Consider the following 55,675-nt stretch of genomic DNA (forward strand, 5'->3'; position numbering starts at 1 on the left):
CGCGGAGTCGTTCCACGACGAGACCCTCCCGGCCGAGGGCGCCAAGACCGCCCACTTCTGCTCGATGTGCGGCCCGAAGTTCTGCTCGATGCGGATCAGCCAGGACGTGCGGGATCGCTTCGCGGAGAAGTCGGCGGAGTTCCTGGAGCTCGGCGGGACGGTGTACGTCGAGGGGTGAGTTCCTCGAGCGGTTGGGGCCTACCGTGGGACCCCCGTCGACCGGAGGTGACGACTGTGGCCCGTCCGATGCCCCTGCCCGAGCCGCGACCGCTGCTCCACCCGCTCCGCACCCCGGACTCCGCCCGCAGCGCGATCCGCCGGCTCCCACACCACCGCATGCGGGTGACGATCGACCACCGGCCACTGGCCGGCATCACACCGCCGATGCTGCTGTGGTGGTTCCGCCACATCGGCGACGAGGTCCACTACGCGGGAGAACGGATGTCGGGCTACCTGGCATGGCACCCGCTCGACCACATCGCCTGGGAGCTGGCCCGGCCGGCGCCGGGTGGCGGGGCCGACGAGGGGGCGAGCTATCGCATCGTCGAGGCGTTCGACCGGGACGAGCGCTTCCGCGTCGACTCCGTCGAGCGCGTCGAGCGCCTCGACGAGACCGGCATCCGCCTCGTGCGCCGGATCGCGGGGATGACGGTCTTCCAGCTCGAGCACACGTGGTCGTGGGGACCCGACGGTGCGCACTACGTCAGCGTGATGGACCTCGGCGCACGCCTACCGGTGCTCGGCCAGGTCAACCGCCACCTCACCACCCGCGTGTTCCCGCTCGCGATGGCCGAGGCATGGGTCCGGCACAACATCGAGGAGGTCGGTGTCCTCGAGCACCTCCTGCCTGACGTCCTGCGCCAGCGCCCCGACGAGGCGGCCAGGCTCGGTCTGTAGCGCCGCCGCCCTCAGCCCACCAGCACGACGTGGAGCGTCCGCGGGCCGTGGACGCCCTCGACCCGGTCGAGCTCGATGTCGCTGGTGGCGGACGGGCCGCTGATCCAGGTGAGTGGGCGCGCGGGGTCGAGGACGGCGATCGCGTCGGGCACGTCGGCGACGACCTGGCTCGCGTCGACGATGCAGACGTGCAGGTCGGGGACGAGGCTGATCGCTCGCCTGCCCTGGTCGGCGCCGTGGTCGAGGACGATGGTGCCGGTCTCCGCGATGCCGACGGCGGCGCGGGTGACGACCGCGTCGACGTCGTCGAGCTCCGCGGCGGTGAGGCCTTGGTCGACCACGGCACCCGGCACGTCCAGACCGAGGCCGGGAGGCACGACCGCGCGCATCGGCCCGAGGACGTCGCGGACCACCTGCTCCACCTCGCCCGGCGTGCACCGGGTCACGACGGCGCGGTAGTCGGCGACCCGCTCCTCGAAGAGGGCAACCAGGTCGCCCCGGTCGCGAGCGCGAGGGGCCGGAGGGAGGTCGACGACCGGCGACACGCCGTCCAGTGCCGAGCGGACACGCCGCAGGATGTCGTCGCGGGCGCTCACTTGCGGCCCCCGTCCGTACGGTCCCACCACGCGCGGAACGACTCCTCCGGAGGCGCGGGCAGGTCCCGTGCCCCGGTCCACCCCGCCGCGGGTCCGGGGAGGCGGCCCGCTGCGGCACGCCCACCCGGGAGGGACGTACGGGAGAAGCGGCCGATCACGCGACCGGCCAGGCCTGATGCCTTCTCGGCCCACGCGAGGCGGCGGGAGTCGGAGAACGCCCAGGCAGCGGCCTTCATCGCGACCGCTTCTGGCTTGGGGACGCGGTCGCCGCGGTGCGAGTCGACGACCGCGGCGCGCTGGTCGACCAGCACCGACGGGATGTCGATGCGCACCGGGCACACCTCGAAGCACGCGCCGCACAGCGACGAGGCGTACGGCAGGGAGGCGGTCTGCTCGTCGGCGACGCCGTGGAGCAGCGGGTTGAGGATCGCGCCGATCGGCCCGGGGTAGACCGAGCCGTACGCGTGCCCGCCGACGCGCTCGTAGACCGGGCAGACGTTGAGGCACGCCGAGCAGCGGATGCAGCGCAGCGCCTGGCGGCCGACGTCGTCGGCGAGCGCGCGCGTGCGGCCGTTGTCGAGCAGCACGACGTGCACCTCCTGCGGCCCGTCGCCGGGCGTGACCCCGGACCAGGTGGAGGTGTACGGGTTCATCCGCTCGCCGGTCGAGGAGCGCGGCAGCAACCGCAGCAGCGGGTCGAGGTCGGACCAGGTGGCGACGACCTTCTCGATCCCGACGACGCTGATCAGCACCTCGGGCAGGGTCAGGCACATCCGCCCGTTGCCCTCGGACTCCACCACGACGAGGGTGCCGGTGTCGGCGACGGCAAAGTTGGCGCCGGACACGGCGACCTTGGCGCGGAGGAACTTCTCGCGCAGGTGCTTGCGCGCCGCGGCCGCGAGGACCGCCGGCTCGTCGGTCAGGTCCGCCGGGGCGGGCCGGCCCACGTCGCCCATCCGGCGCAGGAAGATCTCGCGGATCTCCGCTCGGTTGCGGTGGATCGCCGGCACGAGGATGTGGGAGGGCAGGTCGTCGCCGAGCTGCACGATGAGCTCGGCGAGGTCGGTCTCCCAGGCCGCGATGCCCTCGGCCTCGAGCGCCTCGTTGAGGCCGATCTCGGCGGTGGCCATCGACTTGACCTTGACCACCTCGTCGACGCCGTGGGCCTTCGTGACGGAGGCGACGATCGCGCACGCCTCCTCGGCGTCACGCGCCCAGTGGACGGTCGCGCCGGCGCGGGTCAGCGATGCCTCGAGGGTCTCGAGGTGGGTGGCGAGGTCGCGCAGCGCGGCCTCCTTCACGCCCGCCCCCGCGAGCCGCAGCTCCTCCCAGTCCTCGACCTCCGCCACCACCTTGGCGCGCTTGTCGCGGATCACGCGGGTCGCGTGGGCCAGGTTGCGGCGCAGCTGGGTGTCGCCGAGCGCGGCGCGCGCGGCGGTCGGGAAGGCCGGCATGCCGACGAACGTGCCGCTCATGCATCCATCCCCTCGTCGTCCTCGGTGGACGCCAGGACCTCGGCGAGGTGCATGACCCGTACGCCCGCGCGCTGGCGCGACAGCATCCCGCCGACGTGCATCAGGCAGGAGTTGTCGCCGGCGACCAGCACCTCGGCGCCGGTGTCGCGGACGTGGCGGGCCTTGTCGGCGCCCATCGCGATGGACGTGTCCGCGTTCTTCAGCGCGAAGGTGCCGCCGAAGCCGCAGCACTCGCTCGCGTGCGGCAGGTCGACGAGCTCGATCCCGCGTACGGCCTCCAGCAGCCGCTGCGGCCGGTCGCCCACGCCGAGCATCCGCAGGCTGTGGCAGGTCGGGTGGTAGGTCACCCGGTGCGGGAAGTAGGCCCCGACGTCCGTCACGCCCAGCACGTCGACGAGGAGCTCGGTGAGCTCGTACGTCCGCGGGCCGGTCTCCGCAACCGCCGCGACCAGCGCCGGGTCGCCCGAGCGCTCCGCCACGATCGAGTGCTGGTGCCGCGCCGAGCCCGCGCACGAGCCCGACGGCGTGACGATCGCGTCGTAGCCGGCGAACGCGTCGACGAACGTCCGCACCACGGGCACCGCCTCGTCGAGGTAGCCGGTGTTGACCATCGGCTGGCCGCAGCACGTCTGGGCTCGCGGGAAGTCGACCTCGACGCCGAGACGGCGCAGCAGCCTGACGACGGCCTTCCCCGTGTCGGGGAACATGGCGTCGTTGACGCAGGTGACCTGGAGGGCGACCCTCACGCCACGGCATCCTGCCACGGGACGTCCGCGGTCACCCCCGTCACCGGTGCGCGGTGCGCCACTCCCGCCACCGGCGGTCGAGGTCCTGCGCGTCCTGCTGGACGAACCGCAGGTAGTCACGCGTCTCCTCGACCCGCTCGCGCCCCGGGGACCCTTCGGGGAGCAGGTCGACCGCTTCCTGGACGGACTCGATGATGACGTCGAGGACCGGCAGCCGGGCCGCCTGGATGGTGCTCCAGATGTCACCGTCACGGACCCGGAACAGGTCACCGCGGCCGGCAGGATTGCGTTCGCGCACGACGAGGTGGGTGTCGGAGAGGTACCTCACGGCACCGGAGATCGCGGCCGGCGACACCTCCAGCCCCTGGGCCAGCTCGGCGGCCGTGTAGACCGACTGGTCGTCGGCCAGGATGTAGGCGAAGACGCGCGCGGGCATGCGTTGCAGACCCATGGTCTCCAAGGACTGGCCGAGCCGTTCGACGGCACGTGCGAGGTCGCTCACGCTGCTCACTATATAGCCTTCACAAGTTTGTGAATGTTGTGCGACACTCGGGGACATGGCTGTCCTCGAGCTCCACGACGTCGTCAAGACCTTCGGGACCACGCACGCGCTCGACCACCTCGACCTCACCGTCGAGCAGGGCGAGGTGCACGGGTTCCTCGGTCCCAATGGCGCCGGCAAGTCAACGACCATCCGTGTCCTGCTCGGCCTGCTCAAGGCCGACTCCGGCACGGCGACCATGCTCGGCGGCGACCCGTGGCACGACGCCGCGACCCTGCACCGTCGGCTCGCCTACGTGCCCGGAGACGTGTCCTTGTGGCCGAACCTGAGCGGTGGCGAGGTCATCGACGTGCTCGCTCGGATGCGTGGAGGCCTGGACGAGGCACGCCGCCACGACATGCTCGAGCGGTTCGACCTGGACCCGACGAAGAAGGCGCGCACCTACTCCAAGGGCAACCGCCAGAAGGTCGCACTCGTCGCCGCGCTCGCCAGCCGGGCCGACCTCTACCTGCTCGACGAGCCCACGTCCGGGCTGGACCCGCTGATGGAGGCCGAGTTCCAGAAGGCGATCCTCGAGCTCAAGGACGAGGGCGCCACCATCCTGCTCAGCTCCCACATCCTGGCCGAGGCCGAGGCGCTCGCCGACCGCATCAGCATCATCCGCGCCGGACGGGTCGTGCAGTCCGGGACCCTGGCCGAGCTGCGCCACCTCACCCGCACCACGGTCATCGCCGAGACCGACCGGCCGGCGACCGACATCGCCGCCGTGCCGGGCGTCCACGAGCCCGAGGTGCACGGCAACCGGGTCACCTTCGACGTCGACTCCGACCACCTCGACGCAGCGGTGACCGCGCTCGCCGGCCTCGGCGTACGCTCCCTCGCCGCGCACCCGCCCACGCTGGAGGAGCTCTTCCTGCGCCAGTACGGCGACGAGGTGACCGTATGAGCACCACCTCTGTGACGGGCGTCGGCCACCTGGTGCGCCTGGTCCTGCGGCGCGACAGGGTGCGACTGCCGGTCTGGATGGTCGGCCTCGGCGGGACGATCGTCGCCAGTGCGCTGGCCGTGCCCCCGCTCTACGACACCCCCGAGAAGATCGCGGGGTACGCCCGGACCGTCGGCGCCAGCCCGGTGAGCTACCTGATGTCGGGCCGCCAGGTCGGGCTGGACACCCTCGGCGGCATCGTCGCCAACGAGATCTCCCAGGTCGCCCAGCTCGGCGTCTGCCTGATGGTCGTCTTCCTCGTGGTGCGGCACACCCGCGCCGAGGAGGAGTCCGGCCGTGCCGAGCTCCTCCGCTCCACCGTCCTGGGTCGCCACGCCGCCACCCTCGCCGGGCTGGTCTACGGCGTCGCCGCCGCGCTGCTCATCGGCGCCATCACGGCGATCTCGATGCTGGCGGCCGGGCTGGACGTCGCCGGCAGCCTCACCTACGGCGTCGGACTGGCGCTGCTGGGCGTGGCGTACACCGCTGTCACGCTGGTCGCCGTCCAGCTGTCCACCTCGGCCCGCGGGGCGCTCGGTCTGGCGGGTGCCGCCGTCGCCGTCGGCTACCTGGTCCGCGGCGTCGGGGCGATGCAGGACAACGCCCTGGTCTGGCTCTCCCCGTTCGGTTGGGCGCAGGGCATGGACGCGTTCGGTGACGAGCGGTGGTGGCCCGCCGCGCTGCTGCTCGGTTTCACCGCGCTCCTGCTGGCCCTCGCTGCCCGGCTGATGGCACACCGCGACTTCGGTGGCGGTCTGCTCAACACGCGTCCCGGCCCCGAGCGCGCCGGCTGGATGCTGGGCACGCCGTTCGGCGTCGCGGCCCGGCTCCAGCGCGGCCTGCTGATCGGCTGGGCCGTCGGGCTGTTCCTGCTGGGCATGCTCTACGGCGCGGTCATCCCCACCGTCCCCGACCTCATCGCCTCCAACCCCGAGATGGCCGACGTCGTCGGTGCGTCGGGCCAGGCCGCCGAGGACGCGCTCGTCGACGCATTCCTCGCCTACATGTTCCTGTTCATGGCCGTCATCGCGTGCGGCTTCGTCGTCTCGTCCGTGCTGCGCCTGCGCTCCGAGGAGGAGGCCGGCCGCACCGAGGTCGTCCTCGCGACACCGGTCAGCAGGACCAGCTGGATGGCCGCGACCACGGCCGTGGCGCTCATCGCCGCCGCCAAGCTGACCGTGCTCATGGGGCTCGGCCTCGCTGTCGGCTACGGCCTCGGCAGCGGCGAGTGGGACCAGGTCCTCCCCCAGGTCGCCGGCCAGCTGGCCTACCTGCCCGGCACGCTCGTGGTCGGCGCGCTCGCCGTCGCCCTGTACGGCCTGCTCCCCCGCGGGACCGGGCTGGCGTGGGCCGCCGTCGCGCTCATCGCGCTGCAGGTCATCCTCGGCCAGCTCCTCGGGCTTCCCGACGCCGTCCAGGCGATCTCGCCGTTCTGGCACCTCGCCGCGGTGCCGGTCGACGACTTCGAGGTGGTCCCGTACGTCTCCCTGGTCCTGCTCGCGGCCGCGCTCGTCGCAGCGGGGCTGTGGGGCTACCGTCGGCGGGACGCGGTCGCGGGCTGAGTGGGCGGTCGCCGGTAGCGTCGCCGCATGGGTCGAGACCAACGCGCGCGGTGGAAGGCGGTCCTCCTCCAGCTGCTCGTCTTCGCCAGTGTGGGCGGGGCCTTCAACCTGTTCTACGGGCTGCTGTACATCCTCCTGCGCGAGGAGCTCAGGCCGCAGCCGGCCAACGCCCTCGCGCTGATCCTGTCGACCATCGCCGGCACCCTGGGACATCGCAGGGTCACCTTCGGCGTACGCGGCTGGGAACGGACCGTTCACCACCAGGCACTCGGGCTGTTGCTCCTGGCATTCAGCCTCGCCGTGACGGCCGGCTCGCTGTGGCTGCTCGAGGCCAGCGTCGACACTCCCACGCGAACGCAGGAGCTGGCGGTGCTGATCGCGAGCAACCTCGGCACCGGGCTGGTGCGGTTCGTTGCCTTCCGCATCGCGATGGTGACTCGATCGGACGCAGAAGACTCCCCCGGGGTCTCGGGTCCCCGGGGGAGTCGGAGCCGCCTGTCGGAATCGAACCGACGACCTAGTCATTACGAGTGAACTGGTGCACTTGGGGCCTACCAGGGCCGTCTGACCTGCGAGGACGCCGCGGGAAGGACGTCACGTTCGTTCACGTTCGATCACGGTCAGCACCGCGCGAGCCGCACGGATCCCGGGCTTTGTGTTGAGTTTGTGTGGACCCACCGAGACCACTTGGCGCGGCCACACCGGAGCCCAGTGGTCACCGATCATCTCCGACGCAGCACACCGTCCGACAGATCGGGCACGCTCCTCCGAGTTCTGCGGACAGGAAGGGAACCTCCCACAGCGTGGTCCATGACCCTGTCGGCAGACCACAAGCTGTGGTGCTCCGACCCATCTCCTTGGCGTGGATGGACCCGATCCTGTCGACCGCAGACCATTCTGCGGTCCTGACGTAAGGGCCGGTGACGAAGAACCTGGCACGAGTGGTTGCAGTGACGGGGTGCCTCTCGGAGCCCAGTTTTGGGAACTGGCGGCCCGCGCTCGTCGGGCCGACCTCCCTGCTGATCCGCACGGCTACTCCTTGCGGGAGGTGATCTGCTCGGTGGCGGCGGGCAGGACCGTGTGGAGGTCGCCCACGACACCGAAGTCGACGAGCTCGAAGATCGGGGCCTCGGGGTCCTTGTTGACCGCGACGATGGTCTTCGAGGTCTGCATGCCGGCGCGGTGCTGGATCGCACCCGAGATGCCGTTGGCGACGTAGAGCTGCGGCGAGACCGTCTTGCCGGTCTGGCCGACCTGGAAGGCGTGCGGCATCCAGCCGGAGTCGACCGCGGCGCGCGAGGCACCCACGGCCGCACCGAGGCTGTCGGCGAAGCCTTCGACGGGCTCGAAGTTGCCCCCGGTGCCGCGACCGCCGGAGACCACGATCGCGGCCTCGGTGAGCTCGGGACGGCCGGTGGACTGGCGCGGCTGGGTCGCCACGACCTGGGCGGTCTTCGCCGCGTCGGACACGGTCACGGCGAACGCCTCGACCGCTCCGGCGCCCTCGGCCTCCTCGGGGGCCGCCGAGTTGGGCTTGATCGTGATGATCGGCGTGCCGGTGGTGACCTTGGCCTGCACGGTGTAGTTGCCGGCGAACACGCTCTGGGTGGTCACGCCGCCCCCGTCGGACCCAGCAGCGACGTCGACGGCGTCGGTGATCAGCCCGGAGCCCAGCTTGATCGCCAGGCGACCGGCGACCTCCTTGTTCTCGAACGTCGACGGCAGCAGGATCGCGGCCGGGCCATCTCCACCAGCCTTCTCGGCCAGCTGCTTGGTCAGTTGTTCGAGCGCCTCGGCCTTCGGTGCGACGAGGAAGCCCTTGATCTGGGCGTCGTCGACGACGTAGAGCTTCGCCGCGCCGTACTTCTTGACCTTCTCGGCCACGGCGTCGCCCTGGTCGGGCGAGCCGAAGAACACCGCGGACGGCTCGCCGAGACGGCGCGCGATGGTCAGCAGCTCGTAGGTCGGCTTCTTGACCTCGCCGTCGGCGTGGTCGATGACAACAAGAACCTCAGACATGTCTACGCAGCTCCTCAGATGAACTTCTTCGAGGCGAGGAACTCGACCAGCGCACCAGCGCCCGAGCCGTCCTCGTCGGTGACGACCTCGCCGGCCGTACGGGGCGGACGCGCGGTGGTGTCCTCGACCTGGGTGTAGGCCACCGAGAGGCCGACCTGGTCGGCGTCGAGGCCGAGGTCGGTCAGCGACCACGTCTCCAGCGGCTTCTTCTTCGCCGCCATGATGCCCTTGAAGGACGGGTAGCGGGCCTCGCCGGACTGGTCGGTCACGCTCAGCACGATCGGCAGCGTCGCGCCGATGACCTCGGTCGAGCCCTCGTTGTCGCGCTTGATGCGGACCTGGTCGCCCTGCGACTCGATCACCGAGGCCAGCGTCACCTGCGGCATGCCCAGGCGCTCGGCCAGCATCGCCGGCACCACCGAGCCCGAGGCGTCGGTCGAGGCCATGCCGCAGACCACGAGGTCGGCGCCGGTGTCGGCCTTGATCTTCTCGATCGCCTTGGCGAGCACCAGCGAGGTGCCGAGGTAGTCGGAGCCGGCGATCGCGTCGTCGACGACGTGGACGGCAGAGTCGGCACCCATCTGCAGCGCCTTGCGCACCGCGTCGACGGCCTTCTCGGGGCCCACGGTCAGCGCGGTGACGGTGATCTCCTCGCCCTCGCGCTTCTCACGGAACTGCAGGGCCTGCTCCACGGCGTACTCGTCGAGCTCGGACAGCAGGCCGTCGACGCCGACGCGGTCGACGGTGTAGTCGTCCTCGAACTTGCGGTCGGCCGTGGCGTCCGGCACGTACTTCACACAGACAACAATGTTCATGGTGTGTGGCCTCGCGGCCCCTCCTGCAAGTAGGTCGGACCGGAGTCAGGTCCCGCTGACGAGATCGCGCAGGCGGAACTTCTGCACCTTGCCGCTCTGCGTCATCGGCATCTCGTCGAGCAGCACGAGGCTCTCGGGCAAGAAGTGCTTGGACAGGCCGCGGGCGAGCAGGTAGTCACACACGGCAGCGTGGTCCAGGCTCGAGCCGGTCGCCAGGACAAGCACGGCGCAGGCACGCTCGCCGAGTCGCTCGTCGGGCACGCCGACCACGGCCGCGTGGATGACGTCGGAGTGGTCGAACAGCAGCGTCTCGATCTCGGCGACCGGCACGTTCTCGCCGCCGCGGATGATGATGTCCTTGCTCCGCCCGTGCAGCGTCACCCACCCGCGCTCGTCGAGCGTGGCGAGGTCTCCGGTCCGGAACCAGCCGTCCGGCAGGAACGAGTCGGCCGTGGCGTCGGGCCTCTGGTAGTAGCCGACGAAGAGCGAGGGTCCCCGCACCACGAGCTCGCCCGGCACGTCGGGCTCGGTGGTGACCTCGCCGTCCGACGTGCGGACTGCCACGTCGGATCCCACGAAGACGGACCCGTCGGTGGCCAGGATCTCGTCGGGCTCGCGCGGCGTGGCCGAGATGATGATGCTGCACTCCGTCATCCCCCAGGCCGGCGCCATGTAGGCACCGAACGCGGCGGACGCCTGCGCCGGCAGCCCTCGCGGCACCGAGGAACCAGCGACCACGAGGCAGGTCAACGGGCAGTCGGGGTCGCCGACCAGGCCCGTGCGCATCATGTCCTGCACGAAGGTGGGAGCTCCGAAGAACGTCGTCACCCCCTCCCTGCGGATGACGTCCACCCCCCAGCTGGGGTCCCAGCGATCCACGTGCACTCCGGTGCCCCCGAGGCAGGCGGTGAACACGACGCCCCACACGAATCCGGTGTGGTGGCCCGTCGGCGAGGCGACGAGGTGCACCATCGGGTCGCCGAACTCGTCCGGCCCGATGTGCTCGGCGAGCTGGAAGGCGCTGTGCAGCAACGTGTCGTGCGTGTGCATGGCCCCCTTCGGCTCGCCCGTGGTGCCCGACGTGAACCCGAGGTAGCAAACCTCCTGCGAACTGCGCGGCTCGAAGCTGCGGGCAGGGAGCCCGGTGAAGTCGCTCCACGAGTGCTCGCCGTCGACAAGATCCGAGCCATCGTCCCCGAGGACCAGGATCCGCTCGAGCGTGGGCAGCCGCTCCCGCATCCTCCGGGCGAGGTCGAGGTGAACGACCGAGCGCCAGGCGCGCGGCACGACGAGCACCTTGGCACCGCTCCGCTGCAGGATGGCTTCCACCTGGCGCTCGCCGTACGAGACGGGGATACCGGTGTAGATGCCGCCCAGCTCGTTGATGCCGAAGATCAGCGCGCCGTACTCAATCCAGTTCGGCAGCATCACCGCGACGCCATCGCCAGGGTCGACACCCAGCTCGGCCAGCACTCCCGCCGCATGCGAGGACTTCTCGTCCAGGTCGCGGTAGGTCCACCGCGGGACCTCGCCGTCGCTGCGATAGCCGATGAGTGCCTCGCGTTCGGGATGCAGCCTCGCGACGTCGCGAAGGACCTCGCGGATCGTGCGGCCTTGCCAGTAGCCGTGGTCCGTGAACCGCCGGATGTCGTCCGCCGACACCGGCGCTCCCTCGGCCATCAACTGCTCGAGCGTGATGGACATCGAAGTTCCTCCCTGTCGCCGGCGGCCGGACGGTCGCGGCGTCGTTCTTGAAGTGGTGCTACTGGACGGACTGGCCGCCGTCGATGACCAGCGTCTCGCCGGTCATGAAGTCCGAGGCCGAGCTGGCGAGCAGCACGACCCAGGGCGCCAGCTCCTCCGGGCGCCCCATCCGCCTGGCCGGGATGCGGCGTACGACCGACTCGGTGGCATGGTCGTCCGCGCGCAACTCGGCGTTGATCTCCGTGGTGAAGTAGCCCGGGGCGATGGCGTTGACCTGGACGTTGTGACGAGCCCACTCGACTGCCATCGACCGGGTCAATGCGATCACCGCCGCCTTGGACGCCGAGTAGGCGGCGTGGTGCGACACACCCATGAGCGCGAAGTTGGAGGCGATGTTGATGACCTTGCCCGACTTCTGCGCCACGAAGTGCGGCCCCACGGCACGGGTGGCAAGGTAGACGCCGCGCAGGTTGGTGTCGAGGACGCGGTCCCAGGCCTCAGGGGTCTGGTCGATCAAGGTCGTGGTGTCCACCACCCCCGAGTTGTTGACCAGGACGTCCACCCGGCCACAGGTCTCCACGGCGGCGTCGACCAGGTGGTGCACCGCAGCCTCGTCGGTCACGTCGCACGCGACAACGTGCGCCTGCCCCCCGTGCGACCGGATCACGGCAGCCACCTCCTCGAGTGCCGGGACCGTGCGCCCTGCGAGCACGACGGTCGCACCGGCCTCGGCGAGCGCTTCCGCCATCGCGCGACCGAGCCCGCGGCCGGCTCCGGTGACGACGGCGACCTTGCCTTCAAGTGAGACGTGCATGGTGGGCTTCGTACCTTCCGGGGTGGGCGTGGACGTTGCGGTCAGGGCGGTTCAGGCCCTGTGGGGGAACGACGGGGGGCGACGCTCCTTGAACGCCGCGATGCCCTCTGCCGCCTCGGCGCTGGCGGTGACCTCCCCGGCCAAGGATGTCTCGAGATCGAGGTCGTCCGCCGTCGCGGCGGTCGTTTGGAGCGCGCGGAGGATCGAGGTCACGGCGCCAGGTCCTCGGCCGGCAATCGACTGTGCGATCTCGTACGCCGTGGGCAGCAGCTCCTCGGGCGCGGTGGGCGGGACTGGAGTCAGACCCACCTCGTACGCCCGCTCGGCGGACAGCCGCGCGTGTGTGATCATCAGGTGGGCGGCGGCCGGTCGGCCGATGACCCGGGGCAGCCGTTGCGTGCCCCCGTACCCCGGGATGAGACCCAGGCCCGACTCGGGGAGGCCGAAGGACGCCCGTTGCGAGATCACCGGGAAGGTGCAGGACAGCACCAGTTCGAAGCCGCCGCCCAGCGCGAGGCCGTTGACGGCCGCGATGACGGGTAGGCGGCTGCTTGCGACCTCGGCCATCACCCGTTGGCCCGCGCGGAGCACCCGCGTGGCCGCGTCCGCGTCGAGCCCGGCGAGCTCGTCCAGGTCCGCGCCGGCACAGAAGGACTTCTCCCCGGCAGCCGCGAGCACGACCGCGTTCACGGTCGTCCGCGCGTGCAGGTCCGTCAGCGCGCTCGAGAGGCTCTCCAGGACCACGGCGTTGAGCGCGTTGTGCACCTCGGGGCGATCGAGCCAAACCGTGGCGACGGGACCGTCCAGCTCAACGCGCACACGCCCCTCACCCATGTCCGACCTCCAGGGGGACATCGTGGACCTCGACGGCTCGACAGTCCACGAGCTTGGCGATCTCGTCCTCGTCGAGCCCCAGGTCGGACAGCACCTCGCGGGTGTGGGCGCCCAGCTCGGGACTGGGTGCATTGAGGGGCGTCGGTTGCGACGCCAGCCGGAAGGGACCGCGCACCGAGTAGAGCCCTTCCCGCCCGGGCATCGGCAGTACGCTGCCGCGGTGCCGCACCTGCGGGTCGGCGACGACCTCGGACAGGCTCTGGACCAGTGAGCAGGGCACGTCGACGGTGGCAAGCCTGGTGATCCACTCGCGCGCAGTGCGGTCCTTGAGGCGCTCGGCGATCGCGGCAGTGATGCGTGCACGGTGGGCGCGACGGCCGGCGTTGTCGACCAGCTCCGGATCGGCCGCGAGGTCGCCGAGGCCGACTGCGGTCGCGAAGCGAAGCCACATCGCGTCGTTGCCGATGGCCACCACAAGCTGCCGGTCGGCTGTCTCGAACGGCTGGTACACCGCGAGGACCGAGTCAGTGCCCCCGCTGGGCGCAGGCTCCTCCTCGCCGGCCAGGTAGGACGCGATCCGGGGCGCCATCAGGGCGAGGTCGGAGTCGAGCAACGACACGTCGATCACGTCACCAAGACCTGTCGTCCGCTGCCGCACCGCAGCGGCGCTGATGGCCAGCGCTGCGCACATGCCGGTGACGATGTCGGAGAGTGCCGTGGAGACCCGCTGGGGCGATCCACCGGCGGCGCCGGTGACGGACATCAGTCCCGAGCGCGCCTGGGCGGCGAGGTCGTAGCCCGGCAAGGAGCTGTCGGGGCCGTCCAGCCCGAAGCCTGACATCGCGCAGTAGATCAGGCGGGAGTTCGTCTCGCACATGGACTCGGGGTCGATGCCGAGCCGCACGAGCTTGGCCGGATTGAGGTTCTGCATGAAGACATCAGCCGACGCGACCAAGGAGCGCAGGACCTCGAGCCCCTCCGGCGAGCGGAGGTCGATGGCCACGGATCGCTTGTTGCGGTTGGCCGAAGCGAACCAGGCCGACGTGCCGTCGACGAACGGCGGGCCCCAGGCCCTGGCGTCGTCCCCCGCACGAGGCCGCTCCACCTTGATCACGTCAGCGCCGAGGTCGGCCAAGTACATCGAGGCGCTGGGTCCGGCGTACGAGGTCGTCAGGTCGACGACCCGCAGGCCAGCCAGAGGGCCGGCCGACAGGGGCCCGGCCGCGGCGGCAGCTGTATCGACATCCATCGTCATCGTCCTTCGGTTGATGAGCCCCGACCGGGCTCGGATCGGGCCGTGCCCGGCCGGGACTACGTCGTGGCGTGGACCCGCAACAGGGTCAACGCACGCTTACTCGGCTGCGGCCGCCTCGGCGATCTCGGTGTTGACCGCCTTCTCCAGCACCTCGTCACCCAGGTCCGTGCCACCGATCGTGTTCTGGAACTCAAGCGCGTTGCGGGCCGCTTCCTCGTCGATCACGGGCGTGTCGAACCACGACGGCAGGTTCGAGTTGAAGGCCGCGTCGTAGGTCTCCTGGTCGACCTCCACGCCCATGGACTCCTGGACGAGCGCTGCTGCCGCCTCGGGGTCCTTCTGGATGTCGGCCTGGGCCTTGGCGAGCGCGGTCGTGAAGCACTGGACGACGTTGGCCTTGGACTGCAGCGTCCGGTCAGAGGCCAGGGCGACGATGTAGAGGTTGTTGGCGAGCGGCTCGTACTCGTGGGCCGCCATGTTGAACAGGTACTGGCCGTCACCACGCTGGATGCCCACGTCGGACTGGGGGGACGAGATGGCGATGGCGTCGAACCGGTCGCTCGCGAATCCGGCCACGCTGTTGGTGCTGCTGCCGCTCGCCGTAATCCTCATGTCCTCGTCGGGGTCGAGTCCGGCCGTCTTCGCGAGGTAGCGCACGAGGAGGTCGCTGCCGCTTCCTGCACCCGTGACGCCGATGCGAAGCCCCTCGAGTGCCGCCAGCTTCTCCTCGTCGCTCGAGTCGGGGGTGATGCCCTTCTCCTCGGCGATCGACTTCTTGATCACCACGTTGGTGGCCATCCCGGTCACCTGGGCGAACGCCGAGACAGGCGCACCCTCACCCTTGGCCGTGGCGACCTCGGCGAAGGTGGACAGCGCCAGGTCCACGGTGTTGCTCACGGCTCCGGCGATGATGCCCGCTCCCGTGCTCAGGTCGATGGTCTCAACGTCGAGCCCTTCGTCCTCGAGGTAGCCCGCCTCCTGTGCGACGTAGTAAGGCAGGTAGACGAAGCTCGCCGAGGCCGACGCGATCTTGACCTTCTCGTTGTCGCAGCCGGCCGCGGCGTCGCTCGATCCGCCTGCCGAGTCGGCGCCGCAAGCGCTGAGACCCAGTGCCGCGACAAGTCCGACAGCGGCCATTCCGGCTGTGAGTGAACGACTCGAGTTCATGGGAGTTCCCTTCGATTTTGGGCGCGCTCAGCGGCCCGGGGGTTGGGGGGAGGGGTGAGAGGAGCGGCGCGGGGGACGAACCCGCAGGACATGTCAGGTGCGGCGGCCGGTGAACTTCTCGGACCAGTCGACGAAGATGTTGAGGACCGTGCCGATGATCATCAGGATGAAGAGCGCGGCGAACGTGGCGGCGGTGTTGAAGGTGCCGGCAGCGTGCGATAGGAGGTACCCCAAGCCCTGGTTGGAAGCCACGATCTCGCCGACGACCGCGCCGATCAGCGCGTACGGGACAGCGAGCCTCAAGCCTGTGTAGATCCAGGTTGCCGAGCTCGGCAGGACCACCTTGAGCAGCAGATCGGAACGCTTGCCACCCATCACCTTCACGACGTCGACGAGGTCAGGGTCGACCGAGCGAACGCCCGCGTAGGTGTTGTAGAAGACGAGGAAGAAGCAGATGACCGCCGTCAGGACGACCTTTGAGGTGAGGTCGACCCCGAACCAGAGGATGAAGAGCGGGGCGAGCGCGACCTTCGGCAGCGAGTAGATCGCCGTCACCAGCGGGTCGATCAGCCTGGACAGCCACACCACGCGTCCGAGGATGAAGCCGAAGACGATGCCGGTCAGCGCACCGAAGAAGAGGCCCAGAGCCATCTCGATCAGAGTGACCCTGGCGTGGGTCCAGATGTATCCCGTGGAGATCCACTCGCCCCACAGCACGTCCCAGATGGCGGTCGGCTTGGAGATCCAGAACTCGTCGACCATTCGGCCGGACACGAACTGCCAGACACCGAGGATCGCCGCAACGATCGCGATCCTGCCCAGCTGGACCGCGGCGAACTGCGCCCACTTGTGCCATCCGGCGGGGGGTTCGTCGCGCCAGGTCGTTTCGGCGTGGCGCGCCGTCTCGGCGGCCGCGTGACGAGGCGCGGCGGACGCGTCGATCTCGTCGACGACGACGTGAGCGGTGTTCTTCATACCTCATCACCTTCGTTCAGGTCCTCGGAAAGCACGTTCCACAGGTGCTCGTTCAGCTCGTTGTAGCGAGGCTCGAAGCGGAGCTTGGACAGGTTGCGGGGGCGGGGTAGGTCGATGGGGACATCGAGCTTGACGCGCGACGGCCGCGCGGATAGCACGACCACGCGGTCACCGAGCGCTACTGCCTCGGAGATGTCGTGCGTGATGAAGACGACAGTGCGCTTCTCTGCACTCCAGATGCGCAGGAGCTCCTGCTGCATGATCCCGCGGAGCTGGGCGTCCAGGGCACCGAACGGCTCGTCGGCGAAGATGACCTCGGGCGCGTAGGACAGCGTCCTCGCGAGGGTGACGCGCTTGCGCATGCCGCCCGACAGCTCGCTGGGGTACGACTTCTCGAACCCGGTCAGGCCGACGAGCTCGATCATCTCGGTCACACGACGCTCCCGTTGCGACTTGGCCATTCCCCTGACCTGCAGGGGCAGGTCGATGTTTCCCCGCACGGTTCGCCACGGCATCAGGTTGTCCTTCTGCGTGATGTAGCCGACCTTCGTGTTGGGCTCGGGGACCGGGACACCGTCGTAGAGCACCTCGCCCGCAGACGGCCGCATCAGGCCGGCGGACATGTTCAGGAGCGTGGACTTGCCGCAGCCGCTCGGACCGACCACGCAGACGAACTCGCCCTCGCGGATCGACAGGTCGAGGCCCTGCATGACCGTCACCGACTGCTTGTTGGTGTGGAAGCGCTTGCCGAGGCCCCTGAACTCGATCTTCGGCTGCGCCGTGGTCGGCTGTGCGCCTGGCATGGCTACCACTGCGTTTGCGTTCGCCATCGTGCGATCCCTGCCTTGTAGGTGTCCCGACGACCGTGATGGCTCGTCGGGGGCGGACGTTCCTGCGGGTCGGTGGCCGACGATGACGCCGGTCACATCTCCACTGAGACGAGACTGACATCACGATGAATGTAAGTCAATAGCCAGTTCTGTCAGTTTCAGCAGTTGGGCACGTACAAGTACAAGAGGGGCCGCCCCACGGGCGGCCCCTCCTCAAGCTCACAAACCGGGCACGCGGTCGCACCCGGCCGACCTACTCGGCGACGTGGTTGCGCAGGTGCCCGCGCAGATAGGTGAGGTGCTCGGTGATGGCTTCCTCCGCAGCGACAGCGTCCTGCTCGGCGATCGCCTTCACGATGCGCTGGTGCTGACCGAAGGTTTCGCGACCGACCTGCGGCGACAGGTCGAGGTACCCCACGGGCTCGGACTCCCGGTGCAGTGCGTACACGAGTGCCGCAAGCACCCGGTTGCCCGACATCCTGGCGATGCTGATGTGGAACTGGGCATCCAGCTCGGCGATCATCGGGTCCTCGACCGTGCGGCTCTTCTGCTCCTTGAGGATCTGCTCCAGATCCGCGACGTCGTCATCCGTGCGGTACTTGGCGGCAAGGATCGCGGCCGGGACCTCCAGGTGCTGGCGGACGATGGCCACCTCGTCGAAGCTCACGCTGCCGAGCCGGAGGAGGTTGTGCATCGACTCCTGGACCACCTGGCCGAGAGCGGTGTGGTCCACCGCCTGGACGAAGCTGCCGCCACCCGCGCCGGGGACCTTGCGGATCAGGCCTTGCGACTCGAGAGCGGACAGCGCCTCGCGGATCGTGGGGCGTGAGACGCTGAACTGTCGGGCCAGCTCGGTCTCGGGAGGAAGGCGATCCCCCGTGCGGAGCTGACCGTCCAGCACCGCCTTGCGGAGCGCCTCCTCTACCTGCTGACGCGGGCGGAGAACCTTCTGGCCCAAGATCTGAGGCTCGCTGCGACCCAGCGATGCTCGACCGGGTTCGCTCATGTTTCCTCCACGTGCTCGGCTGACGGAATGCTCTTGGTCAGACAGTTTACAGTCCGGTTGGTGTCGACCGCACCTTTTCGCCCGCCCGTGCATGTCAAGACCACGCCAATGCGGCCCCCAGTCCGCTGGTCACGCCTCGGTCGGCGTGCGCGACACCATGTAGGCGCACACGAGCAGGAGTGCAGCCGGCCACCAGAAGGCGACGCCCAGGCCGAGCGAGGAGGCCAGCGCACCAGCGGCGATGGGCACGAGCACCAGTCCGAGGCGGTTGCCGCTCAACCGGATCCCGACGGCCGTGGCGCGAAGGGACGGCGGGGTCTGACCGGCTACCCACGCCATGCTCGCGGGTTGACCCATCCCGAGGCCGAGACCTGCCAGCACCATCGACAGGAACAACCCGGGAAGCGGGTGGGGCGCCAGCACCCACAGCGGGATCAGCGAGACGCTGGTCGCCGCCAGCGCCATGGTCGCGATCAGCAGGCGTCGACGCGTGAACCGCACGATCAGCCGCAGCATCCACAGCCGTACCACCATGGCCGCAGCCCCCTCGGTCGCGAGCAGGAGCCCGATCATGCGTGGCGAGATGCCGTGCTCCTCGCCGAGCACCGGCATGTAGGCGCCCAGCAGGTCGACGCACGTGAGGACGGTGACGCTCGCGAGCATCGCCGTCGGGACGGCCGGCAGCCGCATCACGGCGCCAAAGGCACCGTGGGCCGGTGGCGGGTCGGACGCAACTCGGCGGCCGAGCGCCCCGGGCCACAGCTTGAGGCTCGCGGCCGTCAGGGTGGCCCCGATCCCCATCGAGATTGCGATGGCGAGGACGAGACCCTCCCCGGGGACGTGCACGGAGCCCTCGGAGCTGGCGAGCGCGTCGCCCACGAGGAAGCCCGTGGCCGCGGGGCCCATGATCTGGGCCACCGCGTTGAGGCTGGTCAGCGTCGCGAAGCGCGTCTCACGCAGCTCGGAGGTGGCCCCCTTCGCGATCAGGGTCTGCGTGGAGGCCACCATGGCCAGGTGTCCCAGTCCCAGGCCGGCACTGCACACCCCTAGCACCACCAGGTTGGATGGCGCCAGCAGGGCCAGGAGCGTCGCGGCGACGAGCGCACTCCCCGCGACGAGGAAGCCCACCTCGCCGTGCCGGTCGATGGCCTTGCCCAGTGGGATCGCGGCGAAGAGCGCGAGGACGGAGAAGGCGGAGGCGACGAGCCCGACCTGGAGCGGACCCGCTCCTGCCGAGAGGGTCTGGTAGGTGATCAGCGGGCGCACGGAGGAGCTGATGAACTGGGCGCAGACGGCGACCACCATGAGCCGCACGGTCCATGGGCCGACCCATCGCGCGAACCACTCCGCCGCACCGCCGTCAGCGGGGACGTCAGATGCGGCCACGGTGTCAGCGCCCGACGACGTCGATGAAGGCGTTGATCAACCAGGTGGTCGGCAGCGGTTGGTCGAGGACCATGTGGTGGGTGGCGCCAGAACCCCACAGCATGCGGCCCTGCGGACCGAGGGAGCTGGTGATGACCTCGGCCATCTCGTCGTCGATGAACCCGTGCTCGGCGCGCAGCCACCAGGTGGGGACTTGGGCCGGGTGCAGGTAGTCCGCAGGAGCCTGCGGGCGGTCGTAGATGCGAGGGTCGTACTTGAGGCGCCAGCGCTCACCGTCCGGGCGGACGGAGTGCGCCGCTACGTGGCGTACGACGTCGGCGGGCGCGTCGACGACGGGTGGCGAGGTGCGGAACTCCTTGAGCGCCGCCTCGAACGAGTCGTACGAGCGGACCGGGCGCGACGCGATCTTGCGACGCCGTTCGGCGTTGCCCGGGTTGTCTCGCGCGAGCGGGCTGTCCAGCGCCAGGATGCCTGAGAAAAGCCCCGGGTGCCGCTGAGCGGCGCCGGTCGCGATGAGGCCACCCATGCTGTGGCCCACCGCGAGGGGCGCGGGACCGCACAGGGCGGACGTCGTCTCGGCCAGCTCGTCCGCCCATTCGTCCAGCCCGTACACCGCGCGGTGGTCGCTGTCGCCGTGCCCCGTCAGGTCGGGGGCGACCACCCTCCCGGCTCCGCGAAGCGCGGGCACCACGTGGTCCCACCAGTGCTTGCCGGATGCGCCCCCGTGCACCAGCACGAGCTCCGGTCCGGCGCGGCCCGTCTCCCAGACCTTCACCGACACCTGCGCGCCGGTCGACCGCACGCGCAGGGTGCCGTGCTCGGGGCGCACACCCATGTCGAGGTCGATCACTCCGGACGGCACTTGACCAGGAGCGGCATGACGCCCTCCTGGACCACCTCGCCACGCTGGTTCATCAGCTGGTACCGGCGGCGGAGCACGCCCCGCTTGCCGTCGCTAGTCAGCTTCTTGTCCTCGATGAGCACCTTGACGTGGATGGTGTCGCCGTCGAACACGGGTCCCTTGAAGCGCCACTCCTCGATGCCCAGCAGGGCGATCGTGCAGGACTCGAAGACGCCGAGGCGGGTGATCAGCCCGGTCAGGATGCTCATGCCGAGCACTCCGTGGGCGATGCGCTGGCCGAACTGGCTGGCCTCGGAGAACACGGCATCGGTGTGGATCGGGTTGTAGTCACCCGACAACCCGGCGAACGTCGAGATCTCGGCCAGGCCGACGGTGCGGCTTGGCGTGGTGAAGACGTCGCCGACCTCGAAGTCCTCGAACCAGAACGACGGCTTGACTGCGTTGCCCATCACTCACCTTCCCGTGCGGCCGTCGTGACGAACGAGCGGCTCTTGATCATCCGTGTCGAGGTGTAGGTGACGACGACGTCACCCTTCTGGTTGCGCACTAGGTTCTCGGTTGTGACGACGCCCCGGTCCCCCTTGGAGGTGAGGCGCTTGGAGACGACGTTGATCTCGGTGACGATCGTGTCGCCGGAGTAGACCGGCGCCTTCCAAGTCGGGGTCAGCTCCATCAGCGCCAGGCCGGTGCCGCGGGTGACCCCGGCCGAGAGCACGAGGCCCTCGGCCAGGGACAGCGTGAGCATGCCGGGAGCGATGCGGCCCCCGTAGTGCTCGGGACGACTGACGTACTCGAGGTCGGTGAAGGTCGGCGTGGTGAAGCCGCACAGCTGCACGAAGGCCGAGATGTCGTAGTCCGTCACCGTCCGGCGCGGCGTCAGCAACTGCTGACCTTCCTGGTAGTCCTCGAAGAAGAGGGGTTCCATGCCGGCCTCAGTAGGACTTCGGCATGCCCAGCACCTTGTGGCTGAGGTAGCTGAGGACCATGTTGGGCGAGATGGGCGCCACCTTGAACACTCGGTTCTCCCGGAACTTGCGCTCGATGTCGTACTCGCGCGCCAGGCCGAACCCACCGTGGGTCTGCATGCAGGTGTCCGCCAGGTCCCAGGCCGCCTCGGAGGCGAGGTACTTCGCCATGTTGGCCAGGCCGGGCGCGTTGTCCGCGCCCTCGTCGTACGCCTTGCACGCCTGCCACCGCAGCGCGTCGGCTGCCTGGAGGTGCGCATAGCCCTTTGCGATGGGGTGCTGGATGCCCTGGTTGGCGCCGATCGGCTTGCCGAAGAGGACGCGCTCGTTGGCGTACTTGACGGCCCGGTCCACGAACCAGCGGCCGTCGCCGATGTTCTCGGCGGCGATGACGAGCCGCTCGGCGTTGAGGCCGTCGAAGAGGTACCTGAAGCCCTTGCCCTCCTCGCCGATCAGCGAATCACCCGGGACGCGCAGGTTGTCGATGAACAGCTCGTACGTGTGGTGGTTGAACATGAGCGGGATCTTCTTCATCGCGAGCCTCGCCGGGTCGACGTCGCGGATGTCGATGAGGAAGCACGAGATGCCCAGGCCCGGCTTCGCCGGATCGGGCGACTCGCTCGTGCGGGCCATGATCACCATGAGGTCGGTGTAGGCCGCGCGCGAGATCCAGACCTTCTGGCCGTTGAAGACCCAGTCGTCACCGTCGCGCACCGCGTTGGTGGTGATCTTGGCGGTCTCGGAACCGGCGTTCGGCTCGGTCAGTGCAAAGGTAGTCAGGCGTACCTCGCCGCTGGTGATCTGCGGCAGCCATTTCTTCTTGAGCGCATCGGAACCGTGGTTGACGACGATGCCCATGGCGAACATCGCGGCGTGGATCGCGGCGCCGGCGCCGCCTGAGTAGTTGATCTGCTCCGTGATGACCGACGCCTCGGTGACGCCGAGGCCCCAGCCGCCGTACTCCTCAGGGATCATCACCGAGTGCAGGCCGGCCTCCTCGGCGGCCTTGGCAAACTCCTCGGGGAACGCCTCCCTCTCGTCCACGTCACGGTAGTACTCGTCACCGAAGCGATCGGTGACGGCCTTGGTTGCCTGGAGGACGTCGTCAAGCGTGGCGCGTCCGCTGTCCGTGTCGGTGGAGGCCGGCGGTGTGGTGCTCATCGGGATGCTCATGCGATTTCACCTCTCGGGTGTGGGTCGCGACCGCACTTCGGTGCGGCCGATGGTCATGCGTGGGTGGAGACGCCCTCGCGGGCGGGGGCGGGGCCGAAGGCCCCCGAGCTGGAGAGCTCGTCGATGGCGTCGGCCGTCAGCCCGAGGTCGGCGAGGACCGAGTCGCGGTGCTCGCCCAGCCGCGGCACGCGAGCCGGGGTGGTCAGGCCGAAGCCCGTCGGGTCGTCGGGCTGGCGAAGGGTGCCGCCGATCGCGTCGTCGACCTCAATGAAGGTCCCGCGTGCCGCGAAGTGCTCGGACTCGAGCACCTCGGCCATGGTCAGCACGGGTGCGACCGGCACGTCCACGGCCATCAGCGCGTCGATGACCTCGTCGCGAGTCAGCCCCGTGCTCCAGTCCTCCAGGAGCGCCTCGACCTCGTGCTGACGGCTGGCTCGCTCGAGGTACGTCGCGTAGCGGGGGTCCTCCCCCAGGTCCGGGCGCCCCATCGCGACGCAGACGCGCGCCCAGAAGTCGTCGCGGTTGACACCGATGTTGTAGTGGCCGTCCGAAGCCGCGAACGTGCCGTACGGGACGCCGTGGAAATCGTTGGAGCCGGCCACCTTGGCGAGGCTGGCGTCGGATGCCTGGACCCGGGCCAGGGCCACGGTGGCCAGGGGCAGCGTCGACTCGGTCAACGACAGGTCGATCAGGCGCCCGTGACCGGTCTGCTCCCGCTCGCGCAGGCCCAGCAGCACCGACGCGTGGGCCGTCATGCCGGTGAGGATGTCGCCCAGTGCGAAGCCGCACCAGGTGGGACGACCCTCCCGGTCGCGGGTCAGGCCGGTGGTGCCGGAAATCGCCTCCGCGACCATGGCCAGCCCGGCCCGGTTGACGTCGGGTCCGGAGTTGGCGAGGCCGAAGCCGCTCATGCTGACCACGACCATCTCGGGGTAGCGCTCGCGCAGCTGCTCGGGATGGATGCCGAGGCGTCCGAGCGCAGCCCCTCGCATGTTGGTCAGGAAGACGTCGGCATCGGCAAGGAGCTGATGCAGCAGCTCGATGCCCGCCTCGTTCTTCAGGTCGACGGCAATGCTGCGCTTGCGTCGGTTGAGGGACGCGAAGTAGCCCGACATCTGACCCTGCTCGGTTCGGCGGATGGGCTCGCGGCCGCGGGTGAGCTCGCCCCCGGGCGGCTCCACCTTCACCACGTCGGCGCCTTCGTCGGCCAGCAGCATGCCGACGTACGGCCCCGCGATCAGGTGGCACAGCTCGACCACCTTGACCCCGGCAAGGACGCCGGTGCTGAACTGCTGCTCGGTCATCGCGAGCTCACTCTCCTTCGGCGGTGCGGCTGAGCACCTTCATCAGACGGGACACAGGGGCGTCGTCGGCGAGTGCGGCGACGGTGTCCCACAGCTCGTCGGCGGTCAGGACGGAGCCGCCGTTGTCCAGGCAATCGGTGGCCTTGGCCTTGAGCTGCTCGAGGCTCATCCGGGCCTCCGGACTGCCCGACACGGTGTCGGTGCGGAACGACTGCTCGGAGCCGTCCGCGAAGGTGACCGTCGCCATCACGGGCGCCATCGCGAGGAAGTCGACCTCGTCGATCGGCTCGACCACGACGCGGTCGGCGGCGAATGAGCCGATCCGCGCGTCGCGGCGCGCGGCCTCGTCGAAGTCGCGGATCAGCACCGCTCCGCGGTGCAGCGCCACGCTGGTGGTGTACGCGACGCAGAACTGCGCGTCGACCAGGTTGGCAGTGGCCGGGTCGTAGGGACGCCCGACCATGTTGAAGGCCTGCTGCGAGGTGCGGAAGAGGACCTTCGCGACGTCCTCGGGACGCACGCCCGCCTCCCGCATCTCCAGCGCCAGGTCAATCGGTGCGTGCGTGAAGCGGCACGCCGGGTAGGGCTTGAGGCTGAGGTCGGTGAGGTAGCCGGCGGTGACCGCGTCGGCGAGCAGCACGTCGCGGTCCAGCACGCCGTCCTGGTAGAGCGCGACGAAACCACCCCGCTGGCCGTCGAAGACTTTGCGGGTCCCGTCGATCCCGGCTGCGACCAGGGCGGCCCCGAACAGCACGTCCTTGGCGACGACCGCAGGCTGGAACCGCTTGAACAGCGTCCCGTCGACGATCGACTGCAGGCTCCCGGAGGTCTGTCCCAGCTGGTGCCCAAGCAGGCTCAGGGTGGTGGACGCGTCCCAGCGACGCAGGTGGGCGACTGCTAGGGCGGCTCCGAAGCCGCCGCTGATCACGCTGTAGTTCCACCCACGGCTGCCCTTGGGGCCGCCGGCGCGGCCCACACGCATCGCGCCGTCGAGACCCACGGCAAGGGCGGTGAGGAAGTCCCGGCCGGAGCAGTCGGGCCGGTTCTCCTCGAGATCGGCCAACAGGGCCGGGAGCACCACGCTCGCGGCGTGCAGCGGGACCTGGTCGTCGGTGTCGTCGTAGTCAAGCGCGTGCAGGGCTCCGCCGTTCGCCACCGCGGCGAACGGACCGGGTGCGGTCGCCGAGGTGCCCCAGACGGTCACCTCGCCCGGCCCCCAGGCCGTGAAGGCCTTGCGGGCCTCGGGGACGCCGGCCGCGTTTACCCCGCCCAGCGCGCACGCGAGGGTGTCGAAGAGGACCTCGATGGCCGCGTCGACCGTCTCGGCGGCTAGGTCGTCGTAGCGGACGGCCACCGCCTTCTCGGCCAGCAGGGCAGCCGCGTCGGGTTGGAGCGCCGCCATCTCAGGACTCCTGCTCGTCGATCACGAAGTCGAAGAGCGGGACGGGCTGGGTCTCGCGGACCACCATCCTGACCCGGAGGTCGGGGCGCAGGTCGTCCCACGTGGCCAGCACGCGGCTCAGGCAGCGGACTCCTTCGTCGAGGTCGACCAGGCAGAGCACGTATGGCGCCTCGTCCGCGAAGGTCGCCGGTGCCGCCGAGACCTCGGTGTAGCTGTAGAGGGTGCCGGTGCCGGCCAGGTCCACCCACTCGACCTCGCGGTTCCAGCACCCCGGGCAGATCGGCTTCGGCGGGAAGGTCGCGTGCGAGCACGCGGTGCACCGCGTGGTGCTGAGGACGCCCTCGGCCAGTCGGTCCCAGAACGGCTTGGTGAACTCGGTGACCCGCGGCGGATACGCGAGGACGTGCTCCTCGCTGGTCGACGTGTCAGACATCTCCACTCACTCCTGCCGCGGCGAGGATGTGCATCATCGTCGCGTTGTAGTCGCCGAGCTCGCCGGTAACGGCACCGACCCGAGCGTTCTGGACCTGCCGCTCCCCTGCCTCGCCGCGCAGCTGCTGGACCGCCTCGAAGACGTTGTAGAGCGGGGTGACGTGCGGCGGGTGCCCGCGGCTGCCGCAGCCACCGGACGGCGAAATCGGGAGCTGGCCGCCGATGGTGGTCTCGCCGGCCGCCGCGGCCTTGCCGCCAGTGCCGCGCGGGAACGCACCGATCGACTCACTCAGGATCAGCTCAACGATCGAGCAGGGGGCGTAGATCTCCGCGAAGTCGAGGTTGTCGACCGTGATTCCGGCTCCCTCATACGCCTTGCCTGAGGCGATCTCGGCCGACTCGAACCAGGTGAGGTCGCGCGGGCGGCTGGAGACCTGGTGGATGCCCTCGTGGTGGAAGCCGCGGGAGACGACGTCCACGTAACGGCCGCCGAGCTCCCGGGCGACCTCGGGCGCGGCGATCACGATCGCGACGGCGCCATCGGAGCGGGGCGGGACGTCGAGCAGGCCGAGCGGCTTGACGATGTCGCGGGCGTTCATGACGTCCTCGACGGTGATCGGCTTGCGCATCTGCGCCACCGGGTTCATCGAGGCGTGGAACCGGTTCTTGACCGGGATGCTGGCCAGCTCCTCACGCGTCAGGCCGTACTTGTGCATGTAGCGGACCGCGTTGAAGGCGTACCAGGCGATGGGGGTGACGCCGTAGGGGACGTGGAAGTCCACGTCGCCGACCGCGCGCATCGACCAGGTCATGTGCTCCCCGGTGGGCACGTGGAGCTCCTTGTTGACGCCGAGCGCCACGGCGACCTTGGCCTTGCCCGAGGTGACGCGCTCGAGGGCGACGTCGAAAGCGATCGAGCCTGTCAGGCCGTTGCCGAGGACCTCCATCAGGATGTCTCCCACCTCCATCTCGAGGTAACCGGCCATGAAGGTGCCGAAGTATCGTTGCTCGGCATAGGGGCGCGGGGTGGAGAAGATGAGCGCGTCGATGTCCTGCTTGCTCAGGCCGGCGTCGGCGACCGCGGCCACCAATGCCTCCAGCATCATCTCGTGCTCGAGCTTGTCGAGGTGCTTGCCCACCGGCAGTGCACCGATTCCGACGACGGACGCCATTGGTTCCATGATGTGCGGCCCACCTGCCCTTCGCGATCACCGGGTTCTAAAGACTGACATTTCGTATGTCAGACATATGACTGCATTTCCATCGAGATGTCAAGGGCCTTATCGAGTCCTGAACGCGCGGAACAGCGCCGCCGCGCGGTCCAGGGACTCGAGCCCGTCCATCGCCCAGAGCAGGTCCGCCAGCTCGTCCGCCTGGGGGCGGTCGAGCGCTCGTGCCGCGAGTTCGGTGAATTTCGCCGACACCTCTCCGTCGGTCATCGGGTTGTCGTGGTGCCCCCGCGGGAGGTCCGCAGCCAGCACGATCTCGCGGCCGCCCACGAGCCGCACGACCATCTCGGTCGGACAACTGTCCCGCGTCGCCCGAGCTGTCAGGTCTCCGCGCTCGGCCACGGTCGTACGATCCATCAACCCCAGCAACGCGGGGTCCCGCAGACGCGCGGGGGTGAACGCCTCGTCGGCGAGCTCGCCGTCGAGTAGCGCTGCCGCCATGAGGTACGGCATCGAGTGGTCGGCCGTCTCACGGGTCGGCGGCCGCCACTTCTCCGCCGCGTCGCCACGACCTCCGCCGATGACTCGATACGCGTTGGCGCAGGTGTGAACGGCGATCGATTCGATCACCTCGACCGGGGCCTGCTCGCGCAGGGCGAGGACGAGATCGACCGGCACCTGGCCCCAGTAGCACGCAGGATGACGCTTGAGGCTCGCCCGCTCGATCGCGCTCGGATCCGCCGGACTGACGTCGAGCGCGAACGAGGGCCAGACCCGCTCCAGGAACCCGTCCTTGCCCTCGAAGGGTTCCGGCGGGCCGGTCATGCCGGCGGCAGCCAGGCGTACGGCCAAGGTGGCCGACGCGGCCGCGTGGCCGGTCGCCGCGGCCTTCCACTGCGAGAGCGACCCGAACCGGGTCGCCTTGACGGGAACCGAGGGGACCATCGCCAGGGACAAGGAGTGCGCTGTGCGCTCCCGGTCGAGGCCGAGGATGGTCGCCTGCCCGGCGGCGATGCCCGCCGAGCAGTAGATCCCCTGGTCCCACCCGAGGTCGGCCGGTACCGCCTCGGCGAGGCGGGTGGCCACCTCGTAGGCGACGTGGATGCCCCGGACGGCCGCGGCCCCCGTGGCATCGGTCGCCTCGGTCATGGCGAGGAGCGCCGGGATCATGTCGCTGGGGTGCCCGGAGACCCCGAAGTCGTTGAAGTCGAGGTAGCGGTTGGCGGTGGCGTTGGCCAGACCCGCGTGGTCGACCAGCACCCGGTCTGGCTCCCCGTAGACGGACGCCGTCAGCACTCCCCCACTTCCGCGGACGACGGCCCGCGTCGTCCGGGCCGGCTCGGAGGCGAAGCCGCCCGCGCCGCAGCCGACCGTGTCAAGCACGTGGCGTGCGACGCGAGCCGTGACGCTGGCAGCGGGCGGGTCCGCGGATCGCTCGACCAGGTCGACGAGCGAGGAGAGCACCGAGTCCATGCGCGGCGCCTAGCCGAGGAGTCGGACGAGGTCGGCGACCGCGTCCGCCTGGTCGAGACCGTCGACCCTCTCGACGACCGCCGCGACGACCGCGTCGTCGTATGGCCGGACGGCATGTGCCGCGCAGTCGGCGAACTTGGCGACCAGCTGGTCCCAGTCGAGCGGGTTCTTCGACGCCCCGGGGGTCTCGTCGTGGCTGGCCTCGGCGTGCCGGGTCTCGCCGGACCTGAGCGTGATCCGGACGGCACCCGCGGGCAGCTCGGTGCCCCAGTTGAACCGGGGGTCGTCGACGAACTCCACCTTGCGTGCCACCGCGTGCACGGCGGGGTCGGTGCGCCGCTCCTCGGAGAAGTCACCGACTCCGATCGTTCCGTTCACGAGGGCGACGGCCACGGTGTAGGGGAGGCTGAACTTGCCGTCGTTGGACGTCGGCGGCTGCTGGCGGAACGCGGCCGGCTCGCTCAGCTGGCGGGCGAAGTCGCCACCGAAGACCTCGATCCTCTCGATCTCGTCCGTGCGCCGGTCGCCATCCATGAGGCGCAGCGCGGTGTCGACGTACGGGTGGGTGACCCCGCAGGAGGGCCACATCTTGTAGAGGATGGTCTCGCCCTGGAAGTGCTCACCGAGGCCGTCGAGCATCGCATCACGGTCCCACTCGCCGAAGTAGACGGGCAGGAAGCCAGCCCGGCCCTCGAGCGGTTCGGCGGTGGCCCTGATTCCCTTCTGCGCCAGCTGCGCGGAGACCACGCCGGCCTTGGCGGCGACGCCGCCGTACATCGCACGCAGGTCACCCCCGGTGCCGTAGGCCGTCTGCATCGTCGAGGCCGACTGGGTGCAGGCGATCCCGATCGCGTGCGCAATCTGCTCGGCGTCCAGCCCGATGAGCCTGGCGCTGGCCGCGGCGGAGGCGAGCGTGCCGACCACGGGCGTCATGAACCAGTCCTGCTTCCAGGCCACGTACTTGCGCAGCCGGGCGAACAGGTCCTGGCCGACGGCGAGAGCAGTGAGGAAGTCGCGGCCGGTCACCTCCGGGTGGCGCTCGGCAAGGGCGAGCAGGGCCGGCAGGACGGTCACGGTCGGGTGGTGGCCCTCTGGCAGGTGGTCGTCGAAGTCAAGGCCGTGGCCCATCGAGCCGTTGACGAAGGCGGCGCTCGGCGCGGGGAGGCGTCCGCCGAAGCCGAGCACGGTGCTGTCCTCGCGGCCACCCCACTCGCGGGCGAGCTCGACGATGGCCGGCATCGCGTCCATCAGGCCGCTCGCGCCGAGCGTCACCCCGAGGCTGTCGAGCGTGCTGAACTTCGCCGCCCTGACCGCCTCGTGCGGCAGGGAGTCGTACGTCGTGCTCGCGGCGTGGCGACCGAAGACGGTGGCAAGGTCCGGCTGGTTCATCGCGCCGTCACCGAACCGTCTCGAAGACCGCGGCGATGCCCTGGCCGCCCCCGATGCAGATGGTCTCGAGGAAGTAGTCGACGTCGCGCCGCACGGCCTCCCGGGCGCCCGTCGCCAGCAGCCGGGCTCCCGTGGCACCGATGGGGTGGCCCAGGGAGATGCCGGAGCCGTTCGGGTTGAGCCTCTCGTCGGTGGCATCGATCCCCCACTCCGCGAGGACGGCCAGGACCTGGACGGCGAACGCCTCGTTGAGCTCGATGAGCCCGATGTCGGCGAGGGTCAGTCCCGCGCGGTCGAGGGCGGCGGCCGTGGCACCCACCGGCCCGATGCCCATCGTCTCGGGCGCCACCCCGGTCACGGCCCAGGAGCGGACCGCGACCAGGGGGCGCAGACCCTGTCGCTCAGCACCGGCGCGGGTCGTCACGACGCACATCGCCGCACCGTCGTTCTGGCCGGAGGCGTTGCCCGGGGTGACCGTCGCGTGCTCGTCGACGCCGATGCGCATCGGCCGCAGCGCGGCCAGCGCCTCCAGCGTGACGTCGGGCCGAGGGTGCTCGTCGCGGTCGACCACCGCTGATTCGCGACCCCGACGGCCCGGGATCGTCACCGGCACGATCTCGTCCTTGAACCGGCCCTCCTCGTGGGCGGCCACTGCGCGCTCGTTGGACCGGAGCGCGAGCGCATCTTGGGCCTCGCGCGGGATCGAGTAGTCACGGCGCAGGTTCTCGGCGGTCTCGATCATCCCGCCGGGAAGGGGGTGGTGCCTGCCGCCCGCCGTCGCCCGGGCCCGGTCGAGCCGGTCAAGCAGCTCGACGCCGCCCTGCTTGATGCCGCCTCGCAGCCCGAGGGAGTAGTGCTCGACGTTGGACATCGATTCGGCGCCACCCGCCACGACGAGCCCCGCAGCGCCGGCAGCGACCTGCCCCGCGGCGTACAACACTGCCTGGAGCCCGGAGCCGCAGCGACGGTCGATCTGCAGCCCGGGAACCTCGACGCCGAGGCCTGCATCCAAGGCGGCGATCCTCCCGATCGCCGGGTTCTCGCCGCTGGCGTAGCCGTTGCCGAGGATCACGTCGTCGACGTCACCGGCCTCCAGCCCCGTCCGGGCGACGAGCTCGGACAGGACGACGGTGGCAAGGTCCGTGGCGCTCAGCGACGCGAGCGACCCGAGGAACCTGCCGACCGGGGTGCGCAGGGGCTCGCAGATGACGACGTCGTGGGCGGAGGTCATGGCGGCTCCTCGGGGTCGATGCCGATCCGGGGCCGGCATGGTGACAGCGCTTCTGTTGTTTGACATTATCACTAATGTTCGGTCGAAGCATTCGACCGGCGCATCCCCCAGCAACCAGACCCGCGACCGAGGTGCCAGCCATGAAGATCGACGCTCGCCTGGACGCCACCGACATCGACGGCATGCGGCGCACGGCCGAGCACGCCGAGGCGGCTGGCTACGGCGGCCTGTGGTCGTCCGAGACCACCCACGACCCCTTCCTGCCGTTGATGGTCGCCGCCCAGCACACCCAGCGGATCGACATCGGCTGCGCCGTCGCCGTGGCGTTCGCGCGCAACCCAATGGTGGTGGCCAACCTGGCCCACGACCTCCAGCGCTACACCGGCGGGCGGTTCGTGCTCGGGCTCGGCACCCAGATCAAGCCGCACATCGAGCGCCGCTTCTCGATGCCGTGGTCACGACCCGCCGCCCGCCTCGCCGAGTTCATCGAGGCGGTACAGGCCATCATCGGTGCCTGGGAGACTGGGGAGCCGTTGAACTTCGAGGGCGAGTTCTACTCCCACACCCTCATGACTCCGATGTTCCGACCCGCACCGCACGGACTGGGTCTCCCACGCGTCGTAATGGCTGGCGTCGGGCCCGCGATGATCGTGACTGCCGGCCGGGTCGCGGACGGGCTGCTCGTGCACGCGTTCTCGACCCCGTCCTACCTGCGCCATCAGGTGGTGTCGAGCGTCGAGGAGGGCCTCGCACGCCGTTCCCTCAGGCGCTCGGACTTCGAGATCAGCTGTCGGGGGTTCCTCGCCACCGGCCGCGACGAGGCCGAGCTCGCCACGGCGCGCGAGGCCGTCCGTCAGCGGCTGGGGTTCTACGGGAGCACGCCGGCCTACCGTCCCGTCCTCGAGCACCACGGCTGGAGCGACCTGGCCCAGCAGCTCAACGACCTGTCCCGCACGACCGACCCCGACCGGTGGAAGGCCATGACCGCGCTCGTCGACGACGAGGTGCTGGAGACGTTCGCCGTCGTCGCCGAGCCGGCGCGGGCCGCGGACGAGATCCGTCGCCGCTATGACGGCGTCGCCGACCGCTTCTGGTTCTACACCCCCTACGCCGTGGCGCCCGGGCTGCTCGACGAGGTCACCCAGGCCCTCCGGTCCCCGGCCTGAGGGCGGTCAGCGCCCAACCGCGCCGGGGTCATGCGGAGAGCGGCCCCGGCCATCACGACCGAGATCACCGCGAACGCGGCGGGGACGGACAGGTGGTCGGCCAGCAGCCCCACGAGCAGCGCGGCGAGTGGCCGGGTCCCGATGAAGCCGACCAGCCACAACGCCATCACCCGACCACGCATGGCGGGCGCCACCCGCACCTGGATCAGGGTCGTGGCGCTGGTGACGGCCATGACGAACCCCATCCCGTTGGCACCGAAGGCGACCACCATCGCCCACGCGGGGAGGGCGAACGCGGCGGCGGCCAGGCTGAGAGCGACCAACCCTGCGCCCGCGGCCACGACCAGCTCGTGCCGGGCGCGCTGGGCGATCAGGTTGGAGACCAGCAGGGCAACCGCGGCACCCACGCCGACCCCGGTGGCCAAGACGCCGGTCAAGCTCGCCCCGCCCCCGAGGCGGTCGGCGACCGCGGGCACGAGTGTGTTGGTCGGCTCGGCGCCCACGCCGAGGGCGGCGACTGTGCCGAGCAGGACGGCGAGCGGCCGGTCGCGCCACACCTCCCGCAGGGCCTCGCGGACGCTGTGGTCGGCGTCGTCGTCGACCTGTCGGGTGCGACCCCACCCGAGCAGCGGGACGAGCAGCGCGACGCAGGTCAGCTGGAGCAGGGCCGCGCCGGCGAAGGCCGCGCCTGCTCCGGCGTACGACAGCAGCATCGCCCCGAGCGCCGGGCCGGCGACGCGTCCGACCGTCATGGGAGCGGAGTTGAGCGCGATGGCGGACTTCGCCTCGCCGGGCCGCACTAGCTCGGGGGCAAGCGACTGCATGGCGGGACCGCCGACGACGATCCCGAAACCGCCCACGGCGCACGCGCCGACCAGGACCGCCGGGGTGCCGGCCTCCCCGACGTGACCAGCCTCCCGAAGCACCATCCACCCGCCCGCCACCGACGACGACAGGGCGCACAACAACCTGCCGACGATGATCTGCGCGATCGGGTTGCCGCGATCGACCCAGGCGCCGGCGAGCGGACCCAGCAGCAGCTGGGGCGCGAACTGCGCCGCGGTCACCAGGCCCGTGACGAACGCCGAGCCAGTGGCGGCGAACACGACGATGCCGGCGACCAGCGCGTGCAGCCAGATGCCGATCGTCGAGGTCAGCCGCGACCAGAAGAACGCCCCGAACCGGGGGTCGACGAGGAGTGCGAGCGCCCCACGCGGGGCGCCGGCGCCGCTCACCAGGAGTAGAACCCCTCGCCGGTCTTGCGCCCGAGCTTGCCCGCGGCGACCTTCTCTCGGAGAATCGCCGGTGGGTCGAACCGCTCGCCCACCTCGCGCGCGAGGTGCTCGGCGATCGCGAGGCGTACGTCGAGACCCACCACGTCGGTCGTGCGCAGCGGCCCCATCGGGTGCTTGTAGCCGAGCGTCATGGCGGTGTCGATGTCCGCCGCGCTGGCCACACCGGACTCGAGCATGCGCATCGCCTCCAGCGCGATGGCGACGCCGAGGCGCGAGGACGCGAATCCGGGCGAGTCGGTGACCGTGATCGCCGTCTTGCCCAGCGCCTCCACCCAGCCCACGGCGTCGCGCACCAGGCGCTGGTCGGTCCCGCTCCCCACGACGATCTCGACCAGGTCGCTCGCCGGGACCGGGTTGAAGAAGTGCAGCCCGATGAACCGTTCCGGAGCGCTGAGGGCTCCGGCTAGGCCGTCGACGGACAGCGAGCTCGTGTTGGTGGCGAGCACGGCGTCAGGCGCTGCCTTCTCGATAAGGCCGAGCACCGACAGCTTGAGGTCGACGACCTCGGGTACGGCCTCGACCACGAGCTGGCAGGTGGCGAGCCCTGCTGGGTCGCCGGAGACCGCGAACCGGGCTTCCACCTCTACGACGGGCTCGGTGAGCTTGCCGCGCTCGGCGGCCTTGGCGAGGCTGGACCGCACGCGCTCGCGCGCCGCGTCGACGCCGGCGGCGTCGGCCTCGATGACCGTCACCTCTGCTCCCGAGACGAGGAAGGCGTGGGCGATGCCCGCGCCCATCCGTCCACCGCCGAACACTCCGACGTGGCTGGGCAGGGTCATGGCTGTCTCCGATCGATCAGATGTGGGAAGGCGCGGACCCGACGAGCGACCGCGCGCTCGGCTCGGCCCCGCCCGGGGCGTCGGACGCGGCGCGCAGCGACACGGCGTCGCGCAGCCGACGCTCGACGGGGTACTCGGCGAGGTAGCCGTAGCCGCCGTGGGACTGGAGCGCGCTCGCCGCGACGTCGATCGCGGCCTCGCACGCGTGGCGTTGGACGGCCCATGCCTCGACCTCGTCCGTGGCGGTGGCCAGGACGGTCCGCAGGCTCACCGCGACCTGTGCGGCCTGGCCGAGCAGGCTCTGGCGGACGGTCGGCAGTGCGGTCAGGGCGCCCCCGAACTGGATGCGGCCGGACGCGTACGACAAGGCGTCGTCGGCGGCCGCGTCGGCGATCCCGGCGGCGACGGCGGCGGCGCCCAGCCGCAGGCGTACCCGGGCTGCCGCGACGTCTGCGTCCGGGATCTCCAGCACCGAGTCGCGCGGTGCGCGGACGGTCAGGCCGGAGGTGAGCGCTCCGCCGAGCCCGGTGGTCCGCACGGGCTCTGCGTCCACGAAGGTCTCGGGAGCGACGAGGAGCGCGGAGTCCGAGTGGAGGACCAGGAGGTGGGGCTGCCCGAACGCAGCGTCCACCCGGTCGACCGTGCCGATGAGCACGTCGTCCACCCAGGTCAGGTGGACGTGCGCGGACGCCGCGTCCACGACCGCGACGCCTGCGCTGCCGGCATGGAGGGCCTGGACGAGGTCGGGAGATGCCGCCGCCCGCCCGAGGACGTCGACGGCTGCGTGGGCTTGGGCGGATGCCCATCCCAGGGCAGGCCAATGCCGGCCGAGGCGCTCGAGGACCAGGGCGGTCGTTACCGCGTCGGCGCCACCTCCGCCGTGGGACTCCTCGGTGCCCAGCGTCCAGAGACCGAGCTCGGCGAGGCTCGCGACGACCTTGGAGACCACTTCGGGCGCGGCGTCATCGAGGTCGATCTCGTGGTCGCCGGCGAGCCCGTCGACGACCTGCACGAGGTCGCGCTGGTCCTCCTCGAGGCGCGGCCCGCGCCAGCTCATGACCAGAAGCTCTCGGACTTGGGCTCGCGGCGCTCGGCGAAGGACTCGCTCACCTCGTGCGCCTCGCGCGTCTGCAGGTAGAGGGTCAGCTGTTGGTCGTGTGCCATGCGGGCCTGACCGGAGACGCCGTTGTGCCGCGCGGAGAAGGCGGCCTTGAGGCCGCCGATGGCCATGGGGCTGCGGGTGGTGATCTCGCGGGCCACCTCGACGGCCCGGTCGCGCAGCTCCTCGGAGGGCACGACCTCGTTGACCAAGCCCATGGCGAGCGCCTGGTCGGCGGAGTACTTGCGGTTGAGGTACCACATCTCCTTGGCGCGCTTGCGGCCGATTGTGTCCTCGAGGTACCACGAGCCGTAGCCGGCGTCGAAGCTGCCGACCAAGGGCCCGACCTGGCGGAAGACCGCGTTGTTGGCGGCGATGGTCAGGTCGCAGACGGTGTGCAGGACGTTGCCACCGCCGACGGCGAAGCCGTTGACCGCGGCGATGACAGGCTTGGGGATCGTGTCGATCGCCTGGTAGACGTCGATGATCGGCAGCACCTGCGACTGGTCGAGCGAGGTGACCGGGTCGTGCTCGCCACCGATGCAGAAGAACTTCGAGCCCGAACCCGTGAGCACCGCGGCCCTCAGCGCCGGGTCGAGCCGGAGCTTCTGCAGGGCGTCGAACAGCTCCACGCAGGTCTGGTGGCGGAACTTGTTGCCCGCGTCGGGCCGGTCGATCTCTATGACCAGCACGGCTCCCTCGACGCTGGTGTTGATGTCCTCGTAGGTCATGGTCTCTCCTGCTCAGTGGTGCGTGTCGGGGTGGGTCAGGAAGCCCTGGCCGGTCGCGGCGCCGAGCCGGCCGGCGGCGACCAACTGGCGCAGCAGCGGCGGCGGGGCGTAGCGGCTGTCGCCGGTGGCGGCGTGCACCGCCTCGGTGGCGGCGAGGTGTCGGTCCAGGCCCATGGCGTCGAGCAGCTTGAAGGGACCGACCTTGTAGCCCAACCCGAGCTCCAGGGCCACGTCGATGTCCTCGGCGGTCGCGAGCTCGTCGTCGTACTCGGCGATCACGTCGTTGAGGTAGGGCAGGAACAGCGAGTTGAGCAGGAGGCCGGGACGGTCCTTGACCGCGATCGGCACGACGCCCTCGAGCGAGTCGACGAGGTCCGTGACCCGGTCGACGACCGACGCGTCGGACAGTAGGCCCGGGACCACCTCGACCGCACCGCGACCGGCGCCGCCGGTCAGCAGGTGCAGGCCGACGACGCGTGCCGGGTTGGCGACGCGGGCAGCGAGGTCGGTCACGGACGCGAGCCCGCCGCTGTGCACGAGCGGCACGTCCTCGCCGACGTAGCCGGCGGCTTCGACCAGGCGGGCGTGGGCAAGCTCCTTGTCGGCGTCGCCCGTGCAGAGCACGAGGTCGACCCTGTCGTCAGGCCCGTCGAGCGGGCGCACCTCTCGGCCGGAGGCGGCCAGCGCCTCAGCCAGCTCGTCACGCGGGCCGACCAGGCCGATGACCGGGTGGTCGGATGGGGTGTTCGTCATCGGTGCTCTCCCTCAGGACCCGAAGAGTCGGTTGTCGTCGTAGGTGTAGAAGCCGCGGCCGGTCTTGCGGCCCAGGTCGCCGGCGGCGACCATGCGGTCGACCATCGGCGGCGGGAAGAAGCGGGGGTCGCGCAGTTGCTCGTAGAGGCGGGTCGCCACCTGCGCGTGAATGTCCATCCCGACGACGTCGAGCAGCTGGAACGGCCCCATCGGGTGGCCCAGCGAGCCCCTCACCGCGGCGTCGATCGACTCCTTGGTGCCCAGCCCGGCCTCGAGGGCACGGATGCAGTCGTTCTCCCACGGGATGAGGAAGCGGTTGACGATGAACCCGGGGCGGTCCTTGGTGACCACGCTGGTCTTCCCGAGGCCGGCCAGGAAGTCCACTGTCGCCTTGTGGGCCCACTCCGCGGTGTGGCGCCCGTCGGCCACCTCGACCAGCTTCATCAGCGGGGCCGGGTTGCAGTAGTGGGTGCCGACGACGCGCTCGGGCCGCTTGGACCCGCTCGCGATGCCGGTCACCGACAGGGTGGAGGTGTTGGTGTGGAACAGGGTGCTCTCGGAAACGATGCCGTCCAGCTCGGCCCAAATGTCCTTCTTGAGGGACAGGTCCTCGAAGACGGCCTCGACTACGACGTCGCAGGGCGCGAGGTCGGCCATGCTGGTGGTGCCGCTCAGCGAGTCCTTGGCCGCCTCCCCCGCCGCGGCGTCGAGCTTGCCCAGCTGGACGCTCTTGTCGAAGAACCCGTGCACGGTCGCGATGCCGCGAGCCAGGTTGGCCTCGTTGACGTCGAACAGGATCGTGCGGTGGCCCACTCGGGCCATCACGGTCGCGATGCCCGATCCCATGGTGCCGGCGCCGAGGACGGCGACGGTCTTCACTGCGTCATTCACATGCTCTCCTGGGGCTGGTCGGCAGATGGCCGAAGGGTCACGCGAGGCTCTGGGCGGCGCGGTTGGTCTCGCGGCCGATCAGCAGTCGCTGGATCTCGTTGGTGCCGTCGTAGATCTGGGTGACCTTGGCGTCACGCAGGCAGCGCTCGACGCCGAGGTCGGCGAGGTCGCCGTAGGGGCCGAGGATGCGCGTGGCCTCGACGGCGGTTTGGAACCCGAGGTCGGTGCAGGCCTGCTTCATCATCCCGATCTGGCCGGGCGTGACGCCGGGGTCCTCGTCGACCTGCCGGGCCACGGCGTGGAGCAGCAGTCGGCCCTGGAGGATGCGCCCGCGCAGCTCGGCGAGCGCGAAGGTGTGCTCGTCGCTGAGACGGGCGCCGTGCAGGCGGGTCAACGCTGCGAGCGTGCGGGCGTACGCCGCGCGGGCGATGCCGACCCCCTGAGCGGCCGCGCTGATGCGCGACTTGGTCACCGAGCTCATCACGACGGACCAGCCGCGGCGCTCCTCGCCGAGGAGGTTCTCCCGCGGCACGTGGACCTGGTCGAAGAAGAGCTCCGACGTGCTGGAGCCGTGCATGCCCATCTTGTGGAACGGCTGGCCGTGGCCCACGCCGTCCCAGTCGCCCTCGACGACGAACGCGGTGATGCCGTCACGCCCCGCAGACCTGTCGACGGTGGCGAAGCAGATGATGACGTCGGCCCGGTCGCCGGTGGTGATGAAAGTCTTCTGTCCTGAGAGCGACCACCCGTGGTCGTGCGGGGTGGCCATCGTGGAGAGGCTTGACACGTCGGAGCCGGCGTTGGGCTCAGTGATGGCGAGTGAGCCGTAGCGGGAGCCGTCGAGCAGGCCGGGGATGTAGCGCTGCTGGAGCTCCTCGGTGCCCGCGAGCAGGATGGGGTACGCCGCGTGCATCTGGGTCATGAAGACCAGGCTCGTCGCAGCGCACCCTGCAGCGACCTCCTCCATCGCGACGGCGTACGCCACGTTGCTGTCCCCGGTCCCGCCGAGTGACTCGGGGAAGACCAGCCCGCACAGCCCGGCCCGGGCCAACGCCTGGACGCTCTCGTGGGCAAACGCGTGGGTCTCGTCGAGCCGGGCGGAACGGGGCGCGACCTCGCAGGCGACGACGTCACGCGTCAGGTCGCGAACCTCCAGCTCTCGATCAGTCAGGGCCCGGTCTGCTGCCGGCTCGTCGAGGAGCTCGTGGAGTGCGAGGTAGTCCTTGGGGCTGGCGTCGATCGTCAGCGGCTCGGCGCTCATCAGATCTCCCCTCCATCACGCTCGGTGAACTCCTGCACGTTAGTCATTACTGAACAGCCCTGTCAAGGTTTGACATTTGGAATTGCGTCTACACGGCACGGCGGCGGCGGCGGCGGCGGCGGCGGCGGCGAGACCATCGTCTGGCACCTGCAACATCACCACGGCGTCGCCCTGTCCTGCGCCACCATCGAACCGGGTCTCGGCCCGCCAGCGGGGTTACCTTGAGCCCGCCAACCGCCCGAGTTGGTCCTAGTCGGTTGTCACCTGTCCGTGCGGCACAGCGCTGCCCGTACCGGCTCCCACACGAACTTCCGCTGGAAGCCGGGGATGCGGATGGCGCCGTCGTTAATGCGCTCAATCACCTTCCGAAGTGGAAGCGGCTCACTCATGAACAACCCCTCTGTTCCGTCGCTTGGCCCTGACCCTAGACCGCAGATCCCTACACGCGCCGTATTCGAAGAAGTACGTTGCCGGCGACCCCGCGGACGTAGGAGAAGTCAGCCGGGGCTTCCGGCGGAGGTCTCCTGACACACTCGCGGACGCCAGAGACAGGAGCGTCATAGTGGGCGGGATGGTCGCCCTTCGCGGGCCGCGCGGTCCGCCGCTCCGGAACCGCGGCCGCTCATGCGCCCAGGAGCCAGCGCCTGAGTTCGTGTGAACTTTGTGTGGAGTGGGCCATCCTCCGGACACAGAAGACTCCCCCAGGGTCTCGGGTCCCCGGGGGAGTCAGAGCCGCCTGTCGGAATCGAACCGACGACCTAGTCATTACGAGTGACTCGCTCTACCGACTGAGCTAAGGCGGCGTGGCCTGCCGAGCACGCTCGGTGGACCGCGGGCGAGTATACGGAGCGCCCGGGCCCGGACCGAAATCACGGTGGGGTGTCTGGGACGGCTGGCTAGCCTCGCGGAGACCGTTCGTCTTTCGACCAGGAGGATCCATGCCCACTCGTACCGCACGCACTGCCTGGAACGGCGGCCTGCAGGACGGTTCCGGCAAGGTCGAGCTGACCAGCTCGGGCGCCGGCACGTTCGACGTCGACTTCCCCCGGCGCGCCGCCGACGACGCCGCCGGGACGACGAGCCCCGAGGAGCTCGTGGCAGCCGCGCACTCGGCGTGCTACGCGATGTCGCTCTCGAACCTCGTGACCGAGGCCGGCGGGACGGTCCACGCGCTCGACGTCTCCGCAGACGTGACGCTCGGCCCCGACAAGGAGGCCGGCGGGTTCAAGCTGACCGGCATCACGCTCACCGTCCGTGGCGAGGTCGAGGGCCTCGACGAGGCCGGCTTCGCCGAGGCGGCCGACAAGGCCAAGGCGGACTGCCCGATCAGCAAGGCGCTCGCCGGGGTCGAGATCACGCTCGACGCCGCGCTGGAGGGCTGACCTCCCGCCGCAGCTCCGCGAGCCGCTCGCGGAGAGCGGGGTCGCGCATCACCTCCGCGACCGTGGGGCAGTCCTGCGGGCCGGTGGCGCCGGGCACGCACAGGCTGCACATGTCGCCCGGCCGCAGCGGGCAGCGCGCGTCGACGTACGTCACGCCTCCACGCTAGGCAGCGGTCCGCCGCCCACCACAGGGCCGAAGGTCCCGGCCTGCCGGCAGCTGATCAGCAGGTCGTGCCGTCGGCGGGCACCTCGCCGTCGAGGAGGTAGTCCTCGACAATCGAGTCGATGCACTCGTTGCCGGCGTTGTAGGCCGTGTGGCCGTCGCCGTCGCGCTCGACGAGCACGCCGGAGTCGAGCTGCGCCGACAGCGCGCGGGCCCACTTCAGCGGGGTGGCCGGGTCGCGGCTGGTGCCGAGGACCACGATCGGCGCGGCACCCTCGGCGCGGATGTCGAGCGGCTCCTCACTGGCGGTCACGTCGATGCCGCGGCAGCCGGTCATGCCCCAGGCGAAGATCCGGCCGAACGTCGGCGAGGCCTCCTCGAACTCCGCGAAGAGCGACGGCACCTCGGCGAACGGCACCGACGTCGGGTCGTCGAGGCAGTTGATCGAGTAGTTGGCCTCGATCGTGTTGTCGGCGTAGGAGCCGTCGGGGTTGCGCGAGGCGTACGCGTCGGCGAGGTCCATCAGCGCCGAGCCCTTGCCCTCGAGGGCGGAGGCCAGCGCGGTGCTGAGCAGGAACCAGTAGTCGCGGTTGTAGAGCGGGGTGATGATCCCGTAGAACGCGTTGCCGACCGTCAGCTTGCGGTCGCCGGCGGGCAACGGCTCGGCCTCGATCTCCTCGAGCAGGCCGGTGATCGTGGCGAGGCCCTCGTCGACGGTGTCGCCGAGGAAGCAGTTGTCGGTGGAGTCGAGGCAGTTCTGGACGTAGGCCCGCAACGCGGTCTCGAAACCGGTGGCCTGCTCCAGCGCTAGCGACTGCGAGTCGAGGCCGACGTCGACGGCGCCGTCGAGGACGAAGCGGCCGACCTTGTCGGGGAACAGCTCGGCGTAGGTCGCCCCGAGCTTGGTGCCGTAGGAGGCGCCGAAGTAGCTCAGCTGCTCCTCCCCCAGCGCCGAGCGCAGCACGTCCATGTCGCGCGCCGCCTCGGCGGTGGTGACGTGCCCGACGATCGGCCCGGACCCGGCGACGCACTTCTCGCCGAGCGACAGCACCGACGTGCGGTAGGCGGCCTGCTCCTCTGCGGTGTCGGGGGTCGGGTCGGCACCGAGGTAGGCGTCGAGCTCGGCGTCGCTGAGGCAGTCGACCGGCGCAGACCGGCCGACGCCACGGGGGTCGAACCCCACGATGTCGAAGCCGTCGAGCAGCGGCTCGCGGAAGACCTGGCTGCCGGCGGCGGCGTACGTCGTGCCGCGCGCGCCGGGACCGCCGGGGTTCACCACGAGGGAGCCGACGCGCGCTCCCCGTGCCGGGACGCGCAGGAGTGCCAGCTCGACGGTCTCGCCCTCCGGCTCGGCGTAGTCGATCGGCACCGTGAGGAGGCCGCAGTCGTGGTCGCCGTTGGTCTCGCAGGGCTGCCAGTCGATGCGCTGGGAGTAGAGGTCGGCGAGCGCCGGGTCGGGCGCCTCGGTGACCGTCGCCGGCGGCGGGGTGGTCGGCGACGGCGTCGGTCGGGCGCGCGGCTCGTCGGGCGTGGTGCCCCGGATCGCGAGACCGACCGCGACGAACGTCGTCAGCGCCAGCGCGAGCACCGCCAGCACCGCGACGACCCGGCGCATCAGCGGCCCCCGGGCAGCCGCAGGGCGACCGTCATGGACTCGAGGGCCAGCTGTGGGGGCACGTTGAACTCCAGCATCTGCTCGCGGGCGGTGAAGATCGCGTCGATCATGCGCAGCAGCCCCTCGGGCGAGGCCGCGCGCGCGAGGAGCTCGACGTCGCCGCGCAGCTCCTCGTTGACGAGCATCCCGGGGGCGCCGACGGACAGCGCGATGGCATCGCGGTAGACCGAGACGAGGTCCATCAGGGCGCGGTCGATGACGTCGAGCACGCGCCGCTTGGCCTTCTGCTTCTGCAGCTTCTCCAGGCCGCCGAGGGCGGCGCGGTAGGAACGGCTGGTGGTGTCCTTGCGCTCGCTGCCGAAGATCGCCTGGAGCTCCTCGAGCTCGCGCTTCTCCGCCGCCGTGGTGATCGCCTCGGTCTCCTCCTTGGCGAGCTCGGCCAGGTTGGTCGCGGCGGTCATGCACGAGCCCAGCGACGTCAGGCGGGCCGGGATGCTGATCACCTCGCGATGGCGCGTACGGGTCTCCTCGTCGAGCGCCAGCGCGCGGGCACGGCCGATGTGGCCCTGGCTCGCGCGGGCGGCGAAGCCGGCCATGGTCTCGGAGATGCCGTCGTTGCGGTGCAGGAACGCGGCCACGTCGTCGGTGCCGGGAGTCGAGAGGGTGAGGGTGCGACAGCGGGAGCGGATCGTCGGCAGCACGTCCTGGACCGTCGGCGCGCACAGCAGCCAGAGGGTCTTGGGCGTCGGCTCCTCGATGGCCTTGAGCAGGGCGTTGCCGGTGCGGGGGTTCTCCGGGGTGCCGAGGCGGTCGGCGTCCTCGATGACCACGATCTGCCAGCGCCCGATCGCGGGGAACTTGGCCGCCGACTGGACCAGGTCGCGCATGTCGTCGACGTAGAGGACCGAGGTCTCGGACTTCACCCAGGTGATGTCGGGGTGCGAGCCGTTGATGCCGAGCCGGCACGCCTCGCACGCACCACAGCCGGTCCGCTGCTCGCACTGGAGCGCGGCCGCGAAGGCGCGGGCGACGTTGGACCGGCCCGACCCGGGCGGACCGGTGAACAGCCAGGCGTGGGTCATGCCCTGCCCGGCGGCGGCCTGCTGGAGGACCTCGATGGTGGGACGCTGGCCGACGAGGTCGGACCAGACCGAACGCGTCGGCTGGGTGGTCGGCGTGGTCACGGGCGCCCCAGCATCGGCTCGACCCGCTCGCGGATGGCCGCGGCGATCTCGTCGATCGGCGCCCGCGCGTCGAGGACGACGTAGTGGTCGGGGTCGGCGGCGGCGAGGCCGAGGAACCCCTGGCGCACCCGCTGGTGGAACTCCAGCGACTGGCCCTCGATCCGGTCGCGGCCGGTGAAGCGGTCGAGGCCGGCCTGCGGCTCGAGGTCGAGGACGACGGTCAGGTGCGGGCGCAGGTCGCCGGTGGCCCAGCGGGCGACCGCCTCGACCTCGGCGACGTCGAGGGTGCGGCCGGCGCCCTGGTAGGCCAGGGTCGAGTCGACGTAGCGGTCGGTGATGACGACCTCGCCGCGCGCGAGCGCCGGCAGCACGACGTGGTCGACGTGCTCGGCCTTGTCGGCGGCGTAGAGCAGCGCCTCCGTGCGGTCGGACAGGTCACCCGTGGCCGGGTCGAGGACGATACGGCGCAGCTCCTTGCCGACCGAGGTGTCGCCGGGCTCGAAGGTGAGCAGCACGGTCTGGCCCCGCTCGACGAGCCAGTCGTGCAGCAGGCGGGACTGGGTGGACTTGCCGGCCCCCTCGCCGCCCTCGAAGCACACGAAGAGCCCGGTCTCCGAATACACGCCTGCACTCACGTCGCACACCCTACGGGCGGGGTGGGACAGGCGCCGCCCGTACGCCGGGCGCCGGCCGCAAGCCAACCGCAAGGTCGTGCGCGCAGACTGCTGCCATGACCACCCTCGACGGCCTCCCGGCCGGCCTCACGACCCGTCCGCTGACCCTCGCCGACGCCGAGGCGGTCCACGCCGCCATCGCCGCCGAGGAGGTCGTCGACCTCGGCGAGAGCGAGATGACGCTCGAGGACGTCGTCGCCGACTGGCAGCGACCGAGCTATGACATCACCGCCAGCACCGTGGGCGTCTTCGACGACGGTCGCCTGGTGGCGTACGCGGACCACTCCGACACCGACGTGGCCTACACCGCGGTGCTGCCGAGCCACCAGGGCCGCGGGATCGGCACGGCTCTCGCCGGCTGGCTGCAGGCGAAGGCGCGTGCGGCAGGGTCCGCCAGGATCGGGACCCAGGTCCCCGAGGGCAGCGCCGCTGACCGGCTGATGCGCGACCTCGGCTACGAGGTCCGCTGGACCGCGTGGGACCTCGAGCTCCCGCCCGACCGCGAGGTCGCCGCCCGCCCGCTCCCGGACGGATTCGCGATCCGCGACGCCGACGACGCCGACCGCGAGGCCGCCTGGACCCTCGTCGAGGACTGCTTCCTCGAGTGGTCCGAGCGCGACCGGATGAGCCTCGAGGACTTCGGCGCCCGGGTCTGGGACCGCCCGGGCTACGCGCCGTGGAACCTCCGCCTGCTCGTGTCCCCCGACGGCGAGGTCGTCGGCGCCACCCACGTCTTCCTGTCCGGCGACGGCGCGTACGTCGCCCGCATCGCCGTCCGGCCCGACCACCGCGGCCGCGGGCTGGCGCCGGCGATGCTCGTCGACGCGTTCGACCGCGCTCGGGAGCACGGCGCCGTCCGCTGCTACCTGTCCACCGACACCCGGGCGGGTGCCCGCGGGCTCTACGAGAAGGTCGGCATGGAGGTCGCCTCCACCTGGGTCAACCGCGCCGTCACGCTCTGAGTCCGTCGTACGGACCAAACGGCGGTCGCGGCCCGCGCGTCAGGCGTACGCCGGGCGCTACCTGCGGTGTTCGGTCCGTACGACGGTCAGCCGCCGTTGGCCTCGCGCCAGCCCGCGAAGAGGAACCACGCGAGCAGGAACGCCCAGCCGCCGGTGAGCCTGCGGTGCCCGTGGTGCCGCCACAGGACTCCGGTCGGGCCGCCGAGGAGCAGGTAGGCCACGCTGCCGAGCGGCCCCGTGAGCAACCACGCCCACCCCCAGGCCCAACGCGTGGCACGCCACGGCTCCGGGCCGCCGACGATGAGGAGCAGCACGGCCAGCCACGAAGCCATCCCGAGGAGTCCGACCTGCCAGGGCACGCCCCACCCCATGAAGGTGAAGCTGGTGTGGCCCCCGGACGGGGAGCCCTCCGTGAGCCGGACGTCAGGGTTGATGCTGCGCAGCGTCTCGCGCGGGTCGCTCTCCACCTGCACCACGGCGTACTGGTCGAGGACCCCGCCGAGGACGGTCCAGCGCAGCTCGACCGTGTCGCCCTCCTGCGGCGCGTCGGGGCCGAGCACCTGCACCTCGTCGACCTTGCTGCTCGCCACGTCGGCGAGGAGGTCGCCGTACGTCGCGGGGCGGGTGCCGGTGGTGACCATCAGCGCCGCGGTGGCGAGGGCGAACAGGGCGATGACCGCGCCCGTGAGCCGCCAGCGGCGGTCGCGCCACTCGTCGTGCGTCGACCGCACCTGCGGCGTCGTCGTGACCGTCATTCCCCACCCCCGTTGTTGTGGGGAGCGTAGTGGAGCGTCAGGCCTTCTTCGCCGTCTTCTTCGCCGTCTTCTTGGCGGTCTTCTTGGCAGCGGTCTTCTTGGCAGCGGTCTTCTTCGCCGGGGCCTTCTTCGCGCCCTTCTTGGCCGCCTTCTTGGCCGGGCCGCGCTCGCGGCGCTCGGCGAGGAGCTCGGCCGCGCGCTCGAGGGTGATCGACTCGACGGTGTCGTCCTTGCGCAGCGTCGCGTTGTACTCGCCGTCGGTGACGTACTCGCCGAAGCGGCCGGCCTTCACGATGACCGGCTGGCCGGAGACGGGGTCGTTGCCGAGCTCCTTGAGCGGCGGGGTGGCCGCGCCGCGGCCGCGCTGCTTGGGCTGGGCGTAGATCGCCTTGGCCTGGTCGAGGGTGATGTCGAAGATCTGGTCCTCGCTGGTGAGCGAGCGCGAGTCGGTGCCCTTCTTGAGGTAGGGCCCGTAGCGACCGTTCTGCGCGGTGATCTCGGTGCCGTCCTCGTCGGTGCCGACGATGCGGGGCAGGTCGAGCAGCTTGACCGCCTGCTCGAGCGTGACCGTGTCGAGGGTCATCGACTTGAAGAGCGACCCGGTGCGCGGCTTCGCGCTCTTGGGCGCGTCCTCGGGCAGCACCTCGGTGACGTAGGGACCGAAGCGGCCGTTCTTGGCGACGATCTGCAGGCCGGTGTCGGGGTGGTCGCCGACCACCTGCTCCTCGCCGGCGGGGTTGGCCAGCAGCTCCTTGGCCTTGGCGACGGTGAGCTCGTCGGGCGGGAGGTCGTCGGGGACGTTGGCCCGCACCGGGGCGGCGTCACCGCCGTCGGGACCGGGGCCCTCGACGTAGGGGCCGTAGCGGCCGACCCGGAGGTCGATCCCGTCCCCGATCGGGAAGGTCGCCATCTCCTTGGCGTCGATCTCGCCGAGGTCGGTGACCAGCGTCTTGAGCCCGACGACGTCGCCGGAGCCGTAGTAGAACTCGCCGAGCTCGGTGGCGCGGTCCTTGCGACCACCCGCGATCTCGTCGAGGACGTCCTCCATCGAGGCGGTGAACTCGTAGGACACCTGCCGCGGGAAGTGCTCCTCGAGCAGCCGGACCACCGAGAACGCCAGCCACGCCGGGACCAGCGCGGTGCCCTTCTTGTAGACGTAGCCGCGGTTGAGGATGGTGCCGATGATCGAGGCGTAGGTCGACGGGCGGCCGATCTCGCGGTCCTCGAGCTCCTTGATGAGCGTGGCCTCGGTGTAGCGCGACGGCGGCTTGGTCTCGTGGCCCTCGGGGCTCAGCGAGGCGGCCGACACGGCCGCGCCCTGGGTGAGGTTGGGCAGGCGGGTCTCGGCGTCGTCACGGCGCTTGGAGGCGTCGTCGATGTCCTCGACGTAGGCCTTGAGGAAGCCGTGGAAGGTGATCGTGCGGCCGCTCGCGCTGAAGACGACGTCGCGGCCGTCGGCGGCGGCACCGCCGAGGCGGATCGTCACCGAGTTGCCGACCGCGTCCTTCATCTGGGAGGCGACGGTGCGCATCCAGATCAGCTCGTAGAGACGGAACTGCTCGCCGGACAGGCCGGTCTGCGCGGGCGTGCGGAACGTGTCGCCGGCCGGGCGGATCGCCTCGTGGGCCTCCTGGGCGTTCTTGACCTTGGACGCGTAGGTGCGCGGTGAGTCGGGGAGGTACTCGGCGCCGTACAGCTCGCGCACCTGGTCACGCGCGGCACCGACCGCGGCGTCCGAGAGCGTCGTGGAGTCCGTACGCATGTAGGTGATGAAGCCGTTCTCGTAGAGCCGCTGCGCGACCGACATCGTCACGCTCGCGCTCATGCCGAGCTTGCGGCTGGCCTCCTGCTGCAGCGTGGTGGTGCGGAAGGGGGCGTACGGGGAGCGGCGGTAGGGCTTGGACTCGACCGAGCGCACGTCGTACGTCGCCTCGGCGAGGCCGGACGCCAGCGCCTCGGCGTCGGCGCGCGAGAGGTGGACGCGCTCGGCCTTGCCCTTGAGCTCGCCGGTGTTGTCGAAGTCGGAGCCGCGGGCGACGCGGACGTCGTCGATCGAGTAGAGCTTGGCGGGGAACATCCGCGGGTCGTGGCCGGTGCCGGCGTCGAAGGTGGCGTCGAGGTCCCAGTAGGAGGCGACGCGGAACCTCATCCGCTCGCGCTCGCGGTCGACGACCAGGCGGGTCGCCACAGACTGCACGCGGCCGGCCGACAGGCCGGACATGACCTTCTTCCACAGCACCGGGGAGACCTCGTAGCCGTAGAGGCGGTCGAGGATGCGGCGGGCCTCCTGGGCCTCGACGAGGTCGTCGTTGATCTGGCGCGGGTTCTCGACGGCGGCGAGGATCGCGGGCTGGGTGATCTCGTGGAAGACCATCCGGTGGACCGGCAGGCCCTTCGGCGGCTTGAGCTCGTCGAGGAGGTGCCAGGCGATCGCCTCGCCCTCGCGGTCCTCATCGGTGGCGAGGTAGAGGGCGTCGGCGTCCTTGACCAGCTTCTTGAGCTTGGCGATGTGGCTCTTCTTGTCGCGGGGCACGACGTAGTAGGGCTCGAAGCCGTTGTCGACGTCGACCGCGAGCCGACCCCAGGGCTTGTCCTTGATCTTGGCCGGGGTGTCCGCGGCGTTGTTGGGCAGGTCGCGGATGTGACCGATCGAGGACTCGACGACGTAGTCCGCGCCGAGGTAGCCGCCGATGGTGCGGGCCTTGGCCGGGGACTCGACGATGACGAGCTTTGCCACTTCTGTTTGCTCCCTCAGTTGTGCGCTGCGATGTTGCTCAGCGCCGCAACGGTAGCGCCACATCCCGATAACGCCACTCCGCGCCGTCCACAGCACGGCTCGGGCCCCACGCCTCGAGGACGTGGGGCCCGAGCGCGTCAGGCTGCCGTACGGGTCAGAAGTCGAGCCCCTCCAGGTAGCGGAAGCCCGTGTTGGCGGTCGCTGCCGGCCAGAAGTCCGGGCTGTCGTTCTCGACGATGTACTCCTCGACCTGGTGGGCCTTGAAGATCGTCGGGAAGTCGATCACGCCGAGACCGAGGTCGGCCATGTCGCCGGGCTGCTCGTCGTAGAGCGCAGCCGCGTCGGCGCCGTGGCGGTCCTTCACGTGGTACTGCCGGACCGCCAGCGGGGACGACTTGACCACGTCGATCGCGAACTGGAGCGGGTCGGCCGCACCCGTGTTCACGCCACCGGTGTAGGCCCAGTAGAGGTCGATCTCGAAGTGGACCAGCTTGGGGTCGAGCTCGCTGGTGAGGACGTCCCACGGCGTCGTGCCGTCGGGGAACGTGATCGTGAACTCGTGGGCGTGGTTGTGGTAGCCGTAGCGCAGCCCACGCTTGCGAGCGGCCTCCGCCTCGGTGTTCATCTGCTCGGCCCAGAGCTGCCAGTCGCTCTTGTTCGGGGAGTTGAGGTAGGGCACGTTGATGTACTTCTGGCGGAAGGTCTGGGCGACGTCGAGCTTCGCGTTGAGCTTTGCCGGGTCGAGGGCGCCTGCGGTGGTGCTGATGCCGTCGTGGCTCGAGGAGGCCCAGATGCCCCGGGCGTCGAGCGCGGCCTTGAACTGGGCGGCGGTGTAGCTGTAGAGACCTGCCCGCTCCACACGCTCGTAGCCGAACTTCGCGAGCTGGTCGAGCATCAGCTGGATCTCGGCGTCGGACGTCATCTTCGACCGCAGGGTGTAGAGCTGGATGCTGATCAGGTCGGTCGGGACCCCCTTGTGGCGGCCGTGGGCGTGGCCGTGGCCCTGGCCGGGGTGCTGACCGGGCTTGGCCGCCAGCGCCGGCGAGCCGGCTGCGAGCACGGTTGCGCCGGCCGCACCTGCGGCGGCCCCGCGCAGCAGGCCTCGACGGCTGGCGCCCTTCCTCTCGAGCGACTCGCGCAGGGCGGCGTCGCCGTCATATCCGTAACACATGTGCTGCCTTCTTCCTGGTTTCTCGGGGGTTCTCGGAGAGCTCTCGGGGGTGGTGCGGGTGTCAGCCGGTCGGCTCGAGGACGACCTCGTCGGACCCGCTGAGCGGGGGCTCGGAGCCGGCGTCGGTGTACTCCGCGACGAAGACGGCCGCGAGGTCCTCGGTCGCCGGGTCGTGGCCTCCGGGCACCGTCGTGGTGATGGAGCCGGTGCAGCCGTTCGCCGTGGTCTGCGGGTGGCCGTGGGTGTCGTGACCCAGCACGTAGGTCACCGTGACCTTGCTGCAGTCGACCGGCTGGTCGTCGGTGACCCTGACCTCGTACGTCACGGTGTCGCCGAAGCTGAACTCCTGGCCCGCCACCGGGGTGACGAGCTCGACGACCGGTGCCTCGTTGCCGACGATGATGTCGACGTCGGCCGAGGCGCGGCGGCCACCCTGGTCGGTCACCGTCAGCGTGGCGCGGTAGGTGCCGTCCTCGGTGTAGGTGTGGCTCACGTCGGCCTTGCGGCTGTCGACCTTGCCGTCACCGTCGAAGTCCCACGCGTAGAGCAGCTTGGTGTCACCGTCGGGGTCGGTCGTCCCGTCGCTGGAGAAGTCGACCGTCAGCGGCGTCTTGCCGACCGTCGGCTCGGCCTCGATCGCCGGAACGGGGCTGCGGTTGCCGCCCTCACCGATGTAGTCGATGCGCGAGAGCTGGGCGTCGGGGTTCTCGGCGAAGTAGCCGTCGCCGTACTCCAGGACGTAGAGCGCGCCGTCAGGGCCGAACTCCATGTCCATCGGGTTGTCGGTGACGATGTCCGGGACGACGTCCTCGATCGCGGCGACCTCACCGCCGTCGACGTGGAGGGCCTTGATGTAGTCGCGGGTCCACTCGTAGAAGAGCGGGGTGTCGTCGTAGCGCTCGGGCCAGGCGACGGGGTTGCGACCCTTGGTGGCCTTGCGGTCGAACTGGTAGGCCGGGCCTGCCATCGGGCCGATGCCACCGGTCTCGAGCTCCGGGAACTCCTCGGAGAGGCCGTACGAGTACCAGATCTCCGGCTGCTCCACCGGCGGCAGCTCACGGAGGCCGGTGTTGTGGATCGAGTCGTTGACCGGGGCGTCGCAGTCGAACTTCGGGCCACTCGTGCGGGTGGCGAAGTCGAAGTCGTTGTAGGGCAGCTCGGCCGTGGCGCAGTAGGGCCAGCCGTAGTTGGACGGCTCGTCGACGACCGCCCACTTGCCGTGGCCGGCGGGGCCGCGGTCGGGGTTGGCCGTACGGGCGTCGGGCGAGTAGTCGGCGACCCAGAGGTCGTCGGTGTCGGGGTCGATCTCGATGCGGAACGGGTTGCGCCAACCCATCGAGTAGATCTCCGGGCGCGTCCTCGGCGTGCCGGGGGCGAACAGGTTGCCCTCGGGGATCGTGTAGCCGCCACCGGCCTTCGGCGTGATCCGCAGGATCTTGCCGCGCAGGTCGTCGGTGTTGGCCGAGGTGCGCTGGGCGTCGAACGCGGGGTTGCGCTCGGGGCGCTCGTCGAGCGGCACGTAGCCGTCGGACTGGAACGGGTTGGTGTCGTCACCGGTCGAGAGGATCAGGTTGCCGTCGGAGTCGAAGACGATGTCACCGCCGACGTGGCAGCAGATCCCGCGGTCGACGGGGACGTCGAGCACCTTCTGCTCGGAGCCGAGGTCGACCTGGCCGCCGGAGTAGCGGAACCGCGCGACCGTCAGGTGGCCCTTGAAGCGCTCGAAGTCGGCCGCGGTGCCGGTCTCCGGGGCGTCGCCCTCGTTGACCGAGGCGGTCGCCGGGTCGTCGACCGGGGTGTCGAGCGGCGGCGAGTAGTAGAGGTAGATCCACTGGTTCTTCTTGCCGTCGTAGCCCGGGTCGAGGGCGATGCTCTGCAGGCCCTCCTCGTCGTGGAGGTAGACCGGGATGCGTCCGGCGACGCTGTTGACGCCGGTCCGCGCGTCGTTGTGCCAGATCACGCCGGCGCGCGTGGTGTGCAGGACGTCGCCGTCGGGCAGCACCGCGAGGTCGATGGCCTCGCCCGGACGGTCGTTGAGGGTGACCTTCTGGAACGCACCGGCGGGCGGGGGCGGGGGTGTGTCGTCGTGCCCGTCGTGGGCGGTGGCCGCGGTGGTCACGGCGAGGAGGGGCAGGCAGAGGGTGGCGCCGACGGCGGCCGTGAGCCCTGCGCGGAGGGGGTGAGACATGTGGGGTTCTCCTGTTCCCGAGTGGTGAGGAGGTGGCGGGGAGCCGACTAGCAACGTAGGCACGTGACGGGGATCACGTCAACGATCATGCGTCTTTTGCTCGCCTGTCGACACAAGTCGAGCGCGCACGCCTCCACCCCCAGCGGTGAACCACGCACCGCCGGGCCCTCCCGGGCTCACTCCGGGCTCACCCCGGGCTTACCCCGGGTCCAGGTTCAGCCGAGGCGGAGGAAGCCCTCGCCCACCAGCTCGCGCACGACCGGGACGTACGCCTCCTGCAGCCCGGCCTCGTCGCGCTGCAGCAGCGTGGCGAGGGCACCGAGCAGCTGCCCCAGGGTGAGGTCGCCGTCGCTCGCGCCGACGATCGCGGCCTCGACCGTGTCGGCCGTCCGCGCGCGCCGGAAGCCGCGCTGCTGTCGCAGCACGATCGCCTCGGGGTCCTCCGCGCCGGGCCGCCCGACGGTCTCCTGCTGGACGTCCTCGCGAGCGTGCAGCGTGGTCGCGAGGAAGGCGTCGTCGTCCAGCCCGCGCAGGCCGGTGGCCGCGTCGCCCCAGGCGTGGATCGCCGGTCCGATCGGCTGCTCGACGTCGTACGGCCACTCGAGGAGCTCGTGCGTCCCCGAGGTCTCGCTGCCACCGCGGCGCACGTTGACCCAGCCGAACCCGATCCCCTCGATGCCCGTCTCCTCCAACCACGACAGCCACGTGTCGTAGCGCTCGGCGTAGTCCGGACCGCCGTGGTGGCCGCTGTCCTTGAGCCAGAGCTCGACGTACGCCGCGGGATCGAGGACCTCGCGCTGGACGACCAGCGCGTCGCAGTCCGCGCGCAGCCACGAGCCGAGCCGCTCGTCCCACGGCCGGCCCTCGACGATCGCCCAGTTGGCCAGCACCTGCAGCCAGCCGCCGTCGGCGAGGTGGTCGGGGCCGGTGCGCACGATGTGTTCGACGACCCGGTCGCCGGGCAGCCCGGAGTCGCGGTAGACCAGCCGCTCGCCGGTCGCCGGCGAGATCACGAAGGGCGGGTTGGTGGCGATGAGGTCGAACCGCTCCCCCGCCACCGGCTCGAAGAACGACCCGTCGCGCACGTCGACCGCGATGTTGTTGAGGGCGGCGTTGAGCCGGGTCATCCAGAGCGCGCGGGCGTTGACGTCGGTCGCCACGACCGTGTCGGCGTGGGTGGCGAGGTGCAGGGCCTGGACGCCGCAACCGGTGCCGAGGTCGAGGGCGCGCTCCACCGGCTCGCGCATCGTCAGCTGCGCGAGGCTGGTCGACGCGCTCGAGATGCCGAGGACGTGGTCGGGACCCACCGCGACCGGCGCCCCGTCGAGGCCGGGCGTCAGGTCCGAGACCACCCACAGGTCGCGCTCGATGCCAGCCTCGGAGGCGGCGTACGGGCGGCAGTCGGTGCGGGCAGCGACCTCGCCGACGCTCTGCTCGAGCAGCCCGGCGTTGCAGAGCCGGTCGACCAGGCCGGGCAGGGCCTGCTCGGCGTCGTCGCGCGGCACCGGCGCCTGGAGCAGGAAGAGCCGGACCAGGGTGTCGAGCGGCCCGCCGGACCTCGTGCGCCGCAGGGCGGGGAGGGTCTCGTTGCGCCCGAGCGCGCGGTGGGCCTCCTCGCCGATCGCCTCGGCGACCGCGTCGAAGGTGAAGTCGGCGGCGAGCAGGGCGTCGCGCAGCGGGGCGGTGAAGTCGAGGTCGGACGACATGGGGCCAGCCTCCCAGACGCGAGGTGTGAGGATGACGCGGTGCTCGAGCGACCTCCGGACGTGACCGACGACGAGGTGCTGGCGCTCGTGCGTCGGCACTGGGAGCCGCGCGCCGACGCCGTCGAGCACCTGCCGGTGGGCTGGGGCGCCCACCACTGGCGGGTCGAGGTGGCGGGCGAGCCGCGGCTGTTCCTGACCCTCGACCCCGACCTGCCCCGGCACACGCAGGCCTCGCTCGAGGCGGCGTACGCCTCCGCGGCCGCCCTGTGCCTGGACTTCGTCTGGCCGTCGTTGCCCTCGGCGGGCGGCTCCTTCACGGTGGCCCTCGGGGCGCGTACGGCGAGTGTGACCGGGTGGCTGGAGGGCAGTCGGCCGGAGGAGTCGGTCCCCGAGCTGCCCGACCTGCTGGCCGTCCTCCACGCGGTACCGGCGCCCGCGACGGCGCGGGCGTGGTCGACCGAGATCCCACCCGACCTACCTGTGCGCCTGCGCGACCTGCTGCAGCGGCCGTGGACCGGCCCGCTGGGGCCCGCAGCGCGCGAGCTCGTGGTCGAGCACCTGTCCGCCGTGGGCGGCTGGGCGCGGGAGCACGCCCGCCTGCTCGCCCTCGCCGACCCCGCGACGTACGTCGTCACGCACGGCGAGCCGCACGTGCTCAACCAGTGGCTGGCTCGCGGACGGACCTGGCTGGTCGACTGGGAGTCACTGCTGCTCGCCCCGCGCGAGCGCGACCTCGCGACGCTCGTGCACGAGGGCCGCGACGTCGACCACGACCCGCAGATGGTGCGGCTCTTCGACCTGGAGTGGCGGCTGTCGGAGATCTGGTCGTTCGCGCAGTGGCTGCAAGGGCCGCACGTCGGCGACACCGACGACCACGCCGCCCTCGGCGGGCTCACCGAGGAGCTGACCCGCCCCCACTTCGGCGAGCGCTGACCTTCTCAGGTGACGTCATGGCCGGCGGTCGCCCGAGCAGCCGGGCGCCATGACGTACGCCGACAACGTCATGGCGGCCGGTCGCCGGAGCGACCAGCCGCCATGACGTCTGGAACGGTGCTGCGGGTGGATCAGGCGTGGTGCGGGCTGAACGACGACGAGCCGGCGTTGTCGCCGTCGTCGGCGATGGCCACCTCGCGCCGCTTCGACACGACCACCGCGCCCACGATGATCGCGACTGCGACGAGCGCGATCACGATCCGCAGGACGTCGTTCTGGTCCTCGCCGACGCTCATCGACACGATGGCGCTGGCGATGAGCAGCGAGACCAGGTTCATCACCTTGATGAGCGGGTTGATGGCCGGGCCGGCGGTGTCCTTGAACGGGTCGCCGACGGTGTCGCCGATGATCGTGGCCTCGTGGGCGGACGAGCCCTTGCCGCCGTGGTGGCCGTCCTCGACGAGCTTCTTGGCGTTGTCCCAGGCTCCGCCCGCGTTGGCCAGGAAGACGGCCATCAGGGTGCCGGCGCCGATCGCACCGGCGAGGAAGCCGGCCAGCGCGGTCACGCCGAGGCCGAAGCCGACGGCGACGGGCGCGAGCACGGCCAGGATGCCGGGCGTGACCAGCTCGCGCAGCGAGTCGCGGGTGACGATGTCGACGACCTTGCCGTACTCCGGGCGACCGGTGCCCTCCATGATCCCGGGGATCTCGCGGAACTGGCGGCGCACCTCCATGACGACCGCACCGGCCGCACGGGCGACCGCGTTGATCGCGAGGCCGGAGAACAGGAACACCACGGCCGCACCGAGCAGCACGCCGACCAGGACCGCGGGGTTGAAGACCTCGAAGCTCAGCAGGCCCACCTCCGTCTCGGTCGGACGGGCGTCTGCGAGGGCCTCCGCCACCGACGTGGCGTACGAGCCGAACAGCGCGGTCGCGGCGAGCACCGCCGTTGCGATCGCGATGCCCTTGGTGATGGCCTTGGTGGTGTTGCCGACGGCGTCGAGCTCGGTGAGGATCTGCGCGCCCTCGGGGCTGACGTCGCCCGACATCTCGGCGATGCCCTGCGCGTTGTCGGAGACGGGGCCGAAGGTGTCCATCGCGACGATGACGCCGACGGTGGTCAGCAGGCCGCAGCCGGCCAGCGCGACGGCGAACAACGACACCGTGAGGGTCGCGCCACCGAGGAGGTAGGCACCGAAGACCGCGGCACCGATGACCAGCGTCGTGTAGACCGCGGACTCGAAGCCGACGCTGAGGCC

The 55,675-nt window shown here is 70.7% G+C and carries 52 protein-coding genes and 1 tRNA gene (2 of these 53 cut by a window edge); 9 read left to right on the forward strand and 44 right to left on the reverse strand.

Annotated elements, in window-relative coordinates; translation table 11 throughout:
• Together thiC and AC57BS_RS21280 are read left to right on the forward strand one after the other, a co-directional pair.
• A protein-coding gene (gene thiC, locus AC57BS_RS21275) for a phosphomethylpyrimidine synthase ThiC (RefSeq protein ID WP_496413449.1) crosses the window boundary here: on the forward strand, positions 1-178 show its final stretch. It extends 1,469 nt beyond the left edge of the window; only the last 178 of its 1,647 coding nucleotides appear in the window; its start codon lies beyond the left edge, outside the window; it ends in the stop codon at positions 176-178.
• Positions 179-234: 56 nt separating this feature from the next.
• Entirely contained in the window at positions 235-897 is a 663-nt protein-coding gene (locus tag AC57BS_RS21280) for a hypothetical protein (protein ID WP_496413450.1), read from the forward strand.
• A gap of 11 nt (positions 898-908) precedes the next feature.
• Here AC57BS_RS21280 and AC57BS_RS21285 read toward each other — a convergent pair whose 3' ends face one another.
• From AC57BS_RS21285 to AC57BS_RS21300, 4 genes are read right to left on the reverse strand one after another with little or no spacing between them, the layout of a single operon-like run.
• Positions 909-1,493, reverse strand: coding sequence for a LutC/YkgG family protein (locus tag AC57BS_RS21285; protein WP_496413451.1), 585 nt, complete (start codon positions 1,491-1,493; stop codon positions 909-911).
• Positions 1,490-2,968: a lactate utilization protein B gene (locus AC57BS_RS21290; protein ID WP_496413452.1), complete on the reverse strand. Its 1,479-nt coding sequence runs from the start codon at positions 2,966-2,968 to the stop codon at positions 1,490-1,492. The genes AC57BS_RS21285 and AC57BS_RS21290 overlap by 4 nt, the downstream gene beginning before the upstream one ends.
• The gene (locus AC57BS_RS21295) at positions 2,965-3,714 is read right to left on the reverse strand and encodes a (Fe-S)-binding protein (RefSeq protein WP_496413453.1); all 750 of its coding nucleotides are present in this window, start codon (positions 3,712-3,714) and stop codon (positions 2,965-2,967) included. The genes AC57BS_RS21290 and AC57BS_RS21295 overlap by 4 nt, the downstream gene beginning before the upstream one ends.
• A 40-nt stretch (positions 3,715-3,754) precedes the next feature.
• Positions 3,755-4,216: a GbsR/MarR family transcriptional regulator gene (locus AC57BS_RS21300; RefSeq protein ID WP_496413454.1), complete on the reverse strand. Its 462-nt coding sequence runs from the start codon at positions 4,214-4,216 to the stop codon at positions 3,755-3,757.
• 55 nt (positions 4,217-4,271) lie between these two features.
• Here AC57BS_RS21300 and AC57BS_RS21305 point away from each other — a divergent pair, with 55 nt between their 5' ends.
• From AC57BS_RS21305 to AC57BS_RS21315, 3 genes are read left to right on the forward strand one after another with little or no spacing between them, the layout of a single operon-like run.
• On the forward strand, positions 4,272-5,162 hold the full coding sequence (locus AC57BS_RS21305; protein WP_496413455.1) for an ABC transporter ATP-binding protein: 891 nt from the start codon (positions 4,272-4,274) through the stop codon (positions 5,160-5,162).
• Complete coding sequence (locus AC57BS_RS21310; RefSeq protein ID WP_496413456.1) at positions 5,159-6,763, forward strand: ABC transporter permease; 1,605 nt, start codon at positions 5,159-5,161, stop codon at positions 6,761-6,763. Before AC57BS_RS21305 ends, AC57BS_RS21310 begins: the two co-directional genes overlap by 4 nt.
• 27 nt (positions 6,764-6,790) lie before the next feature.
• The gene (locus tag AC57BS_RS21315; protein ID WP_496413457.1) at positions 6,791-7,297 is read left to right on the forward strand and encodes a GtrA family protein; all 507 of its coding nucleotides are present in this window, start codon (positions 6,791-6,793) and stop codon (positions 7,295-7,297) included.
• Positions 7,298-7,795: 498 nt separating this feature from the next.
• Here the strand turns inward: AC57BS_RS21315 and AC57BS_RS21320 are convergent, their stop codons facing one another.
• From AC57BS_RS21320 to AC57BS_RS21425, 22 genes are all read right to left on the reverse strand, one after another.
• A complete protein-coding gene (locus tag AC57BS_RS21320; protein ID WP_496413458.1) occupies positions 7,796-8,782 on the reverse strand; it encodes an electron transfer flavoprotein subunit alpha/FixB family protein in 987 nt (328 codons plus the stop codon).
• A 14-nt stretch (positions 8,783-8,796) separates the two neighbouring features.
• On the reverse strand, positions 8,797-9,597 hold the full coding sequence (locus tag AC57BS_RS21325) for an electron transfer flavoprotein subunit beta/FixA family protein (protein WP_496410035.1): 801 nt from the start codon (positions 9,595-9,597) through the stop codon (positions 8,797-8,799).
• A 45-nt stretch (positions 9,598-9,642) separates the two neighbouring features.
• Complete coding sequence (locus AC57BS_RS21330) at positions 9,643-11,301, reverse strand: AMP-binding protein (RefSeq protein WP_496413459.1); 1,659 nt, start codon at positions 11,299-11,301, stop codon at positions 9,643-9,645.
• Positions 11,302-11,359: 58 nt separating this feature from the next.
• Complete coding sequence (locus AC57BS_RS21335) at positions 11,360-12,115, reverse strand: SDR family NAD(P)-dependent oxidoreductase (RefSeq protein ID WP_496413460.1); 756 nt, start codon at positions 12,113-12,115, stop codon at positions 11,360-11,362.
• Between the two features lie 51 nt (positions 12,116-12,166).
• The gene (locus tag AC57BS_RS21340; RefSeq protein WP_496413461.1) at positions 12,167-12,949 is read right to left on the reverse strand and encodes an enoyl-CoA hydratase/isomerase family protein; all 783 of its coding nucleotides are present in this window, start codon (positions 12,947-12,949) and stop codon (positions 12,167-12,169) included.
• Entirely contained in the window at positions 12,942-14,198 is a 1,257-nt protein-coding gene (locus AC57BS_RS21345; protein WP_496413462.1) for a CaiB/BaiF CoA transferase family protein, read from the reverse strand. Before AC57BS_RS21345 ends, AC57BS_RS21340 begins: the two co-directional genes overlap by 8 nt.
• Before the next feature lie 102 nt (positions 14,199-14,300).
• A complete protein-coding gene (locus tag AC57BS_RS21350) occupies positions 14,301-15,341 on the reverse strand; it encodes an ABC transporter substrate-binding protein (protein ID WP_496413463.1) in 1,041 nt (346 codons plus the stop codon).
• Positions 15,342-15,464: 123 nt separating this feature from the next.
• On the reverse strand, positions 15,465-16,346 hold the full coding sequence (locus AC57BS_RS21355; RefSeq protein ID WP_496413464.1) for an ABC transporter permease: 882 nt from the start codon (positions 16,344-16,346) through the stop codon (positions 15,465-15,467).
• Complete coding sequence (locus AC57BS_RS21360) at positions 16,343-17,149, reverse strand: ABC transporter ATP-binding protein (protein WP_496413465.1); 807 nt, start codon at positions 17,147-17,149, stop codon at positions 16,343-16,345. Before AC57BS_RS21360 ends, AC57BS_RS21355 begins: the two co-directional genes overlap by 4 nt.
• Positions 17,150-17,429: 280 nt before the next feature.
• Positions 17,430-18,134 (reverse strand): FadR/GntR family transcriptional regulator, encoded by a 705-nt coding sequence (locus AC57BS_RS21365; protein ID WP_496413466.1) that lies wholly within the window; start codon positions 18,132-18,134, stop codon positions 17,430-17,432.
• A 177-nt stretch (positions 18,135-18,311) separates the two neighbouring features.
• The gene (locus AC57BS_RS21370) at positions 18,312-19,568 is read right to left on the reverse strand and encodes an MFS transporter (protein WP_496413467.1); all 1,257 of its coding nucleotides are present in this window, start codon (positions 19,566-19,568) and stop codon (positions 18,312-18,314) included.
• 4 nt (positions 19,569-19,572) lie between these two features.
• A complete protein-coding gene (locus AC57BS_RS21375) occupies positions 19,573-20,430 on the reverse strand; it encodes an alpha/beta fold hydrolase (protein WP_496413468.1) in 858 nt (285 codons plus the stop codon).
• Positions 20,415-20,879, reverse strand: coding sequence for a MaoC/PaaZ C-terminal domain-containing protein (locus tag AC57BS_RS21380; RefSeq protein WP_496413469.1), 465 nt, complete (start codon positions 20,877-20,879; stop codon positions 20,415-20,417). Before AC57BS_RS21380 ends, AC57BS_RS21375 begins: the two co-directional genes overlap by 16 nt.
• Positions 20,879-21,355: a MaoC family dehydratase gene (locus AC57BS_RS21385; protein WP_496413470.1), complete on the reverse strand. Its 477-nt coding sequence runs from the start codon at positions 21,353-21,355 to the stop codon at positions 20,879-20,881. The genes AC57BS_RS21380 and AC57BS_RS21385 overlap by 1 nt, the downstream gene beginning before the upstream one ends.
• A 7-nt stretch (positions 21,356-21,362) precedes the next feature.
• A complete protein-coding gene (locus tag AC57BS_RS21390) occupies positions 21,363-22,568 on the reverse strand; it encodes an acyl-CoA dehydrogenase family protein (RefSeq protein WP_496413471.1) in 1,206 nt (401 codons plus the stop codon).
• Between the two features lie 53 nt (positions 22,569-22,621).
• A complete protein-coding gene (locus tag AC57BS_RS21395; protein ID WP_496413472.1) occupies positions 22,622-23,872 on the reverse strand; it encodes a CaiB/BaiF CoA transferase family protein in 1,251 nt (416 codons plus the stop codon).
• 7 nt (positions 23,873-23,879) lie between these two features.
• Positions 23,880-25,274, reverse strand: a complete 1,395-nt coding sequence (locus AC57BS_RS21400; protein WP_496413473.1) for an MmgE/PrpD family protein — start codon at positions 25,272-25,274, stop codon at positions 23,880-23,882.
• 1 nt (position 25,275) lies between these two features.
• A complete protein-coding gene (locus AC57BS_RS21405; RefSeq protein ID WP_496413474.1) occupies positions 25,276-25,707 on the reverse strand; it encodes a Zn-ribbon domain-containing OB-fold protein in 432 nt (143 codons plus the stop codon).
• Positions 25,700-26,878, reverse strand: a complete 1,179-nt coding sequence (locus AC57BS_RS21410; RefSeq protein ID WP_496413475.1) for a thiolase family protein — start codon at positions 26,876-26,878, stop codon at positions 25,700-25,702. The genes AC57BS_RS21405 and AC57BS_RS21410 overlap by 8 nt, the downstream gene beginning before the upstream one ends.
• 108 nt (positions 26,879-26,986) lie before the next feature.
• Positions 26,987-28,348 carry an MmgE/PrpD family protein gene (locus AC57BS_RS21415; protein ID WP_496413476.1) on the reverse strand — a complete coding sequence of 454 codons (1,362 nt, stop codon included), beginning with the start codon at positions 28,346-28,348 and terminating at the stop codon, positions 26,987-26,989.
• Between the two features lie 9 nt (positions 28,349-28,357).
• Entirely contained in the window at positions 28,358-29,737 is a 1,380-nt protein-coding gene (locus AC57BS_RS21420; protein ID WP_496413477.1) for an MmgE/PrpD family protein, read from the reverse strand.
• 7 nt (positions 29,738-29,744) lie between these two features.
• Positions 29,745-30,968 (reverse strand): acetyl-CoA C-acetyltransferase, encoded by a 1,224-nt coding sequence (locus AC57BS_RS21425; protein WP_496413478.1) that lies wholly within the window; start codon positions 30,966-30,968, stop codon positions 29,745-29,747.
• Between the two features lie 140 nt (positions 30,969-31,108).
• On the opposite strand from AC57BS_RS21425, the gene AC57BS_RS21430 reads away from it, so the two are divergent.
• Positions 31,109-32,134 carry a TIGR03617 family F420-dependent LLM class oxidoreductase gene (locus AC57BS_RS21430; protein WP_496413479.1) on the forward strand — a complete coding sequence of 342 codons (1,026 nt, stop codon included), beginning with the start codon at positions 31,109-31,111 and terminating at the stop codon, positions 32,132-32,134.
• Here AC57BS_RS21430 and AC57BS_RS21435 read toward each other — a convergent pair.
• The 8 genes from AC57BS_RS21435 to AC57BS_RS21470 all read right to left on the reverse strand — a co-directional run bounded on the left by AC57BS_RS21435 (position 32,074) and on the right by AC57BS_RS21470 (position 39,746).
• Positions 32,074-33,369, reverse strand: a complete 1,296-nt coding sequence (locus AC57BS_RS21435) for an MFS transporter (RefSeq protein ID WP_496413480.1) — start codon at positions 33,367-33,369, stop codon at positions 32,074-32,076. The genes AC57BS_RS21430 and AC57BS_RS21435 overlap by 61 nt on opposite strands.
• Positions 33,366-34,208 carry a 3-hydroxyacyl-CoA dehydrogenase family protein gene (locus AC57BS_RS21440; RefSeq protein ID WP_496413481.1) on the reverse strand — a complete coding sequence of 281 codons (843 nt, stop codon included), beginning with the start codon at positions 34,206-34,208 and terminating at the stop codon, positions 33,366-33,368. The genes AC57BS_RS21435 and AC57BS_RS21440 overlap by 4 nt, the downstream gene beginning before the upstream one ends.
• A gap of 16 nt (positions 34,209-34,224) precedes the next feature.
• Entirely contained in the window at positions 34,225-35,265 is a 1,041-nt protein-coding gene (locus AC57BS_RS21445) for an acyl-CoA dehydrogenase family protein (protein WP_496413482.1), read from the reverse strand.
• Complete coding sequence (locus AC57BS_RS21450; RefSeq protein ID WP_496413483.1) at positions 35,262-36,038, reverse strand: enoyl-CoA hydratase-related protein; 777 nt, start codon at positions 36,036-36,038, stop codon at positions 35,262-35,264. The genes AC57BS_RS21445 and AC57BS_RS21450 overlap by 4 nt, the downstream gene beginning before the upstream one ends.
• A gap of 12 nt (positions 36,039-36,050) precedes the next feature.
• Entirely contained in the window at positions 36,051-36,791 is a 741-nt protein-coding gene (locus AC57BS_RS21455; RefSeq protein WP_496413484.1) for a 3-hydroxyacyl-CoA dehydrogenase family protein, read from the reverse strand.
• Between the two features lie 12 nt (positions 36,792-36,803).
• Positions 36,804-37,682, reverse strand: coding sequence for a 3-hydroxyacyl-CoA dehydrogenase family protein (locus AC57BS_RS21460; RefSeq protein WP_496413485.1), 879 nt, complete (start codon positions 37,680-37,682; stop codon positions 36,804-36,806).
• A gap of 37 nt (positions 37,683-37,719) precedes the next feature.
• The gene (locus AC57BS_RS21465) at positions 37,720-38,943 is read right to left on the reverse strand and encodes an acyl-CoA dehydrogenase family protein (RefSeq protein ID WP_496413486.1); all 1,224 of its coding nucleotides are present in this window, start codon (positions 38,941-38,943) and stop codon (positions 37,720-37,722) included.
• Between the two features lie 730 nt (positions 38,944-39,673).
• Positions 39,674-39,746: transfer RNA gene (locus AC57BS_RS21470), tRNA-Thr, on the reverse strand.
• A 135-nt stretch (positions 39,747-39,881) separates the two neighbouring features.
• On the opposite strand from AC57BS_RS21470, the gene AC57BS_RS21475 reads away from it, so the two are divergent.
• Positions 39,882-40,325, forward strand: coding sequence for an OsmC family peroxiredoxin (locus AC57BS_RS21475; RefSeq protein WP_496413487.1), 444 nt, complete (start codon positions 39,882-39,884; stop codon positions 40,323-40,325).
• Here the strand turns inward: AC57BS_RS21475 and AC57BS_RS21480 are convergent.
• The 4 genes from AC57BS_RS21480 to tmk all read right to left on the reverse strand — a co-directional run bounded on the left by AC57BS_RS21480 (position 40,297) and on the right by tmk (position 43,922).
• A complete protein-coding gene (locus AC57BS_RS21480; RefSeq protein ID WP_496413488.1) occupies positions 40,297-40,479 on the reverse strand; it encodes a DUF6767 domain-containing protein in 183 nt (60 codons plus the stop codon). The two genes, AC57BS_RS21475 and AC57BS_RS21480, sit on opposite strands and share 29 nt — an antisense overlap.
• A gap of 67 nt (positions 40,480-40,546) precedes the next feature.
• Positions 40,547-42,103, reverse strand: a complete 1,557-nt coding sequence (locus AC57BS_RS21485; protein WP_496413489.1) for an alpha/beta hydrolase — start codon at positions 42,101-42,103, stop codon at positions 40,547-40,549.
• Positions 42,103-43,287 carry a DNA polymerase III subunit delta' gene (locus AC57BS_RS21490; RefSeq protein ID WP_496413490.1) on the reverse strand — a complete coding sequence of 395 codons (1,185 nt, stop codon included), beginning with the start codon at positions 43,285-43,287 and terminating at the stop codon, positions 42,103-42,105. Before AC57BS_RS21490 ends, AC57BS_RS21485 begins: the two co-directional genes overlap by 1 nt.
• Entirely contained in the window at positions 43,284-43,922 is a 639-nt protein-coding gene (gene tmk / locus AC57BS_RS21495) for a dTMP kinase (protein ID WP_496413491.1), read from the reverse strand. Before tmk ends, AC57BS_RS21490 begins: the two co-directional genes overlap by 4 nt.
• A gap of 95 nt (positions 43,923-44,017) precedes the next feature.
• Here tmk and AC57BS_RS21500 point away from each other — a divergent pair, with 95 nt between their 5' ends.
• Complete coding sequence (locus AC57BS_RS21500; RefSeq protein ID WP_496413492.1) at positions 44,018-44,923, forward strand: GNAT family N-acetyltransferase; 906 nt, start codon at positions 44,018-44,020, stop codon at positions 44,921-44,923.
• Between the two features lie 86 nt (positions 44,924-45,009).
• Here AC57BS_RS21500 and AC57BS_RS21505 read toward each other — a convergent pair whose 3' ends face one another.
• The 5 genes from AC57BS_RS21505 to AC57BS_RS21525 form a co-directional block, all read right to left on the reverse strand.
• A complete protein-coding gene (locus AC57BS_RS21505) occupies positions 45,010-45,678 on the reverse strand; it encodes a hypothetical protein (RefSeq protein WP_496413493.1) in 669 nt (222 codons plus the stop codon).
• 37 nt (positions 45,679-45,715) lie between these two features.
• Entirely contained in the window at positions 45,716-48,415 is a 2,700-nt protein-coding gene (gene topA / locus AC57BS_RS21510) for a type I DNA topoisomerase (RefSeq protein WP_496413494.1), read from the reverse strand.
• Between the two features lie 154 nt (positions 48,416-48,569).
• Positions 48,570-49,586: a sugar phosphate isomerase/epimerase family protein gene (locus AC57BS_RS21515; protein WP_496413495.1), complete on the reverse strand. Its 1,017-nt coding sequence runs from the start codon at positions 49,584-49,586 to the stop codon at positions 48,570-48,572.
• 61 nt (positions 49,587-49,647) lie between these two features.
• The gene (locus AC57BS_RS21520; protein ID WP_496413496.1) at positions 49,648-51,774 is read right to left on the reverse strand and encodes a PQQ-dependent sugar dehydrogenase; all 2,127 of its coding nucleotides are present in this window, start codon (positions 51,772-51,774) and stop codon (positions 49,648-49,650) included.
• A gap of 215 nt (positions 51,775-51,989) precedes the next feature.
• Positions 51,990-53,480, reverse strand: a complete 1,491-nt coding sequence (locus AC57BS_RS21525; protein ID WP_496413497.1) for a DUF7059 domain-containing protein — start codon at positions 53,478-53,480, stop codon at positions 51,990-51,992.
• A 39-nt stretch (positions 53,481-53,519) separates the two neighbouring features.
• Here AC57BS_RS21525 and AC57BS_RS21530 point away from each other — a divergent pair, with 39 nt between their 5' ends.
• Positions 53,520-54,413, forward strand: a complete 894-nt coding sequence (locus AC57BS_RS21530; RefSeq protein WP_496413498.1) for a phosphotransferase family protein — start codon at positions 53,520-53,522, stop codon at positions 54,411-54,413.
• 131 nt (positions 54,414-54,544) lie between these two features.
• Here the strand turns inward: AC57BS_RS21530 and AC57BS_RS21535 are convergent, their stop codons facing one another.
• Positions 54,545-55,675, reverse strand: partial view of a sodium-translocating pyrophosphatase gene (locus tag AC57BS_RS21535; protein WP_496413499.1) — the 3' end only. The gene runs 1,185 nt beyond the window's last position; 1,131 of the gene's 2,316 nt are visible here — the last part of the coding sequence; its start codon lies off the right edge, out of view — the gene reads right to left on this strand; the stop codon is at positions 54,545-54,547.

Source organism: Nocardioides sp. BGA-UO-ETr-FS32 (genome assembly GCF_059567905.1).

What these genes read in the sequence shown, in the direction of transcription:
- AC57BS_RS21485 (WP_496413489.1), bottom strand. Translation starts at nt 42,103, where the DNA reads ATGCGCCGGGTCGTCGCGGTGCTGGCGGTGCTCGCGCTGGCGCTGACG.
- AC57BS_RS21310 (WP_496413456.1), top strand. Translation starts at nt 5,159, where the DNA reads ATGAGCACCACCTCTGTGACGGGCGTCGGCCACCTGGTGCGCCTGGTC.
- AC57BS_RS21505 (WP_496413493.1), bottom strand. Translation starts at nt 45,678, where the DNA reads ATGACGGTCACGACGACGCCGCAGGTGCGGTCGACGCACGACGAGTGG.
- AC57BS_RS21430 (WP_496413479.1), top strand. Translation starts at nt 31,109, where the DNA reads ATGAAGATCGACGCTCGCCTGGACGCCACCGACATCGACGGCATGCGG.
- AC57BS_RS21420 (WP_496413477.1), bottom strand. Translation starts at nt 29,737, where the DNA reads ATGAACCAGCCGGACCTTGCCACCGTCTTCGGTCGCCACGCCGCGAGC.
- AC57BS_RS21425 (WP_496413478.1), bottom strand. Translation starts at nt 30,968, where the DNA reads ATGACCTCCGCCCACGACGTCGTCATCTGCGAGCCCCTGCGCACCCCG.
- AC57BS_RS21315 (WP_496413457.1), top strand. Translation starts at nt 6,791, where the DNA reads ATGGGTCGAGACCAACGCGCGCGGTGGAAGGCGGTCCTCCTCCAGCTG.
- AC57BS_RS21395 (WP_496413472.1), bottom strand. Translation starts at nt 23,872, where the DNA reads ATGACCGAGCAGCAGTTCAGCACCGGCGTCCTTGCCGGGGTCAAGGTG.
- AC57BS_RS21440 (WP_496413481.1), bottom strand. Translation starts at nt 34,208, where the DNA reads ATGACCCTGCCCAGCCACGTCGGAGTGTTCGGCGGTGGACGGATGGGC.
- AC57BS_RS21515 (WP_496413495.1), bottom strand. Translation starts at nt 49,586, where the DNA reads ATGTGTTACGGATATGACGGCGACGCCGCCCTGCGCGAGTCGCTCGAG.
- AC57BS_RS21335 (WP_496413460.1), bottom strand. Translation starts at nt 12,115, where the DNA reads ATGCACGTCTCACTTGAAGGCAAGGTCGCCGTCGTCACCGGAGCCGGC.
- AC57BS_RS21520 (WP_496413496.1), bottom strand. Translation starts at nt 51,774, where the DNA reads ATGTCTCACCCCCTCCGCGCAGGGCTCACGGCCGCCGTCGGCGCCACC.
- AC57BS_RS21415 (WP_496413476.1), bottom strand. Translation starts at nt 28,348, where the DNA reads ATGGACTCGGTGCTCTCCTCGCTCGTCGACCTGGTCGAGCGATCCGCG.
- AC57BS_RS21465 (WP_496413486.1), bottom strand. Translation starts at nt 38,943, where the DNA reads ATGAGCGCCGAGCCGCTGACGATCGACGCCAGCCCCAAGGACTACCTC.
- AC57BS_RS21475 (WP_496413487.1), top strand. Translation starts at nt 39,882, where the DNA reads ATGCCCACTCGTACCGCACGCACTGCCTGGAACGGCGGCCTGCAGGAC.
- AC57BS_RS21380 (WP_496413469.1), bottom strand. Translation starts at nt 20,879, where the DNA reads ATGGGCAACGCAGTCAAGCCGTCGTTCTGGTTCGAGGACTTCGAGGTC.
- AC57BS_RS21400 (WP_496413473.1), bottom strand. Translation starts at nt 25,274, where the DNA reads ATGGCGGCGCTCCAACCCGACGCGGCTGCCCTGCTGGCCGAGAAGGCG.
- AC57BS_RS21305 (WP_496413455.1), top strand. Translation starts at nt 4,272, where the DNA reads ATGGCTGTCCTCGAGCTCCACGACGTCGTCAAGACCTTCGGGACCACG.
- AC57BS_RS21525 (WP_496413497.1), bottom strand. Translation starts at nt 53,480, where the DNA reads ATGTCGTCCGACCTCGACTTCACCGCCCCGCTGCGCGACGCCCTGCTC.
- AC57BS_RS21360 (WP_496413465.1), bottom strand. Translation starts at nt 17,149, where the DNA reads ATGCCAGGCGCACAGCCGACCACGGCGCAGCCGAAGATCGAGTTCAGG.
- AC57BS_RS21325 (WP_496410035.1), bottom strand. Translation starts at nt 9,597, where the DNA reads ATGAACATTGTTGTCTGTGTGAAGTACGTGCCGGACGCCACGGCCGAC.
- AC57BS_RS21320 (WP_496413458.1), bottom strand. Translation starts at nt 8,782, where the DNA reads ATGTCTGAGGTTCTTGTTGTCATCGACCACGCCGACGGCGAGGTCAAG.
- AC57BS_RS21355 (WP_496413464.1), bottom strand. Translation starts at nt 16,346, where the DNA reads ATGAAGAACACCGCTCACGTCGTCGTCGACGAGATCGACGCGTCCGCC.
- AC57BS_RS21445 (WP_496413482.1), bottom strand. Translation starts at nt 35,265, where the DNA reads ATGAGCTGGCGCGGGCCGCGCCTCGAGGAGGACCAGCGCGACCTCGTG.
- AC57BS_RS21345 (WP_496413462.1), bottom strand. Translation starts at nt 14,198, where the DNA reads ATGGATGTCGATACAGCTGCCGCCGCGGCCGGGCCCCTGTCGGCCGGC.
- AC57BS_RS21350 (WP_496413463.1), bottom strand. Translation starts at nt 15,341, where the DNA reads ATGGCCGCTGTCGGACTTGTCGCGGCACTGGGTCTCAGCGCTTGCGGC.
- AC57BS_RS21450 (WP_496413483.1), bottom strand. Translation starts at nt 36,038, where the DNA reads ATGACCTACGAGGACATCAACACCAGCGTCGAGGGAGCCGTGCTGGTC.
- AC57BS_RS21405 (WP_496413474.1), bottom strand. Translation starts at nt 25,707, where the DNA reads ATGTCTGACACGTCGACCAGCGAGGAGCACGTCCTCGCGTATCCGCCG.
- AC57BS_RS21455 (WP_496413484.1), bottom strand. Translation starts at nt 36,791, where the DNA reads ATGACGAACACCCCATCCGACCACCCGGTCATCGGCCTGGTCGGCCCG.
- AC57BS_RS21500 (WP_496413492.1), top strand. Translation starts at nt 44,018, where the DNA reads ATGACCACCCTCGACGGCCTCCCGGCCGGCCTCACGACCCGTCCGCTG.
- AC57BS_RS21385 (WP_496413470.1), bottom strand. Translation starts at nt 21,355, where the DNA reads ATGGAACCCCTCTTCTTCGAGGACTACCAGGAAGGTCAGCAGTTGCTG.
- AC57BS_RS21410 (WP_496413475.1), bottom strand. Translation starts at nt 26,878, where the DNA reads ATGGCGTCCGTCGTCGGAATCGGTGCACTGCCGGTGGGCAAGCACCTC.
- AC57BS_RS21290 (WP_496413452.1), bottom strand. Translation starts at nt 2,968, where the DNA reads ATGAGCGGCACGTTCGTCGGCATGCCGGCCTTCCCGACCGCCGCGCGC.
- AC57BS_RS21390 (WP_496413471.1), bottom strand. Translation starts at nt 22,568, where the DNA reads ATGAGCATCCCGATGAGCACCACACCGCCGGCCTCCACCGACACGGAC.
- AC57BS_RS21340 (WP_496413461.1), bottom strand. Translation starts at nt 12,949, where the DNA reads ATGGGTGAGGGGCGTGTGCGCGTTGAGCTGGACGGTCCCGTCGCCACG.
- AC57BS_RS21330 (WP_496413459.1), bottom strand. Translation starts at nt 11,301, where the DNA reads ATGTCCATCACGCTCGAGCAGTTGATGGCCGAGGGAGCGCCGGTGTCG.